Annotated in this window: 28 protein-coding genes and 2 pseudogenes (1 of these 30 only partly in view); 13 read left to right on the top strand and 17 right to left on the bottom strand. The window is 72.9% G+C overall.

The features are described from left to right. Positions 1-365 precede the first annotated feature (365 nt). Genes ACIA8F_RS10425 through cbiE form a run of 3 tightly spaced genes read right to left on the bottom strand, consistent with a single transcriptional unit; the run spans position 366 to position 3,170 of the window. Positions 366-1,127 (bottom strand): cobalt-precorrin-6A reductase, encoded by a 762-nt coding sequence (locus ACIA8F_RS10425; protein WP_399377864.1) that lies wholly within the window; start codon positions 1,125-1,127, stop codon positions 366-368. Beyond that, the gene (gene cobM, locus ACIA8F_RS10420) at positions 1,117-1,866 is read right to left on the bottom strand and encodes a precorrin-4 C(11)-methyltransferase (protein ID WP_399377862.1); all 750 of its coding nucleotides are present in this window, start codon (positions 1,864-1,866) and stop codon (positions 1,117-1,119) included. The genes ACIA8F_RS10425 and cobM overlap by 11 nt, the downstream gene beginning before the upstream one ends. Then, positions 1,863-3,170, bottom strand: a complete 1,308-nt coding sequence (gene cbiE, locus ACIA8F_RS10415) for a precorrin-6y C5,15-methyltransferase (decarboxylating) subunit CbiE (protein WP_399377860.1) — start codon at positions 3,168-3,170, stop codon at positions 1,863-1,865. Before cbiE ends, cobM begins: the two co-directional genes overlap by 4 nt. 314 nt (positions 3,171-3,484) lie before the next feature. Between cbiE and ACIA8F_RS10410 the strand changes: the two genes are divergently transcribed. The 4 genes and pseudogenes from ACIA8F_RS10410 to ACIA8F_RS10395 all read left to right on the top strand — a co-directional run. Next, positions 3,485-4,456: an oxidoreductase gene (locus tag ACIA8F_RS10410; protein WP_399377859.1), complete on the top strand. Its 972-nt coding sequence runs from the start codon at positions 3,485-3,487 to the stop codon at positions 4,454-4,456. 66 nt (positions 4,457-4,522) lie between these two features. Beyond that, positions 4,523-6,124 carry an esterase/lipase family protein gene (locus tag ACIA8F_RS10405; protein ID WP_399377857.1) on the top strand — a complete coding sequence of 534 codons (1,602 nt, stop codon included), beginning with the start codon at positions 4,523-4,525 and terminating at the stop codon, positions 6,122-6,124. 164 nt (positions 6,125-6,288) lie between these two features. Continuing rightward, positions 6,289-7,785: an NAD(P)/FAD-dependent oxidoreductase gene (locus ACIA8F_RS10400; RefSeq protein WP_399377856.1), complete on the top strand. Its 1,497-nt coding sequence runs from the start codon at positions 6,289-6,291 to the stop codon at positions 7,783-7,785. A 79-nt stretch (positions 7,786-7,864) separates the two neighbouring features. Next, a pseudogene (locus ACIA8F_RS10395) lies at positions 7,865-7,993 on the top strand (VOC family protein); the annotation flags it as partial. A gap of 53 nt (positions 7,994-8,046) precedes the next feature. Here ACIA8F_RS10395 and ACIA8F_RS10390 read toward each other — a convergent pair. Further along, a complete protein-coding gene (locus ACIA8F_RS10390) occupies positions 8,047-10,374 on the bottom strand; it encodes an immune inhibitor A domain-containing protein (RefSeq protein ID WP_399377855.1) in 2,328 nt (775 codons plus the stop codon). Positions 10,375-10,626: 252 nt separating this feature from the next. Between ACIA8F_RS10390 and ACIA8F_RS10385 the strand changes: the two genes are divergently transcribed. The 4 genes from ACIA8F_RS10385 to ACIA8F_RS10370 all read left to right on the top strand — a co-directional run bounded on the left by ACIA8F_RS10385 (position 10,627) and on the right by ACIA8F_RS10370 (position 18,966). Then, a complete protein-coding gene (locus tag ACIA8F_RS10385) occupies positions 10,627-11,916 on the top strand; it encodes a hypothetical protein (protein WP_399377854.1) in 1,290 nt (429 codons plus the stop codon). Beyond that, the gene (locus ACIA8F_RS10380) at positions 11,913-14,069 is read left to right on the top strand and encodes a hypothetical protein (RefSeq protein WP_399377853.1); all 2,157 of its coding nucleotides are present in this window, start codon (positions 11,913-11,915) and stop codon (positions 14,067-14,069) included. The genes ACIA8F_RS10385 and ACIA8F_RS10380 overlap by 4 nt, the downstream gene beginning before the upstream one ends. Positions 14,070-14,194: 125 nt before the next feature. After that, complete coding sequence (locus ACIA8F_RS10375; protein WP_399377852.1) at positions 14,195-15,331, top strand: AAA family ATPase; 1,137 nt, start codon at positions 14,195-14,197, stop codon at positions 15,329-15,331. After that, positions 15,328-18,966, top strand: coding sequence for an SAV_2336 N-terminal domain-related protein (locus ACIA8F_RS10370; protein ID WP_399377851.1), 3,639 nt, complete (start codon positions 15,328-15,330; stop codon positions 18,964-18,966). Before ACIA8F_RS10375 ends, ACIA8F_RS10370 begins: the two co-directional genes overlap by 4 nt. Here the strand turns inward: ACIA8F_RS10370 and ACIA8F_RS10365 are convergent. The 5 genes from ACIA8F_RS10365 to ACIA8F_RS10345 form a co-directional block, all read right to left on the bottom strand. Beyond that, positions 18,926-19,699, bottom strand: a complete 774-nt coding sequence (locus ACIA8F_RS10365) for a class I SAM-dependent methyltransferase (protein WP_399377850.1) — start codon at positions 19,697-19,699, stop codon at positions 18,926-18,928. The genes ACIA8F_RS10370 and ACIA8F_RS10365 overlap by 41 nt on opposite strands. A 127-nt stretch (positions 19,700-19,826) precedes the next feature. Then, positions 19,827-20,600, bottom strand: coding sequence for a hypothetical protein (locus tag ACIA8F_RS10360; protein WP_399377874.1), 774 nt, complete (start codon positions 20,598-20,600; stop codon positions 19,827-19,829). Positions 20,601-20,677: 77 nt separating this feature from the next. Next, complete coding sequence (locus tag ACIA8F_RS10355; protein WP_399377849.1) at positions 20,678-21,940, bottom strand: VWA domain-containing protein; 1,263 nt, start codon at positions 21,938-21,940, stop codon at positions 20,678-20,680. 93 nt (positions 21,941-22,033) lie between these two features. Then, complete coding sequence (locus tag ACIA8F_RS10350; protein WP_399377848.1) at positions 22,034-24,406, bottom strand: PQQ-binding-like beta-propeller repeat protein; 2,373 nt, start codon at positions 24,404-24,406, stop codon at positions 22,034-22,036. 158 nt (positions 24,407-24,564) lie between these two features. Beyond that, positions 24,565-28,923 (bottom strand): S8 family serine peptidase, encoded by a 4,359-nt coding sequence (locus ACIA8F_RS10345; RefSeq protein ID WP_399377847.1) that lies wholly within the window; start codon positions 28,921-28,923, stop codon positions 24,565-24,567. Positions 28,924-29,001: 78 nt separating this feature from the next. Here ACIA8F_RS10345 and ACIA8F_RS10340 point away from each other — a divergent pair, with 78 nt between their 5' ends. Further along, a complete protein-coding gene (locus ACIA8F_RS10340) occupies positions 29,002-29,991 on the top strand; it encodes a helix-turn-helix domain-containing protein (RefSeq protein ID WP_399377846.1) in 990 nt (329 codons plus the stop codon). Positions 29,992-30,098: 107 nt separating this feature from the next. Further along, positions 30,099-34,907 (top strand): HEAT repeat domain-containing protein, encoded by a 4,809-nt coding sequence (locus tag ACIA8F_RS10335; protein WP_399377845.1) that lies wholly within the window; start codon positions 30,099-30,101, stop codon positions 34,905-34,907. A gap of 120 nt (positions 34,908-35,027) precedes the next feature. Here ACIA8F_RS10335 and ACIA8F_RS10330 read toward each other — a convergent pair whose 3' ends face one another. Genes ACIA8F_RS10330 through ACIA8F_RS10310 form a run of 5 tightly spaced genes read right to left on the bottom strand, consistent with a single transcriptional unit; the run spans position 35,028 to position 39,528 of the window. Continuing rightward, positions 35,028-36,446 carry a cytochrome P450 gene (locus tag ACIA8F_RS10330; protein ID WP_399377844.1) on the bottom strand — a complete coding sequence of 473 codons (1,419 nt, stop codon included), beginning with the start codon at positions 36,444-36,446 and terminating at the stop codon, positions 35,028-35,030. 10 nt (positions 36,447-36,456) lie between these two features. Then, entirely contained in the window at positions 36,457-37,017 is a 561-nt protein-coding gene (locus ACIA8F_RS10325) for a GTP-binding protein (protein WP_399377842.1), read from the bottom strand. Between the two features lie 3 nt (positions 37,018-37,020). After that, complete coding sequence (locus ACIA8F_RS10320; RefSeq protein ID WP_399377841.1) at positions 37,021-37,413, bottom strand: DUF742 domain-containing protein; 393 nt, start codon at positions 37,411-37,413, stop codon at positions 37,021-37,023. Further along, positions 37,406-38,248: a roadblock/LC7 domain-containing protein gene (locus tag ACIA8F_RS10315; RefSeq protein WP_399377840.1), complete on the bottom strand. Its 843-nt coding sequence runs from the start codon at positions 38,246-38,248 to the stop codon at positions 37,406-37,408. The genes ACIA8F_RS10320 and ACIA8F_RS10315 overlap by 8 nt, the downstream gene beginning before the upstream one ends. Further along, the gene (locus ACIA8F_RS10310) at positions 38,245-39,528 is read right to left on the bottom strand and encodes an ATP-binding protein (protein ID WP_399377839.1); all 1,284 of its coding nucleotides are present in this window, start codon (positions 39,526-39,528) and stop codon (positions 38,245-38,247) included. Before ACIA8F_RS10310 ends, ACIA8F_RS10315 begins: the two co-directional genes overlap by 4 nt. A 980-nt stretch (positions 39,529-40,508) precedes the next feature. On the opposite strand from ACIA8F_RS10310, the gene ACIA8F_RS10305 reads away from it, so the two are divergent. Continuing rightward, positions 40,509-41,822, top strand: a complete 1,314-nt coding sequence (locus ACIA8F_RS10305; protein WP_399377838.1) for a benzoate/H(+) symporter BenE family transporter — start codon at positions 40,509-40,511, stop codon at positions 41,820-41,822. Between the two features lie 148 nt (positions 41,823-41,970). Here the strand turns inward: ACIA8F_RS10305 and ACIA8F_RS10300 are convergent, their stop codons facing one another. The 3 genes from ACIA8F_RS10300 to ACIA8F_RS10290 form a co-directional block, all read right to left on the bottom strand. Continuing rightward, the gene (locus tag ACIA8F_RS10300; protein WP_399377837.1) at positions 41,971-42,732 is read right to left on the bottom strand and encodes an enoyl-CoA hydratase/isomerase family protein; all 762 of its coding nucleotides are present in this window, start codon (positions 42,730-42,732) and stop codon (positions 41,971-41,973) included. 32 nt (positions 42,733-42,764) lie between these two features. Further along, positions 42,765-44,012, bottom strand: a complete 1,248-nt coding sequence (locus ACIA8F_RS10295) for a cytochrome P450 (RefSeq protein WP_399377836.1) — start codon at positions 44,010-44,012, stop codon at positions 42,765-42,767. A gap of 203 nt (positions 44,013-44,215) precedes the next feature. Beyond that, entirely contained in the window at positions 44,216-44,884 is a 669-nt protein-coding gene (locus ACIA8F_RS10290) for a TetR family transcriptional regulator (protein ID WP_399377835.1), read from the bottom strand. Between the two features lie 1,135 nt (positions 44,885-46,019). Between ACIA8F_RS10290 and ACIA8F_RS10285 the strand changes: the two are divergent. Together ACIA8F_RS10285 and ACIA8F_RS10280 are read left to right on the top strand one after the other, a co-directional pair. Next, positions 46,020-46,331, top strand: a pseudogene (locus ACIA8F_RS10285) (IS5/IS1182 family transposase); the annotation flags it as partial. A 1,081-nt stretch (positions 46,332-47,412) separates the two neighbouring features. Further along, on the top strand, positions 47,413-47,774 hold the beginning of the coding sequence (locus tag ACIA8F_RS10280) for a BTAD domain-containing putative transcriptional regulator (RefSeq protein ID WP_399377834.1). It continues 1,900 nt past the right edge of the window; only the first 362 of its 2,262 coding nucleotides appear in the window; its start codon is at positions 47,413-47,415; its stop codon lies beyond the right edge, outside the window.

Below are 47,774 nucleotides of genomic sequence, written 5' to 3'. Positions count from 1 at the left end.
GGCTGCCAAATCCTCCTGCTCCAGGGTTCAGGTGCGGCCGGCCACATCCAGCCTCGCCGGCGTTTGAGGCGCGGGGTCTGGGGCGGAGCCCCAGGGGCTTTCAGCCGTCCGGCGTTTGAGGACCTGGGTCTGGGGCGGAGCCCCAGGGGTCCGGGCGAAGCCCGGGAGGTGCCTTCCGGGGCGGGTCCGGCCGTCGGGGGCTCGGGGCGGAGATCCGCGGGGTCCGGGCGAGGCCCGGGAGGCCTGTGCGTCAGCCCGTCCGGCGTTTGAGGGCCGGGTTCGGGCAGCGCCCGGGGAACGGTGGAAGGGCGGGGCGGGGACTTCGCACCGCGCAGCGGGACGGGGCAGCCGGCCGGGGCCGGGCCTCAGGCGGAGAGCCAGTCCAGGACCTCGGGGACCGACGGGGTCTGCGCGACTCCCTCCGGGACCGGCGGGCGGCGGACGACGAGGACCGGGATGCCCGCCTCGCGGGCGGCCGTGAGTTTGGGGGCCGTGGCCGAGCCGCCGCTGTCCTTGGTGACCAGGAGGTCGATGCGGTGGCGGGCCAGCAGGGCCCGTTCGTCGGCGAGGGTGAACGGGCCCCGGGCCAGCAGGACTTCGAGGCGCGGCGGCACGGGACCCGCCGGGGGATCCACCGAACGCACCAGGAACCAGGGCTCGGTGAGGTGCGCGAAGCCGTGCAGTCCCATCCGGCCGGTGGTGAGGAAGGCGCGGGTGCCGAGGCCGGGGAGCAGGGCGGCCGCCTCCGCGAGGGAGTCCGTGAAGTGCCAGTCGTCCCCGGGGCCGGGGGTCCAGCCGGGACGCCGCAGGGCCAGCAGGGGGACACCCGAACGGGCCGCCGCCCCGGCCGCGTTGAAGCTCATCCGCTCCGCGAAGGGGTGAGTGGCGTCGACCAGGTGGGTGACCCCGTGGGCGGTGATCCACGCCGCCAGCCCGTCGGGGCCGCCGAAGCCGCCGATCCGGGTCTCGCCGGGCGGGAGCACCGGGGCGGTGACCCGGCCGGCCAGCGAGGTGGTCACCCGGGGGGAGCCCGGGGCGGCGGCCAGCGCCTCCGCGAGGCGGCGGGCCTCGGTGGTGCCGCCGAGGATCAGGACGTGCGGACCGGGGCGGGCCGGATCAGCAGACATGCCGGTCGCGCTCGGCGGAGTACAGGTGGCTGTCGCGGAACTGCTCGGCGCCCAGGGTGCGGCCCACCAGGATGACCGCCGTGCGGACCAGCCCGGCCTCCTTCACCTGCCCGGCGATGTCGGCCAGCGTCCCGCGCAGGATCAGCTCGTCGGGGCGGCTGGCCATCGCGACCACCGCCGCCGGGCACTCGGCCCCGTAGTGCGGGAGCAGTTCGTCCACGACCCGGTCCACGTAGCGGGTGGCCAGGTGGAGGACGAGGAGCGCTCCGCTGCGGCCCAGCGTGGCGAGGTCCTCGCCGGGCGGCATCGGGGTGGCCTGCTGGGAGATCCGGGTCAGGATCACGGTCTGGCCGACGGTGGGCACGGTCAGCTCCCGCTTCAGCGCGGCTGCCGCCGCGGCGAAGGCGGGTACGCCGGGGACGACCTCGTAGGGGATGCCGGCCGCGTCGAGCCGCCGCATCTGCTCCGCGACGGCGCTGAAGACGGAAGGGTCTCCGGAGTGGAGCCGGGCCACGTCCTGGCCGGCGGCGTGCGCGCGTACGCACTCGGCGACGATCTCGTCCAGGTTCAGCTGCGCGGTGTCGACGAGACGGGCGTCCGGCGGGCACTCGGCGAGCAGCTCGCGCGGGACCAGGCTGCCGGCGTACAGGCAGACGGGGGCTGCGGCCAGGGTCCGGGCGCCGCGCACCGTGATCAGGTCGGCGGCGCCGGGGCCCGCGCCGATGAAGTACACGGTCATATCGTCTGATCCACCATTTCGGGGTCGGGCAGGTCGGGCTGGGAGTGCGGGTGGTCCGGGCGGTCCCGGTGCGGCTTGGTGACCGACCACTGGGTGACGGCCATCGCCTGGCGCCAGCCCGTGAAACCGCCGACCGGAACGGCGTGCGCGACGGCCAGTTTGACCAGTTCGCCGCCGTGCCGGCGGTAGCGGTCGGTGAGGACCGCCTCCGATTCCAGGGTGACGGTGTTGACCACGAGCCGGCCGCCGGGGGCCAGGGCCTCCCAGGCCGCGTCGAGCAGGCCCGGCGCGGTCAGGCCGCCGCCGATGAACACCGCGTCGGGCGCGGGGAGTCCGGCGAGCGCGCCGGGAGCGGAGCCGGTGACCACGCGCAGGCCGGGTACGCCGAGCGCGGCCGCGTTACGGGTGATCCGCGCGGCCCGCTCGGTCACCCGCTCCACGGTCACCGCCCGGCAGGAGGGGTGCGTGCGCATCCACTCGATGCCGATGGAGCCGGAGCCGCCGCCGATGTCCCACAGGAGTTCGCCGGGGGCGGGGGCGAGGGCGCACAGGGTGGCGGCGCGGACGTGGCGCTTGGTGAGCTGGCCGTCGTGTTCGTAGGCAGCGTCCGGGAGGCCGGGGGTCGCGCCGAGCCGGGGGGTTTCGGCGCGGGGGTCGCGGCGGCAGTCGACGGCGATCACGTTGAGGGGGTCGCCGGGCGGGTGTTCCCAGCTCTGGGCGAGGCCCTCGTAGGTGTCCTCGTCCTCGGATCCGAGCTGCTCCAGGACGCGCATCCGGCTGGGGCCGAAGCCCCGCTCTCGAAGCAGAGCGGCGATCTCGTTTGCGGTCAGTGCTCCGGCGCTCAGCACCAGCACCCGCCGGCCCTCGTACAGCGCGGCCGCGAGCCGGGCCACCGGGCGGCCGACCACGGTGACCACCTCGGTGTCCTCCAGCGGCCAGCCGAGGCGGGCGCAGGCGTAGGACACGGAGGAGGGGTGCGGGACGACGTGCAGGGTGCCGGGTCCGAGCTCCTCGGACAGGGCGCGGCCGATCCCGTAGAACATGGGGTCGCCGCTGGCCAGCACCGCGATGCGGCGGCCCGCGTGCTCGGCCATCAGCTTCGGCACGGCCGGGCGCAGCGGGCTGGGCCACGCCACCCGGACGCCACCGCACTCCCCGGCCGGGAGCAGGTCCAACTGCCGGGGCCCGCCGATCAGCACCTCGGCCCCGGCCAGCGCGGCCCGGGCGGGGGCGGTCAGGCCGTCCCAGCCGTCGGCGCCGAGACCGATGACGGAGACGGGGGCGGGGGGCGGTGCGGAGCTCACTGGGTGGACCTCGGGGTACGGAAGCGGGTGAACCCGCAGCCTACTGCTCCGACCGGGGACGTCCGGCGGGCGGGCCCCGGGGGTCGTCCCCTACCCGCCCTTCGCCCGTTCCCCGGGCTGCGCCCGGACCCGTTGCCGGGGGCCGGCCCCCGGACCCCCGCTCCTCAAACGCCGGAGGGGCTGAGTTTGGCCGGTGTCCGGGGCTGAGCCCCGGGGAACGGGTGAAGGGTGGCAGGGCCCCGCCGCGGGCCGGGGGCGGGAGTAGGGTTCGGGAGCGGTGGGCCGCTGGGGCCGCCGGGACGGGGGGAGTGGTCATGGCGGGGTGGACGGCCGGCCGGATTCCGGATCAGAGCGGGCGCGCGGCCATCGTCACGGGAGGCAACAGCGGGATCGGCTACGCGGCGGCCAGGGAGCTCGCGCGCCGCGGTGCCTCCGTGGTGCTGGCCTGCCGGAGCGCGGCCCGGGGGCACGCCGCGGAGGTGGCGTTGCGCGGTGAAGTTCCGGGTGCCGACGTGGAGTTCATGGAGCTCGACCTCGCCGATCTGGCCTCCGTGCGGGAGTTCGCGGCCGCGTACGGGCGGCGCAGGGGGACCCTCGACCTCCTCGTGAACAACGCCGGTGTGATGGCGCTGCCGTACGGCCGGACCGCCGACGGCTTCGAGACGCAGTTCGGGGTCAACCACCTCGGGCACTTCGCCCTCACCGGACTCCTGCTGCCCCGGCTCCTCGACGCCCCTCCCGGCGCCCGGATCGTCACCCTCTCCAGCAGCTTCCACGCCCTCGGGGACGTGGCCCACGAGGACCTGAACAGCGAGCGGGACTACCGCCGTTGGATCGCCTACGGACGCTCCAAGAGCGCGAACCTGCTCTTCACCCACGAGCTCGCCCGCCGTCTGGCGGCCGCCGGGTCCGGGATCGTCGCGGCCGCGGCCCACCCCGGCTACGCCGCAACCAACCTGCACGTGGGGGCGACCCCGCAGGCGGGCACCACCCTCACCTCACGGTTCACCGCCGCCGCCATCACCCTCGGGAACGCGATCGGCAACACCATCATCGCCCAGTCCGCCGCCTCCGGCGCGCTGCCCACCCTGTACGCGGCCACCGCGCCCGGGGTCCGGTCCGACGAGTTCATCGGGCCGCGGCTCGGCTGGCGCGGTGCGCCCGCCCGCTCCCGGCGGGCGAAATGGACCCTGGACGACAAGTCCGGCGAACGGCTCTGGGGTGCCTCCGAAAAGCTCACCGGAGTCTCGTACGCATCCCTATCGCGCTGTATCCCCGGCGGCTAACTTGCTACTTGCCAGTCACTTCAGGCTGGGTTCGCGTCGCGTCACGCCGCATCCCCTGGGAGAGCCATGCGCAGATCCGCCCTGCCCGTGCCCCTGTTGTTCCCGATGCTCGTCGCCCTGGCCGCCGCCCTCGCCGCGGCCCTCGTCGCCGCCCTCCTCGCCGCCCCGACCGCGCGGGCCGCGGCCGCCGCGGACGGTACCGTCCGGGCGGAGCGGCGTACGCCGGTCGTCCTCGTCCACGGCTTCGGGGACACCGCGGCCTCCCTCGACGGGCTGGAGGACCATCTGCACGCCCAGGGGTGGCTCTCCAGCGACCTCGCCGAATTCGGCTACGACTGGGCCGCCACCAACGATGCCAACGCCGCCCGCTTCGGCGCCTTCCTCACCGAACGGTTCGGCAGCCGCCCCGTCGACGTGGTCGCCCACAGCATGGGCTCGCTGCTCACCCGCAAGTACCTGAAGGACGGCGGGAGTTCCCGGGTCCGGGCCTGGGTCTCGCTCGGCGGGCCCAACCACGGGGCGGGGGACGCGGCCCCCTGCGGCCCCTTCGCCACCTTCTGCGACATCCACGCGGCCTCGCTCGCCGACATGACCCCCGGCAGCCCCTTCCTGAACTCCCTCAACGCGGGCGACGAAACCCCGGGCACCACCCGCTACACCACCATCAGCTCCACCTGCGACCAGCAGATCCCGCCCGGCGACAGCCGCGCCCCGCGCTCCACCGAGCTGGCGGGAGCCGTCAACCACGTCCTGCCGGTGGGCGACAGCGGCTGCCCCTCGCACTACGGGCTGCTCGGCAACGACTGGGTGCGCCGGCAGATCGTCGCCGAGTTCTCCAAGGACCCGGTGAGCGAAGTGGAGCTGAAGACGGGGCCGTTCAGGATCACCGTCGACTCGGCCCGGTTCACCTCCACCGGCGAGAGCGGGCCCGAGCTGTACGACGGCCTCACCCTCACCACCGACGGGACCGCCCGCTCCCTCTGGCACCGCGACCGGTCCGGAGCCACCGCCTTCCCCGACCACGACCCGTGGTTCGGGCTCGACGACTCCGCCCGCAGCCAGGTCTTCAGCGGCCGGGCGACCGTCACCGCCTACCTCACCGACGCCGACTACACCGCCGGGAACAACGACGACGTGATGGCCGCCGGCCGCGTCCACTGGGATCCGGCGCTCGGCTTCGGCCGGTTCACCGCCCGGATGTCCGGTGTGGACGGCGGCGAAGCCTCCGTCACCTACACCGTCACCCCGGTGCTGGGCGTCCCCGCCTGCCGGGTCCGCGTGGACCAGGCGGAGCTGACCTACTTCGACGACGGCACGACCCGCCCCGCGCTCTACGGGGACATCGCGGTCCGGACCGGCGACGGTGCGCGCACCGCCGTGTGGTCGCGCTCCGGCTCCGACCCGTCGACCTTCCCCAACCGCGGCAACCGCACCGACCCGGACCCGTACTTCTACCAGCGCGTCGGCTCGGGGACCACGTACGGGCCCGGCCCGTTCGAGATCGGCGTCTTCCTCTGGGACTACGACGCCTCCTCGGCCGACGACCTGGTCGCCCGGGGCACCGTGGCCTGGGATCCGTACACCGACCAGCCGGGGACCCGTACGAGCGAGTTCCGCGGGGACGACGGCGGGCACGTGAAGGTCACCTGGACCGCCCTCTGCCCCTGATCCGGCGACGGTCCGGACGGGGGCCGGAGGGAGGCCGGACGGGGGCCGGACGGTGCTCCGGACGGGGGCGCGCCCCGGTATGAGCCCGTCCGCCCCCGACGAGCCTCCGGGCGCCCCGTCCGGGACCTGACCGGGCCGCCCCGTCCGCGCCCACACTCTGCGGCATGGACGACGACGCAACGGACAACCACCTACGTACCACCGGCCCGCACACCGAGAACCGTGCAGAAGACCGCCCCGGGGACCGCCCCGAAGACCGCCCCGAGGGCCACGCCGGGGACCATGCCGTGGTCCTCGGCGCGGGCCTGGCCGGGCTGCTGGCCGCGCGCGTGCTCGCGATGCGGTTCCCCCGGGTCACCGTGATCGAGCGGGACGAACTGTCGCAGGACGGGCCGGTTTTCAGGGCCGGCATACCCCAGTCCCGGCACACGCACGTCCTGTGGTCGCGGGGCGTGGAGCTGATCGAGCGGATGCTGCCGGGGATCACCGGCAAGCTGCTGGCCGCGGGGGCGGTCCTCCTCGACACCCCCCGCGATTTCCTCTGGCTGAGCCCCGCCGACTGGTTCGGGCCGGTTCAGGGGGCCAGGGTGCTCCTCGCGAGCCGGGAGCTGCTGGACTCGACGGTGCGCGGGGAGGTGCTGCGCAACCCCCGCGTGCGGATCCGGTCCGGTGCGACGGCCGCCGGACTCCTCGCCGGGCCGGACGGCCGCACGGTGACCGGTGTGCGACTGCGCGACGGCGAGCGGCTGGCCGCACGCCTCGTCGTCGATGCGACCGGCCGCACCTCGAAGGCGCCCGCCTGGCTCACCGAGATCGGCCATCCGGCGCCCGCGGTCACCCGCTACGACTCCCATCTCGGGTACACCAGCCGCTACTTCGAGATCCCGGAAGATCCGAACCGGAGCTGGCAGGGCGTGTACGTCCAGGGCCGGCCGGACCTTCCGCGCGGCGGGGTGCTGATGCCGCTGGAGGGGAACCGCTGGCTGGTGACCCTGGTCGGCAACGGCGAACACGCCCCGCCCGTGAAGGCGGAGGAGTTCCTGCCCTTCGCGCGGAGCCTGCGCAGCCCGGCGCTGTACGACGCCATCCGGGACGCGACCCCGCTGTCCGCGCCCACCGCCTTCCGGAACACGGCGAACGAATGGCGCCACTACGAGCGCCTGGAGCGCTGGCCGGACGGCTTCCTGGTCCTCGGCGACGCCGGCTGCCGCTTCAACCCCGTGTACGGGCACGGGATGACGGTCGCCGCGCTCGCCGCGGAGGCCCTGGCCAAGGAGATCCGCACCCTGGACCCGGAGCGGATCGCCGCGGCCTCGCGCCGGATCCAGCGCCGGACCAGCACGGTGGCCGCCGTGCCCTGGCAGATCGCCACCAGCGAGGACCTGCGGTACCCGGTGACGGAGGGGCCGCCGCCGGACCGGGCCACGCGGATCCTGCAGCGCTACATGTCCTGGGTGATGGCGGGGGCCAACGTCGACCGGACGATCGCCGCCCGCTTCTTCGGCGTACTGTCGCTGACCCGCCCGCCGGGCACCCTCCTGGACCCCGTCACGATGCTCCGCGTCCTGTCCAAGCGCCACCTCCCGGCCGACCCGGACACCACCGCCTACCCGCCGCACCACCGCGCGCCATCGGAGCGGGGGGCACGCCGCAGCGCCTAGTGCTGTGACCGGGCCGTCCAGTCCGCCTAGGATCGTCCCGTGATCGCCGAGATGCAGTGCGTGGTGCTGGACTGACGCGGACCTGGACGCGGCCCACACGGAGGTGCTGGCCTGCGGCGGCACCCTGCTGGACGGGGACCGGGCGGGCGAGGGCTGGCGGGTCTACGCCGATCCGGCCGGGCACCCGTTCTGTCTGGTGCGCCACTGACCGGCGGGCCCCTCCCAACCCCCCGCCCACCCCCGCCGCTCAGCTCCGGCAGGTCACTTCGACGGGGTGAGCTGCACCGTCGTCAGGGCCCCGCCCGCGGCCTCCTTCACCACCGTGAGCCGGGTCCCGGTGTCCGGGACCTTGACTCCGAGCTGTGGCAGCTGCGCGTTCCAGTACGTTCCGTGGCGGTCGTCGAAGACCGGTACGCCGCTGCGGGCCGGGATCACGGTCGGTGCGCCGGCCTTGTGCAGGACGATCCGGTCGCTCCTGCCGAGGGAGAAGGGGGCGTCGAAGGTCTGCGCACGCGCGTTGAGGAGCGTGCCGTCCGTGTGGGTGAGCGGCTCGGGGCGGGAGTCGACGGGCAGCAGCATGCCGCCGCCGGGATGCGCCTTGGTGGTGTTGTCGCTGTAGGCCGTGTCCCAGAGCCAGACCAGCACGCCCTGCTGGTAGGGGTAGAACTCCACCTTGTCGCCCGTGAAGCCGAAGTTGTACGGCCCCGTCCGCAGCAGGCCGCCGTAGCCGGTGTAGCGGCGGTTCTCCGCGAAGTACGCCCGCGGGTGCTGCTCGCTGCCCGTGCGGCCCTCCGTACGGGACCACTTGACCGCCGTCCAGCCGTTCGCGCCCTGCTCCGCCCCGTCGCGCAGTAGTACCCGGCCGTCCTCGCCGGCCGTGATGCGGATGTCGTCGAAGGTGACGCCCTTGCCGTGGGTGTTGCTGTCGGAGGTGACCCGCAGCCTCAACTGCACCTGCTTGCCGTCGAACTGGGTCAGCGGGATCGAGAGCTGCGTCCAGCCGGCCGATGTGCCGGAGATGCCCTTCGCCCCGATCGGCGCCGCGTCCACCGTGCCCGGCAGCGCCGTCCAGGCGGCTCCGCCGTCCGTGGAGGCCTCCACCGTCAGGTAGTCGAAGTCCTGCTCGATGTCGTACCAGACCCGGGCGTCCAGGCGGGCCGGTGTCCCGGCAGCGACCCCCGAGAGGTCCACGGTCCGCGCCAGGGTGTTGTCCATGAAGTCACCCGTACCGCTCCACCACTGGCTGCCGCCCTCGTACGGGTCGACCAGTTCGGTCGTGGTCACCGACGGCGGCAGGTGCACCAACAGGGCCTGCGGATCCTCGGTGTTGTAGCCGGACACCCCGAGCGTGGCCCGCGTGGTGCGGCCCGCATCGGCCTCGGTGTACTGGAGCCAGCCCAGCTGCAGCTTGCTCCAGGGGTCGAGGTCGCCCGGGAACTCGCCCGTGGAATTGCGGCCCTTGCCCAGGTAGGACGCCGAGGACATCAGGGACCAGAAGTTGACGCCGTTGTCCCCGTCCGAGCTGTACAGGTCGGGCAGGCCCAGATCGTGGCCGAACTCGTGCGCGAAGAGGCCCGCGCCGCTGTTCTCCCCGCCGGTCAGGTAGTCCCCGGCCCAGATGCCGGTGTCGCCGACGGGGGTGCCGCCCGCCTTGTTGCCCTCCGGGCCCGCGCTCCCGGCCTGGTTCCAGTAGGCGAACCAGCGGTGCGCCCACACGGCGTCCTTGCCCTGCGTACCGCCGCCCCAGGTGCCGTCCTTGCCCGCGTGGACGACGACGAGGTGGTCGAGGTAGCCGTCCGGCTCGTCGAAGTTGCCGTCGTGGTCGGCGTCGTAGCGGTCCCACACGTCGTACTCGGCGAGCTGCGCCTTGATCTGTTCGGCCGTACGGCCCTTCGCGCGCTCGGAGCGGTACCAGGAGTCCGTGGCGTCCCGGATCATGTCCCAGTTGGTCCGGCACTGGCCGGACTCGGAGCAGTTGTCGGTGCCGTAACGGGCTTCGTTCCAGGGCAGTTTGACCCAGTCGGTCACCATGCCGTCCATGTCGTACCGGCCGGAGGACTGGAGCCGGTAGTAGGCGCGCAGGGACGCCGACTGCGGGTCGGTGGAGAAGAACTGCTTCTGGTAGAAGGACCGGTCGAAGTCCTTGCGCCACAGGGTGTGGTTGTCGTCCGCGGCCGGCTTGCCGATCGTGTTGTGCGCCGGGCCGGGGGCGCCGCCGAAGCGCGGCTTGCCCTCGAACTCCGTGGTGTTGTCCACCTGGTCGCCGAACTCGGCCAGGATCACGAAGACCTTGTCCTGGCGTTCCCGGGCCAGTTCGACGTACCGCTTGCCGATCTTGGCCTGGCGCGGGAGCCTGCCGTCGGCCCCGGCGCGCAGGCCGCCGGGGCGGCCCGCGGCCACCTCTTCGAGGGCCTGGCGGCGAAGGGCCTGCCGCTGGAGTTCGAGGGGGGCGGGCGGCGGGGCGGCCCGATCGGTCTGCTGCTGCCCGGCGGGCGCCTGCGCCGGGGTCGGGGGTGCGGTGGCGGCGAGCGCGGGGGCGGCGAGGAGGGCGAGTGATATCGCCGCTCCCACCGCAGCGAGTCTGCGCAAGATGGCTGGCCTTTCTGGGAGTTCCGGTCGGTCGGGTTGGCCGGAGCGGGAGTAATATTTCACATGTGACAGGTGATTGATAGGTGTGGGAGAGGGCGACGGGAGCGGGCAGCGGGAGGGCAACGGGAGTGGAGCGGGAGGGCGGCCGGGACCTGCTCCCCGGCCCTCCGAACTCGACGTTCCGCGGGCCCCGTTCACCGCGCGGCGCTATCGTGCCCAGCGGGGGCGACGGTGCGAGGGGGCGGAACCGCGATGCGATTTCTGTTTGTGCACGGCACGGGGGTGCGGCGCGAGCGCCACGACATGCTCTTCGCCCTGGTCCGGGACCGGCTGACCGCCCGGTTCCCCGGGGCCGTAGTCGACTCCTGCTTCTGGGGAGAGCGGTTCGGGGCCACCCTGAGCGCCCAGGGGCGCTCGGTGCCCGGACTGGGCGCCGACGGCGCGGCCCCCGGCGCGGACGAGGAGGAGATCGCCGAGTGGGGGCTGCTGGTAGCCGACCCGCTCTGCGAGCTGCGGGTCCTGGCGGAAGCGGGCTGGGAGTCCGGAAGCGACGGCCGCCCCGACGGCGATCCCGGCGGTCCCGGTGCTCCAGGCGATCCCTACGATCCCGACGGTGACGGCTTCGCCATGCCCGGCGTGCAGTCCGCGGGAGACCGCGTGCTGGACCTGCTCGCCGCGGTCTCCGGGGTCCCCGACGGCGGCGAACAGGCCGCACTGCTCCGCGGCACCGGCCTCGCCGCCGGATTCCCCGCCGCCCTGGAGACCGTCTCCCGCTCCGCCGAGGCCGCCCGCGCCGGGGCCCGGGCCACCGGCGAGGCGCAGGCCCGGGAGCTGGCCAAGGCCCTGGCCCGCGCGGTGACCGCCGCCGCGCTCGCCTCGGCCGGAGCCGAGGCCGACTGCACCGGAACCGAGCGCGACCGCCTGGTCGAGCTGATCACCGTCCGGCTCGGTGGCGACGCCCGGGTCCCCGGCGCCCGCGCCGCCGCGGTGCTCGGCCGGCTCGCGATGCGCGTCACCACCCAGCCGCTCCTCAACGCCTGGCGCGGCTCCCTCACCGTGGGGGCCACCCCCGCCCTCGGCGACATCCTGCGCTACCAGGCCCGGGGCGCCGACCTCCGCGCGTTCCTGCACGATCGGATCACCGCCGAGCCCGGCCCCACCGTCCTCATCGGCCACAGCCTCGGCGGCATAGCCCTGGTGGACCTCCTCGCCCTCGCGGCCGCCCGCGGCGAGCCGGTGCCCGGGGTCGAACTGCTCGTCACCGTCGGCTCCCAGGCCCCCTTCCTCCACGAGCTCGGCGCGCTGGCCGGGATCGTCCCGGGCACCAAGCTCCCGTACGCCTTTCCGCGCTGGCTCAACGTCTACGACCGCCAGGACGTGCTCTCCTACCTCGCCGAGCCCGTCTTCCCCGGCGACCCGCGCGTCAGCGACCAGGAGATCGGCAGCCGCCAGCCCTTCCCGGCCTGCCACAGCGCCTACTGGAAACAGGACTCCCTCTACGCACGCATCGAACGGGCGGTGGCCGAAGCGGAGATCGGGTGAATCCCCTCGGCCTCCTGCCCGCCGAACTGGGGCCGCGCACCTTCGCGCTCGTCGCCGGGGTGGAGAGGTACGAGATCAGCCGCCACTGGAACCTGCGCGGCCCGGCCCGCGACGCCCTGCGCTTCGCCCGCTGGCTGACCGGACCGGGAGGGGTGCCGCCCGGCCACGTAAGACTGTTGCTGTCCCCGCTCGACGACCCCGACTCCCTCGACTGGTCGGCCTCCGCCGGTCTGGAAGCCCTGCGCGGCACCCACCGCCCGGCGACGGAGGCCAACACGAAGACGGTGCTCTTCCACGAACTCCCCGCATGCGACGGAGACTTGCTCGTGATCTTCTGGGCGGGACACGGCTACACGGAACCGCTCCGCGGTGACCTGATGCTGCCCTCCGCGGACGCCCGGGCCGGCCAGATCCTCCACCTCAACCTCGACTCCGCGCTGCGCTGGTGGCGCACCAGCCTGGTCCGGCGCGAGATCTTCCGCCACCAGGCCGCCCTGGTGGACGCCTGCCGGGTCGACGCACCCCGCGAGGCCCGGTGGAACTTCGGGGCCAACGACTACGGCGGCGGCACCACCGTCCCGGGGCGGCGCCAGTTCCGGCTGTACGCCTCCCGCGAGGGCGAGGCCGCGAAGAACGACGCCGAACGCGGCGCCGGCCGCTTCACCGAGGAACTCCTCGCCGAACTCGGCGAACGCCCGGTGCGCGAGGCCGTCTCCGGTCTCGCCGGCACCGCCCGCTCCATCCACCGGACCTTCCTGGGCCTGCGCGAACGCGGCGAGGGCTGGCAGCTCCCGCAGTTCATCGTGGACCGCAACTGGGACGCCTCCTCCTTCCTCGACGACGAGGTCCCCGGGCTGGCGCCGCCGACCGCGGGCCGCCTCGACCAGAGCGCCTGGGACGGGCTCGGCGAGCTCTTCCAGGACCGCGACCTGCCGCGCTGCGCCCACGAGGCGTACCTGTGGGCGTTCAAGGCGGCCGGCTGCGCGGCCCCCGCCCGGGGCGGCCTGCCCGGCGACAGCCTCCTGGAGGTCGCCCAGGACCTCGACGAACGCCATGGCGGGCCGGCCGGGATGCCGCTCGCGGTGCCCTTCGTACGATTCCTCGGGGAACAGGGCGCGGCGGGCGACGAGCGGTGGGCCGCCCGGGCGCGCGACTGGGTGCGCGCCACCCGCGAACGCCTCGGCCTGCCCGCGCTGCCGCCCCCGCCCCCGCCCGCGCGCAGGACGGCCCTGCACGTGCGCCTGGAGACGCCGCCGGGCGGCGAGGGCGGGTTCCTCGCCCGGATGTGGCTGCGCCGGGAGGCGACCGAGCACGTCTGGGAATCGGAGGGCGAGCCGGTCCGGCTGGACGCGGTACGGGACGCACTCGTACGGCAATTGGCTCTCACGGCGCAGGCGCTGGGTGCCGAGGCGCAGGCCGGTCGGCCGTCCGGTGCGGTGGAGCGGATCGAGTTCCACGTGCCGTACGAGCTGCTCGACCTGGACTTCGACCAGTGGCCGGTTCCGCGTGGCCCGGGCGGGCGGAACCGGCCCCTCGGGGCGCTCTACCAGGTGGTGGTGCGCTGCCCGCAGGAACGCGAGGACAGCGGCGCCGAATGGCGCGGCAAATGGCGCTGGCTGTGGGCCCAGGGCGGTCGGCACCCGGAGGCCGTCCGCGTGGTGGCCGACGCGGACGCGGACGACGGGCTCGGCATGGAGCTGGGCGCGGGACCGGCGCCCGCGTGCGTACTGGCCCAGACCCGGGCCGGGGCGCGGACCTCCGCGGTGGTGGAGGCGGTCCTGGAGGGCGGTGTCCCGGTGGCCCTCTGGCACCGCGGCCCCGCTCCGGCGGGCACCGACCGGGCCGGAGCGGCCCAGGTGCCGTCGCAGACGGCTCCGGGCGGCCCCGCGTACGCCGGGGGTGCCGGTCCGGGCGGCTCCGCGGGCGACCTGCTCGATCTGCTGATCCCGGCCGGTGAGGACGGGCGGCCGCCCGACCCCGGCGCGCTCGACGTGCTCGCGCTGCCCGCCCGCGTGCGCGCGGTGCGCCGGGCGGCGGCCGTCGCGGGCGCGGGCGCCCCCGGAGGCGATCGCCGACAGCCGCCGGGGGGAGACCGGTTGGTCCTCTTGTGGGACGATCCCGACGACACCCTCACCCTCCGGTCCCTGGCGTGAACCCGATCCCGATCCCGATTCAGATCCCGAACCCGAACCCGATCCGGATCCCGTTCCCGCTCCCGACTTCGCATCCGCACCGATCCCGATGAACGCGCGCGCGGCGACGGCCCGCGACACCGACGATGGAGGCAGAGGCTGTGGTGAAGGACTGGTGGCTGTACCAAGGCACCGGCGAGGCCGCCGAGCGCCGGGCCAGGCTGGAGGCGGGACCGCCACCGCCCTGGCGCGATTTCAAGGGGGTCCCCGATCCGGGGTACGCGCCCCCCGGCTGCGCGGGGCCGGCCTGGGAGCGCACCTGGCGGCGCGGCGAGGGCTACGTCCCCGACGAGCTGGAGAAGGACGTGGTCAACACGGCCCTGCACCTGCGCCGGCCGCTGCTGATCACCGGAAAACCGGGAGTCGGCAAGTCCACGCTCGCCTCCAGCATCGCCGCCGACCTGGGCCTCGGACCGGTACTGCACTGGCCGGTCACCAGCCGCACCGTCCTGCGCGACGGCCTCTACCTCTACGACGCCATCGGACGGCTCCAGGAGGCCGGGCTGGAGCAGATGCGGACGCCCGGAGCCGAGCCGCCCGCGGTCCGCGCCCAGGCCGCCGCCTCCGTCACGGCCACCGGCTCGGCCGCCGCATCGGTCGCCGCCCCCGCCCACGGCGCCTCCGGGGGCGGCCCGTCCATCGCCCGCTACCTGCGCCTCGGTCCCCTCGGCACGGCCCTGCTGCCCCAGGACCGCCCCCGCGTCCTGCTCGTGGACGAGATCGACAAGAGCGACATCGACCTCCCCGGAGACCTCCTCACCGTCTTCGAGGACGGCGGCTTCGTCATCCCCGAGCTCGCCCGGCTCGCCAAGGAGGCCCCCACCGTCGCCATCGGCACCGACGACGACACGGATGAGGCCGTCCGGATCACCCAAGGCCGCGTCCAGTGCCGGTACTTCCCCATCGTCGTCCTCACCAGCAACGGCGAACGCGATTTCCCGCCCGCCTTCCTGCGCCGCTGCGTCCGCCTCCACCTGGACCCGCCGGACCCCGACAAACTCGCCCGCATCGTCCGCGGACGGCTCGGCGTCGACATCGAGAACAGCGACGAGTACCGCGATCTGGTCCAGAGCTTCCTGGAGCGCGCCGAGGACGGCGACCTCGCCACCGACCAGCTCCTCAACGCCATCCAACTGCGCCTGGCCGGCGCCTGGTCCGCCCCCGGAGACCGCCAGCGCTTCCTCGACACCGTCATGCACCACCTCACCGGGCCCTCCGCGTGATCGAGAAGCTCCTCGCCGCCCTGGCCGAAGGCGCCGAGGACAACGGCCCGCGCCCCGGGCTCGGAGCGGAGGAGATCGCCGACATCCTGTGGCTCGCCACCCGGGTGGACGCCGCCGCCCCCCGGCCTGATCCCCCCGGGACGCCCCCGGCCGCCGAACCCGGACCGGCGCCGGACGACACCGGGCCACCCGCCAAGGCGCGCGGCGGTGCAGTCGAACCGGGAGTCCAGTACTTCCCCGCGGCCACCCCCGCCCCCGGCCCCGCCCCCAAGGGCCCCGCCGAGCCCGCCGCAGGCCGGGCCGGTGGAGGCGCCTCCACCGGCGCGCCCGCGCCGGCCGCACGCCGGGGCACCGCGGTGCGGCTGCCGCGCGCCGCCACCCTCGACGACCCGCTCGCCCTGATGCGCGCCCTGCGCCCGATCGGCCGCCGCAGCATCGGCGGGCCGGGGGAGGAGCTGGACGAGCAGCTCACCGTCGAGCGCAGCATCGAGCGGATGGTGCTCACCCCGGTCCTGCGGCCCGCCGAGAGCCGCTGGCTGGACGTGGCCCTGGTCGTCGACTCCCACCACTCGATGCTGCTCTGGTCCGACCTGGTGGACGAGGTGCGCGGACTCCTCACCCGCAGCGGGGTCTTCCGCGACGTACGGACCTGGCGGCTCACCGGCACCGGCCCCGGCGGCGTGCCCACGATCGCGCACCACCGCGACAGCCCGCCCCGCAACCCCCGGGAACTGGTCGACCCGGCGGGACGCCGACTGATCCTGGTGCTCTCCGACACGGTGGCCGGCGGCTGGCGCGAAGCCCCGCTGCGCGGCGTGCTCCGGCAGTGGTCGGCGCACAACGCGGTGGCCGTACTGAACGTCCTGCCCGAGCGGCTCTGGACGCGCGGGGCGGTCCGGCCGGTCCCCTTCGCCGTCCGAGCGGACCGGCCCGCGGCGGCCACCCGCTCCTGGCAGCGGGTCCCGATGACCCGGCGGGCCCGCGGCGGCGGGGCGGTGATCCCGGTCGTCGGCATCGCCTCCGGGAGCCTGGCCCGGCTGGTGCGCGTGGTGTCCGGCGACGGCCGCTGGCGCCGCCTCGCCTGTCTGCGCCTCGATGCGGAACCCGCGCGCGGAGCCTCGTACGCGACCCCACCGGAGAGCCCGGCGCTCCTCCGGGACCCGCTGGAGGCGGTGGAGCGCTTCCGCGCGAGCGCCTCGCCGACCGCCCAGCGCCTCGCCGACCACCTGGCCGCCGTACCGCTCACCCTGCCCGTGATGACCCTCGTACGGCGCTCCCTGCTGCGGGAGTCCGAACACGGCCACCTCGCGGAAGTCGCCCTGGGCGGGCTGCTCGCTCCCTGGGACGGCGAACAGCCCGCCGAAGCGGTCCAGTTCGAGTTCCTGCCGGGCGTACGCGAAGCCCTCCTCGGGTCCCAGCTGCGCGGCGACGTGGCCGCCGTACGGGAGCTGGTGCGGCGGCGCGTCTGGGAGTACATGTCCCACACGCGCGGCACCGGCCGCGACTTCACCGCGATCCGCCGCGGAACCAGGAGCGCGGGACGCCGCGAACTGGCCCCGGACGCCATGCCGTTCGCCATCGCCACCGGGCCGGTGTCGGGGCTGGCCGACCGGGTGGTCCGGGTCCGCTTCGAGACGCAGGGGGAACCGCAGGCGGTGGGACTGCTCCTGTCGCCCCGACTGGTCCTGACGGTCGGCGAGTCGGCGCAGAACCAGCGGACGAGCGCCACCGCATGGGTCCGGGCCGGGGAGCAGGAGTTCCTCTGTCAGCAGGCATGGGGAGACGGAGCGGCGCCCCAAGTGCTCCTGCTCGCCTCCGGGGTGGACCTGGTGGACCCCGCGGACTGGACGGAGCCGGCCTGGGCGGAGGGGTTCGCGGCCCCGGGGGACAACCTCGTCGTGGACGGCTCGACCGACCAGGGCGAGGCGGTGCCCCTGACCGGCGAGGTCCTCCCGTACGAGGGGGAACGCAACGGGGAACTCGTCCGGCTCTCCGCCGAACCGGAGGCCTGGAGCCACTACGCGGGCTCGCCGGTCTCCTACGACGGACTGGTGGTGGGCATCGTGCACAGCGTGCTGCCGGACCGGATGGTGTTCCTGACGGGACAGGCGCTGCGGGAACAGCCCGGATTCCGCGAGGTCGTGGCGGCGCACGCGCAGGCCGGCAACGAGCGGTCCGGTATCTGCATGGCACTGCGGCTCCACGTCGCAGTGGGCCCGGTGGGCCGGTCGGCGGAGGAGGAGCTGATCACGCTGCTCTCCCGGATCCGTGCGGGTTCGGGCGGCGCCGGGCTCATCGTCCGCGGCGAGGACGGGGTCCTGATGGTTCCGCTGGCCGACCCGGGCGCCCTCGGCCGGGCCGGGCTCACCCTGGCCGCACTCCCGGAGGCCCTGGCACGGCTGCGCGGCGGCTCCGGGGAATGGGAGACCGTCCTGTTCGCCGCCCTGACCGCCGGGGAGTTCACGCTGGACCAGCAGGGGGTGCGGGGTCCCGCGGCGGACGAAGCCCTGGCCCTGGTCCACCGGAGCGACCTCGTGGAGCGGCAGAGCGGCTTCGGCACGGCGGGGACCGTCCTCGTCGTCAACGGTGATTCGCTGCGCCGTATCGGCGGGCTGGCAGCCCTGACGGCGGAGTCCGACCGTCCCGCCGCGGTGGCGCGGGCGCTGGCCGATGCCGAGTTGAGCATCGACGAGCCGGGAATCGGCTGGCCGCGGTGCGGACATCAGGGCGCGGCAGAGGTACCGGGCGGGTGCATCGGCATCCGGCTGCCGGGGAGCGGACGCTGCCTCCTGCACGCGAGCGTTGCAGAGCGGACCGGCTACCTCGATGCCCTGCGTCCGGGAGCCGATGTGGACCTGCGGGGAACCACCTTCGCCGACGATCTGCTCGATCGGCTCCTGCTCGCCCTGCGGGAGCCTCCGACGGGCCGTGTGCGGCTGGGGTCGGCCGCGTTCGACCGGGCGAGGTTCGCCACCGACTGGGGCACGTACGGTGCGGAGTTCGAGGGCCCGGCCGTCTTCGACCGGGCCGCCTTCGAGGGCCGGGCGGACTTCTCCGCGTCCCGGTTCCTGGACCGGGTCTCCTTCGGCCGGACGGTGTTCCGGCGCGACTGCGGGTTCGGCGCGGGAGTCTTCGACGGCGAAGCCCGCTTCGCCGCAGCGGATTTCGGCGGCACGGTGGATTTCACCGATGCCGTGTTCGGGGGAGGCATGGACCTGGCCCGGGCCGAACTGTGGGGCAGGGCGCAGGTGGACCGGATGCGGGTGCTGGGCGACGCGCGGTTCGAGCGGACGCTCTTCCATGCCCGTACCGACTGGAGGCTGAGCAGCTTCGCGGGGCCCGCCTCCTTCGCCGACGCAGTATGGGCATCGACCGTCCAGTTCGACGAGGTCCGCTTCATGGAGCGGGCCTCCTTCGACCGGGCCGTCTTCGCGGACCGGGCATCCTTCGCGTCCACGGGGTTCGCCGACCGGGTGACGTTCGCCGATGCGGACTTCGCGGGGCGGGCCTCCTTCTCGGACGTGACGTTCGTGCATCCCGGAGCACTCCCCGAGGCGTGGCTGCCCTACGTGCCGCCGTCGGGTCCCGCCACGTTCACCGTGGGAGGCCCCGACGGAGCAGGAAGAACAGGCTAGGGCCGAAATTGAGGGCGGCCAGGGGGCTCTGGACGCGTTGCTCGACCGCCAGCAGGCGGTCCTCGCCCAGGCTGCGCTTGAGGCGGCCGCTGCGCATGTTGGACACCGAGAGCTTGTCCTCGACCTGCAGGCCGGATTGCGCGAACTGCTCCACGACGGTGTCCGGATGGTGGTTGACGAAGGGGATGCCGCCCTCGGCCGCCTTCTCGGCGGAGCGGATGTCCACGGGGTCCCGCGGGATGCCGCGCAGCCGCTTGGCGTAGCGCAGCTTGTTCAGCATGTGCGCGGAGTTGGCCACCTCGATCAGGGCGCGGCCGCCGGGCTTCAGGACGCGCGCGATCTCGCGCAGCGTGGGGCCGGGGTCGGGAAGGTGGTGCATGACGCGGATCATGGAGACGAGATCGGCCGATCCGGTGTCCAGCGGCAGGTGGCCGGGGCGCATCTGGTGCGCCGTGATCCCGGGATGGTCGGCCAGCAGCCGCCCGGCGATCGCCACGTGCTTGGTGCTCGGGTCGCACATCATGACCCGGTCCGCGTACTCCTTGAGGACCGGGCTCAACCGCCCGAACCCGCCGCCGACTTCGCAGACCAGCTCGTAACGGCGGCCGCCGATCAGCCGTTTGACGGCGGCTATCTCCGCCGCGTGTTCGTAGTCGCGCCCCTGCCAGTAGGCGACGTAGTCCTCCGACTCGTCGTCGTACTGGTCGCCCCGTGCCGCTTCGCCGTCATTCATGTGCGCCCCCCGATGTGCGTGTGGGGCGCATCATCTCGGCGGAGCGAGGGAGGAGGCAACGGCTCCGGTGTGCGGATGCTGCGCGGATTCCCGGGCGCGGGGCCGACGGCCCCGCGCCCGGACCGGATCAGGCCGTGGGCGGTACCCGTCCCGGGCGGCCCGCGCCGCGGGTCAGGCGGTAGCCGCCGATGCCCGCGAGGCCCGCGAGCAGGCCGCCGGCCGCCGTCCAGAGCCAGCGGTCCGACCACCAGGTGCCCGACCAGCCGTCGGCCGGAGCGACGGTGGACGCCGTGCCCGCGCCGGGGACGAGCGGCACGGCCAGGGCGTTGTCGGCCGCGTAGGCGCCGCCCACGTCCTCGGCCTCCGCCCGCAGGCGGGCCCGTACGGGCTGGCCGAGGTCCTCCGGAGCGAGGTCGGTGACCGTGAGCCGGATGTAATAGGCGCCCGGCAGCGGGTCGTTGGCCCACTGGTCGGCGCCCGAGCGGACCGGGCGCAGGGTGCAGGACAGGTCGAGGGTCGCCGCGTCCTTGGCGGCCGTGCCGGTCTGCGTGCCGTACGTGCAGGGCTGGCGGCGGCGCAGACCGTCGTACACGTCGAGCTGCCACGTGGAGGCCGAGTGCCGGCCCGCCGCGGCGGGCAGGGTGACCGAGGCCCGGACGGTGGCGCGCTGCCCCGAGTCCAGCGGGAGCACCCAGTAGAGGTAGTCGCCGGTGGAGGCGTCGGCCGTGGCCCCCTGCCCCAACTGGAGCGGCGTGGCGGTACGGAAGGCGGTGCCGGCCTCGGTCGGAGCCTGCCCGCCGCCGCTCGGGCTCGGCGACGGCGAGGCCGCCACCACGAGCAGGCCGCCGCCCACGAGCAGGGCGGCGGTCAGTGCGCGCCGCACGGGCCGCACGGGCCGCATGGGGCGCACGCGCAGGCCGGGCAGGCCGGGCAGGCCGGTGGCCGGGGCATCGTCGGGTTCACGTCTCAGGGCACTCATCAGTTGGTCCTCCAGACCGCGATACGCCAGCGGGAGACCCAGCCCCACACCAGCCCGGCGAGCAGGCCGGTCAGTGCCAGTACGCCGATCAGCCACCAGCCGCGTCCCAGACCGAAGGAGGCCACGTCGGAGGCCTCGTCCGGACCGTCCACCACGTCGATGGTCAGCTCGACCGGCATGCCCGGGGTGGTCTTGACCGTGGCGGGTGCCGAGAAGGAGTTGCTGACCTGGAGGCACACGGTCTCGGCCGGCTCCTCGTCGTCCGCGCTCCCGGCCTTCGGATAGCGCAGCCCGGACGAGATCAGGTCGGTCCGTCCGTCACCGGCTTCCTGACCGCGCACGATCTCCCGGCCGCTGAGCGTCGTGGCGCGCAGCAGCACGCCGTAGTCGTTGTTCACGGCGCGGTCGGCCCCGATGCTGACCGAAGCCCGCAGTTCCCGGCCCGGAGCCACGGAGACCCGGTACCAGCGGTGCTCCCCGAAGCTCTCGCGGTCGCTGTAGAGACCGGGCTTCAACTCCGGTGCTCCCGTGCACTGCTTGGCACCCTCGGTGGCCACCGGATTGACCACCGGAGTCGCCGCACGGCCGACCAACTGCCGAACCCTGCCCGACAGTTCGGCCGTGTGCTGGACGGAGGTGTACGTGCCTCCGGTGGCCTCGGCGATGCAGATCAGCTGGTCGCGGGTCTTGGCGTCGGGCACGAGCCCGAGGGTGTCGATGACCAGGTGGATCCCCTGGGCCGCGATGTCCCGCGCCACTTCGCAGGGATCGAGCGGGGCGCAGGTGTCCTCGCCGTCGGTGATGAGCACGATCCGCCGGGTGGCGTCGCCGCCCTTCAGGTCCTCGGCCGCTCCCAGCAGCGCGGGCCCGATGGGCGTCCACCCGGTGGGGGCCAGCGTGGCGACCGCCGTCTTGGCCTCGGTCCGGTCCAGGGGGCCGACCGGGTAGAGCTGCTTGGTGTCCTTGCAGCCGAGGTTCTTGTCGGGGCCGGGATAGTTGGCGCCCAAAGTCCGTATGCCGAGCCGCACTTCCTCGGGCACCGCGTCCAGTACCTCGTTGAAGGCCTGTTTCGCGGCGGACATCCGCGTCTGCCCGTCGATGTCCTGCGCGCGCATCGAGCCGCTGACGTCGAGCACCAACTCGACCTTGGGCGCTTCCTTGGCCACCGGTTCACCGGCGGCGGCACCTGCCGGGAACAACCCGGCAGCGAGGGTGACGAACAGGCCGCACGCACTGGCCCTCACCCATCTTCTAGTGATCATCGCCGGATCGTATTGAGATTCCCCGCACCCGCCAAACCGAGCACCCGTTCCCCGTCCCCAGGTCCCGGCGGACGGGAGTTCGACGACACCTCCCTAGAGCGGGGTGGGTTCCACGGAGGACCAGCCCTTGGCGGTCGGGGTGAAGACGATCCCGCCCGCCACCAGGAACCCGAACGGGTCGTCTGACCCGGTGCGGACGCCGCCCGGGACGGTGAAACGGGCGGTCTGCTTGCGGGAAGCCAGGTCGATGACCACCCCTGAGGTCCGGCACCGTACGTACGCCAGCCCGTCGGTCACCACCACCGCGTTCGAGGCCTCCGGGCGGTCCGGGTCCGTGCACTCCTGCGCCAGCGGAATCCGCCACACGGCCCCGCCGGACTCCTGGTTGAGCTCCATGAACCCCGGCTCACCGCCCGCCGCCGTCGCCATCAGGTACACCTTGTCCCCGGCCACGGCCGGTCCGGACAGGGTGGTGCCGGCGTACGGGAGGTCCGCGCTCCGCCGCCGCGCCGGCTCGCCGCGCAGCACCCCGGCTCCGTTCTCCTTGTTGCACAGGAAGACGGTCGCCTCGCTGTCGTCCCGGCCCAGCGTCAGTCCGCGCGTCTCGCAGGTCCCGGGCATCATGAAGCGGGTGCCGTCCGCGGGAGTTCCGAACGGGAGCTTCTTGCCCGTGGCCCCGTCGAGGGCGGTCACGAAGGTCTCGAACCCCATGTCGGGCTTCTGCGACCGGCCTTGTACGTACACCCGGTCCCCGTCGACGCGCAGCGCCGGGAAGCCGTCGTCCGATCCGGGCACCTCCTGCTGCCACAGGACCTTCCCGTACCGGGTCTCCAGCGCGGTGACCGTGCCGGACGCGGAGACGGCGAACACCCGGCTGCCGGCCGCGTCCATGACCGGCCGCCGCAGCTTCTCCTTGGTGGGGAACTCCCAACGCGGGGTCCCCTCGACGAGGTCCAGCGCGGTGAACCCCCTGCTGTCGAGGGTGATCACGGTGTGGGTTCCGGCGACCGCTCCGGGGGCCACCAGCGGGGCCTGCCCGTCCGTGGCGCCCTCCAGCAACTGCCCCCACAGCAGTTCGCCGGTGGCCGCGTCGAACCGGCTGAGCCCGTCGCCGGGCAGGTCCTTGCTCGGGCGGGGCGAGGTGCACACCAGCGAGGACTCCGCGTACACGCAGGACCCCATGTCCTTGCCGCCGTTCCAGGCCCGCCACCCGGCGGGGCGCCGGTCGGGCGCATCGGCGTAGGCGCGGCCGCCGCCCGGGCTGCCGCCCTCGGTGGCCACGTACGGGGCGAGGCTCCCGAGGGGCGCCGGCCGGATGGGCGCACCCGTGGCGGAGCCGGGGGTCCCGGAAGGTCCGGCGGAGGACGCGGGGCCCTTCGCGTCGTCCCGCGCACCGCCGTCCAGCGGGGAGAACCACAGGTAGCCCCCGCCGCCGGCCAGCAGCGCGGCCGCCAGCGCCCCGGCGAGGAGGGCCCGCCTGCGGGGCCGGCGCACCGGCCGGGGCCGTACGGGCGCCACGTCCGCGGCGGGTCCGGTCGGCGGGCCGGAGTGCCGGGTGAGCGGGCCGCCGGCGTCCTCGGCCGGGTCGCCGGCGTCCTCGGCCGGGTCGTCGGCCGCTCCCGCGGCGCCGTCCTCCCCGCGCAGCGGGCTCTCCCAGTCCGCCGGCGGGACCTGCGCCAGGACGGCCAGCAGCTCGTCCGGGCCCGGCCGGGCGGCCGCCTCCTTGGCCAGGCAGGCCCCGACCACGGCCCGTAGCGAATCGGTCAGACCCCCGATGTCCGGAGCCTCCGACACCACGCGGTAGGCCGTCATGTAGTGCGATTCCGCGTCGAAGGGGCCCCGCCCGGTCGCGGCGAACGCCAGCACCGAACCCAGCGAGAACACGTCCGAGGACGGCCGCACCCGGGCCGGAGACGACAGCTGCTCCGGCGACATGTACGGCGGGGTCCCCAGGATCTGCCCGGTCGAGGTCAGCGTCTGCTGTCCCGCCGCCCGCGAGATGCCGAAGTCGATCACCCGCGGCCCGTCGTCCGTCAGCATGACGTTGTCCGGCTTCAGATCGCGGTGGATCACCCCGGTGGTGTGCAGTTCGCGCAGCGCCTCCACCAGTCCCAGGGCCAGCACGCGCAGCGCGCTCCCGCGCAGCGGCCCGTCGGCCTTCACCCGGGCGCCCAGGGTCCACCCCGGCACCAGCTGCGTGGCCATCCAGGGACGTTCCGCGTCCGGGTCGGCGTCCACCACCGCGGCGGTGAAGGCCCCGCTCACCCGGCGGGCGGCCGCCACCTCCTGCCGGAACCGGGTCCGGAACTCCGGGTCGTCGGCGAACTGCTGGTGCACCAGCTTCACCGCGACGAGCCGCCCCGAAGCGGCCCGCCCCGAGTACACCGTGCCCATCCCGCCCGAACCGAGCCGGGCGATCAGGACGTACCCGCCGATCGCCCGCGGATCCCCGTCCCGCAGTGTCATGTCCCGTCCCACCCCACCGAGTACGTCCGTCGGCGGCACCCTATCCCGGACCTGATCCCGGACCTGCGCACTCGTACGGTGCGGAGGCTCCCCGGGCGGTGACGGTCCGCCCCCTCCGGGGCCGTCCCGTCACCGCCCGGACCCGGAGGGGCCGGGCCTCAGTCGTCCAGTTCCAGGCGGTGGACGCCGCCCTGGTCGACTCCGGCGTAGAGGTACCGGCCGTCGGGCGAGGCCGCCAGGGACAGGACGTCCTTGTTCGGCATCCCGCGGGAGATGTTGCGCCAGGTCAGCCCGCCGTCGGTGGAGCGCAGCACGCCGCGCCCGCCGGTGGGGGTGAAGTCCGTCCAGCGGGTGCTGGTGCCCGCGTAGAGCGTGTTTCCGACCCGGAGGAGGTCGGAGACGCTGATCCGCAGCGGGCCGGTGTCGGCCTTGGTGAAGGTCGCGCCCCCGTCCTTGCTGACCCGGATGGCCTGGCCGCCGGTGATCATGGCTCCGTCGGTGAACTGCACGGCGTGCACCTCGGCTTCGGAGACCTGGTGCAGGGTGGCCCCGAAGTCGTCCGAGTAGGACAGGCCCCACCAGCCGCCGAACCAGACCCGCCCCGGAGTGCGGGGGTCGGCCACGATGGTGTCGTAGTACCGGCCCTGGTCGAAGGTCTTCCAGTGGGCGCCGCCGTCGGTGGTGGTGTAGAGGCCGGCCGAGCCGGAGCCCCGGTAGGAGATCATCATCCGGTCCGGGTGCGCGGGGTCGGCCAGGAACGCGGTCCCGGTCGCCTCCCGCGTGGCGACGTCCGACCAGGTCCGGCCGCCGTCCGCGGTCTTCTGCAGCACCACGTCGTAGAGGTGGTTCACCAGCTGCCAGCCGGACTTCGGGTCCGCGGCGGAAGGCTGGAACCCGACGACGGCGGTACCGGTCGTGCCCTCGCGCTCCGCCGCACCCCACTCGGGGCCCGCCGCGGGCACCGTGGTGCGGTAGGTGCCGACCGAGGTGCCGGCGAGGAGCTGGTCGCCGAAGGCCGCCAGCGCCGGAACGGACTCGCCCTGGACGCCGATCCGGCGGTAGCCGCCGTCCCGGGTGGAGCGGAACAGACCGGCCGAGGAGGAGCCGATCGTGTGCGAACCGTCGGCCCAGCGGTCGTAGTCGTAGACCACCGAACCGGGTACGGGCTGCACGGCCGTGGTCCACGTACGGCCGCCGTCGCGGCTCAGGGCGCCGGTGCCGCTCAGGTCGTCCTGGTAGATGTCGCCGCCGGAGACGTCGACCAGACCGCTGGAGGTGCGGGCGGACTTCTCGACGTGCCGGCCGCCGTCACGGCTCACGTACAGGCCCGAGTCCTGGCCCTGCACCTGGACGGCGAGCAGTCGTCCGTCCACGTCGAAGCCGCCGATGACCTGGACGCGCGGCGTGGCCCGGAAGACCTGCTGTGCGGGCTTGGGGGAGCCGGTGACGAAGTCGCGGACCACCCAGATCGCCTGACCGGCCCAGACGTACAGGTCGTCGCCGCCGATCACGCTCTTGGCGACGTACTCGGTGATCCCCGTGAGGTCCACCGGCGCCCAGGTCGAGCCGTGGTCCCGGCTGACGAACCGCTCGCCGGTGTAGTCGGAGGCGGCGAGCAGGACGCGCGTGCGGGCGTCGGCGCTCAGCTCCGTGACCGGGGCCGGCGGCCCGGGGATCCGCTCCCAGCTGCGGCCGCTGTCCTCGGTGCGCATCAGCACACTGCCCTCCGGGGCGGACGGGTGCGCACTGACCACGGCCTCCCACCAGCGGTTCGGACGGCGGGAGTCGACTACCAGGGACGGCTCCCGCAGCGCGTTGCTGACCGGGGTGTGGCCGCGCTGCTGCCAGCTCTTGCCGCCGTCGGTGGTGAGCCAGGCGCCCGGACGGGTGCCCTGGGTCATCACGGCCTGGCGCGGCGCACCGGGCGTCAACTGGGTGGTGCCCACGGCGCTGTTCGGGCCGATCGGCTGCCAGTCCTTGGCCTTGGGCGCCTTGAGGGCCACCTCGACGGCGCCCGTACCGTACTGGCGCACCCCGGCGGAGGTGGTGGCGCGGGCGGTCATCGTGTGCACGCCCGAGCCGAGACCGGTGAAATCGGCCCGGTAGTAGGACGGGTCCGAGGTGGCCGCCGTCGCCTTGGTGTACGCCTTGCCCTTGGGCGGGGTGACCGTCAGCACCGGCGGCGCGGCGAGCGGCGTCGGGCTGTACACGTAGACGGTGGTGGAGCCGTCGTTGGACGGGTCCTCGGCCGGGTCGACGTACAGCGGGATCGCGGCCATCAGGTACGGGACGGTGAGCGCCCGGCCCTCCTCGGGGGTGACGGTGACACGGCCGCTCAGGTAATTGGTGGCGTAGTCCGTGACGTCGGGCCGGTCCCGTCCGACGGTCAGCGTGACCTTCGCACTGCCGCCCGCCGGGATGTCGACGTGGTCCGGGACGACGGTCGCGGGGCCGGTGACGGTCACCTTGCCGCGGACCGGCGTGCTGCCGGGGTTGTGCAGGGTGATCTCCCGGCTGCCGGTGACCTTCGGCCCGTCCATGTGCGCCAGGCCGAAGGAGACGGTGGCGGGGGAGGCGTACGGCCCGGGCCGGGCCGCGGCGGCGGTGTCGAGCCGGCCGCTGCCCTGCGACTGCAGGTCGGGGCCGTCGAGCGGCTTCGCCGAACCGATCACCTCGGCCCGCAGCCGGTCCGCGGGGCGGTCCGGGTGCAGCTGACGCAGCAGGGCCGCGGAGCCCGCGGCGAGCGGCGAGGCCATCGAGGTGCCGGACATCCGCTGGTAGCCCGTGGGCTCCAGGGCCTTGGGGACCGTGGAGAGGATCTCGACACCGGGCGCGACGATCTCGGGCTTGAGGCCCAGCCGTTCGGAGTCCGGGCCGCGGGAGGAGAACGAGGCCATCTCGTCGGTGGAGTCGCGGCCGCCGAGCACCAGCTCCCCGCCGGACTCGGCCAGCGAGGCCAGCCGCTGCCCCGTCTCGTGGTCCACGCCGGTCACGACGAGCCGGTCCAGGCGCAGGGAGTCGCCGGATTCCGCGGGAGTGGCACCGAGCAGCACCTCGCTGCGGGAAGCGGCCGCGGCGCCGTTGCGGGTGGGCGGCCCCTGCTCGCCCTGTGGCCGGAGCGGATTCGTCCGGCTCCTGCCGCCGAACACGACGGGTCCGCCGCCCCCGCCGCCGACGCCGCCCACCAGGGCGAGGGCGCCGCGCCGTTCGGCCTCGCGCCAGGTGTCGAGCTCCTCGGGCCACACGTCGTACGGGTTCACGGCCGGCGGGATCGCGTACAGCACAACCTTGCCGCGGACGTCGCCCGCCTTCGCCCAGTCCTCGGCGGTGCCCATGCCGATGCCCACCACCCCGGCGGTCACCTCCGCGGCCGGCGGGTTGGCGGACCTGCCGCCGCGGTAGCTCTGGAGGGTGTCGCCAGCCGCCTTGAGCACGGGCAGCCGGATCCCGCTGGTGGAGGCGCCGACGGCGATGACGCCGGGGGCGGCTGCCGGGGAGCCGACGGTCCAGTAACCGGGTCCCGCGTTGCCGGCCGCGGCGAAGACCAGGACGCCGGCGTCCACGGCCGCGGACGCGGCCCGGGACAGCGGGTCGCTCGCGGTGCCCGCGCTGTTGCCGAGGCTCATGTTGATGATGTCGGCGCGGTGCGGATTGGCGGGGTCCACCGCCGCCTCGATGGCCGCGATGATGCCGGAGTCGTCGCCGCTGCCGTCGGCGCCGAGCACCCTGTACGCCAGCAGTTCGGCGTCCGGCGCGGCGCCGGTGACGCCTCCGGCCGCGGCCGCCTTGCCGGCGATGATGCCGGCGACATGGGTGCCGTGGCCGTTGTCGTCCATCGGGTTGGCATCGTTGTCAACGAAGTCCCAGCCGCCGACCACCTTGTGGCCCTCGCCGAAGCCGCCGCCCAGATCGGGGTGCGTGTAGTCGACCCCGGTGTCGATCACGGCGACGGTGACGCCCTTGCCGGTGACCTTGACGCCGGCGGGGTCCGTCCGGGCCCACAGGTCCGGGTTCCCCACGACCCCGTTGGCATCGGAGTCCAGGGCCCGCGAGGTTCCGGCGGGGCTGACGGCCTTCACGCCGGGCAGCTTGCGCAGCTTCGCCACGTCGTCGGCGCCGACGGTCATGGCCATGGCGTTGAGCAGCAGCGTGTGCCGGCGGACGGAGGTGGCGGTGATGCCGGCGTGCTTCGCCCCGGTGAGGAAGGCGTCGTGCCTGCCGGTCAGGTTCTTGCGCGCGGCCGTCACCTCGGCGGCCTTGGCGCTCCGGGCGGCCTGCGTGTCCTTGGCGCCCGCGGCGGAGCCGGCCGCGGAGCCCGGCGCCGCGGCCGAGCCGCCCGCGGACTCCAGCGCCCCGGCGCCCTCGAACTCGACGATGACCCGTTGCGGGCCGGGGCCCGAGGACTCGGAGGCGGCGCGACGGCAGGCGGGACCGAGGAGAGCAGTCCGCCGAGCACCGCGGCCACCAGGCCCATGTGCGCAGTTCTTCGGTGTGAGTGACCCATAGGCGGTACCCAATGCTGCCCGGTCCGGATAGGGCAACGATTCCAAGTGGCCCATTGCTGCCGCTGGCACGGGTGGGCCACGATGGCCCGCATGTCCCAGGAGCTGGCGGCCGTCGGTATCGACGCCTTCGACGAACAGGTCTACCGCGCACTGCTCGCCCGGCAGGCCGCCGCACCCGCGGAGCTGGCGGGCGAACTCGGCGCGGGCGCCGAGCGGGTGGCACGGGCGCTCGACCGGATGCACGACCGCGGCCTGGTCGGGCGGCTGTCCGGCCCCCGGCGGCGCTACGCGGCGATCGACCCGCAGCACGCGGTGGAGGCGCTGATCCAGGAACGCACCGTGGCGCTGGGCCGCGTACGGTCGGCCGCGGGCGAGCTCGCCGGACTCTTCGAGGCGGCCCGGCGCGGAGACGCCAAGGAGGTCGAGATCGTCTCCGGCCGGGAGGCACTGGGGCGTTGGTTCGTACGGCTCCAGCAGGAGGCGAGACAACAGGTCCGCACCCTGGACCGGCCGCCCTACGCGCTGACCACCGCCAACCCGGTGGAGGAGACGGCGATGCGCGGCGGGCTCACCTACCGCGCGGTGTACGCCCCGGAGGCGCTGGAGTGGCCGGGGGTGCTGGACGACATCCGGCGGCTGGTGGCCCAGGGGGAGCAGGCCCGGGTCCTGCCGGGCCTGCGGATCAAGCTGGCCATCGCCGACGACGCGCTGGCACTGATGCCCCTGTCGCTGGACCTGACCGACGTGCGCGCGGCGGTGATCCGCCCCTCTTCGCTGCTCGACGCGCTCACGGACTACTGGCGGCTGTGCTGGACCGTGGCGACCCCGCTGCTCGCCCCATCGGGGTCTACGGGGCCGACGGGGACGACGGGATCCGGAGAGGAGTCCGGGGAGCCCGGCGAGGAGGACCGGCTGCTCCTCGCCCTGCTGGTCAGCGGGTTGAAGGACGAGGCGATCGCGCGCCAACTCGGCTGGTCGGTACGGACCATGCGACGCCGGATGAGCCGTCTGCACGACCAGCTGGGGGCGGCGAACCGCTTCCAGGCGGGAGCCATCGCGGCCCGGCGGGGGTGGATCTGACCCGCCGCGGAGCACTTCGCCGACGGCCGTGCACCAGCCGTGCGGGCCCGGCCGCCCGTACGGAATCCCGTTGGCGGTGCCCGGAACCTCCCGGTTAGCATCCGACGATGACCACGCCGGCAGACACGTACTTCCACGACGCCGTGCGTCGGGCCCACCCCGCCGGCCTGGCCGGCCCCGCAGGCCTCGTCCGGCCGGCCGGCCGCCTCGACCCGCAGGTCTGCCCGCCGTCCGCCTTCGGACCGCTCGTCCGGCACGAGGACCCCCGACTGCGGTACCTGGGACTGTCCCTGCTCGCCGAGCGGGTGGCCTCCGGCCGGACGGGCGGCGAGGCCGAGCGGGCCGAACTCGCCGGGCTGCTCCCGCCCTCGGTGGACGGCACGCCGGAGGAGGCGCTCCTCCTGGCGCGGATCCACGAAGGGCTCGGGCCGCATCTCCCGCGGCACCGGTGGCCCTCGTGGCGCACCGCGGGGCTGCCGGTCCGGGTGCGGATCGCCTGGCTGCGCGCCGAGATCCTGACCGACCCCGCGGTGATCCGGAAGGAGCCCGCGGGCGAACTGCTCTACCAGGCCGTACGGGAGACCACCGCCACCGGTGCACACCACCCCGGGCAGCTCGTGACCGAGCTGATGGCCGGCGGCGACCCGGTGCTGCAGGCCGAGGGGCTGCGGCTGGCCCGGGAGGGACTGCACGCCGGCCTGCTGGCCCCCGTACGGGTGCGCGCCCACGTGACCGGCCTGCTCGGCTGCGGCAGCGCAGCCGTCGTCACCGCCGCACTGGAGGAACTGGGGCGCCCCTGGGCGGCGTTGGAGCCCCTCCCGGCAGGGCGGCTGGCACCCTTCCTGGCCGCCGCACCGGTGACCGCCCGGCCCGGAGCCGCCGATGCCGCGCTCGCCGCGGCCGCCCTCCACGGACACCGCGGCCTGCTCCGGCAGGTCATCGACGATCCTCAGCTGCCGCCGGGGCTTCGCCGGCGCGCGCTGGAACTGCTCGGCGAGCTGGCGGACCGCGGTGACATCGGCGCGCTGACCGAGATCGCCGTGCGGGACCCGCTGCTGTTCGGCGGCCCGGCGGTGACCTGCCTGCGCGGGCTGCACCGGCGCGGGCACTTCCCGGAGGCTCCGCACGTCCCGGCCGTCATCGGCCTGGCGCTGGCCGATCACTCGATCCCGCCCGACGAGATCGCGACGGTCCTGTTCACCTGCCGCCACGAGATGCTCCGCGTCCTGATGGACGCGGCCCCCGACGACCCGGACTGGCCGCGGCGGCTCGCCCTGCTGGTCGCCCTGGCCGGACAGGGGGCACAGGAGCTCCCGATCGGGGACGCCGTCACACGGTCCCTCCCCTCGGCCTCCCGGCCGGGACCGTTCCTCGACGCGATCCGCGCGCTGCGCCACGCTGCCGCCGAAGACGCCGTGATCGCCCTCCTGCCCTCCGCGCCCGCAGCGGCCCTGGACGCGCTGGAGGCCATCGGCGGGCACCGGACGACGGCAGCACTGCGGGAAGGACTCGGCCTCGGCGCGCAGGAGGGCACGGGAGGGCCGGGCATCGCCCCGCATCTCCGTGCGGTGCGCCACCGCGCCCTCGAGGTGCTGTGGCACCTGACCGATGATCCGGCGCGGCGGCGCGCCCTCCTCGTACGCCTCGACGCCGCCGACCTGCCCCCGCGCATCGCGGCCGACCTCGGCGGGCCGGACGAACAGGAACTGGCCCTGCTGAGCTCCCATCTGGATCCGGACCGGCCCGTGGCCGCCCTGTGCCGCCTGGCCGCCCACGGCGGCGCGGGCACGCTGCCGGCCATCGCGGACCTGCTCCTGCGCGTCGTGGCCGAGCTCGCGGCGTCCCGGGAACCGGGCGCAGCCGCCCCGCGCCCCGACGGCGTACGGCAGACCGGACGGCCCGCCGGGCAGGCCGCCTGGGAGGGGGCCGCGGAGGGTGCCGTGGAGCGTGCCGGACGCGCCGCCGCGAAGCCCGTGGTGCCGCAGGAGGTCCTGGACGCCGTACACGCCCTCGGCCGCCGCCTCCACGAGCGGGCACGGATCAGGCCGGCCTGCCTGCTCGACGCCTCCACCCCGCACGAGGCGGGGCACGCGCTCGTCGCCACCCTGGCCCTCGATCTGCTGGACCGGCCCGGACTGTCGAGCGCCGAACAGGCGGTCCTGCTCGAACTGCTCCTGCGAGCCCCCTACGCGCGCACCCGTGCGCGGGTGCACCGCCTGCTGCGCCACCGCGACCGGCACGTGCGCAAGCACGTGATCGCGCTCCTCGCCCGCGGGTCCACCGGGGACGACGCACAGGCCCTGTCGGCGACGCTGATCGCGCTGACCGCCGCCGAGGACGTGCAGACCGTACGGCAGGCGCTGCTCGCCCTCGGGCACGCGCGGGCCCGCTGGGCCTCCGCCGCGATCGCCGCATGCCTCGGTCATCCGAACATGAACGTCAAGAAGACCGCCGCCGGGGTGCTCGTCGTTGCGGGCACGCCCGCGGCGGTACCGGCGCTGCTCGCCTGGCTCGGCCGCCACGACAACCCGGGCCTGCGCGGCACCCTCGTCGAGGCGTTGCGCGCCATCCTCGGCGAGGCGTACCCGGCGACCGTCCTCGCCGCCGCCGAGGGCAGCGACCACGGCCGCACCCGCGAGCTGCTGCTGGCCGGCCTCGACGGTGTCCTGCCGGTGCGCTCGGTCCGAGCCCTGCACGACCAGGCATCACCGGTCGCCCCGACCCTGCTCACCCTGGTGGGGACCCGCCGCGTCGGCCTCGCCTCCGGCACGGTCGAGGAGCTGTCGACGGCCATGGCCGGGCACGGGATCACCGTGACCGCCGCCACCACCGCCGTACGCCGGCCCCTGGCGGACATCGGAGCGGATCCCGAGGTCAACGCGCTCGTGACGGAGGGCTGGCACGCCGCGACCGCGCTGCGCCTCGCCGCGCGCCGCGAGCCGCCGCATCCCGTCCGACTCCACCTGCTGCGGCCCCTGTTGGCGGACTGGCTGCGGCTGGCCGCCGCCTGCGAACCCGCGGTCCGGGCCCGCGTCCTGCGGCTCACGCTCCGGCTCTGCCCCGCACCGTGGACGGCCGGGGAACTGGCGGCCTTCGCCCGTTCGGCCGGGGCCCTGCTCGACGCCCTCGCCGAGGCACCGGCCGAGGACCGCCCCGGCCTGATGGCGGTACTCGAAGCGGTCGCACCGGCCCTGCCGGCGATCGAGAAGCAGGCCGCCGCCGCGGTGGTACGCGCCCTGCCCGCAGCCCCCTCGGACGGCCCGTCCACGCTGAGGCTGCTCCGGGGCCTCGGCGCGGTACTACTCCGCACCGACCTCGAACAGGCCCTGGAATCAGTCCGGTTGGCCGCCCGTCCGGCGCAGGCCGAAAGCGCCGTACTGCGGGACGCATTCCTGCGGACGGACGCGCACGCCACCCCGCAGCGGACCGCGGCCACCGCACCGGCCGAAGCCGCAACCGATGCCGATGCCGATGCCGAAGCCGAAGCCTGGCGGGCCGGTCTGGAGGCCGCGGTGCGCACACCGGGAGCCCTGGAGGAATTCCGCCGGCTCCGCCCCCAGCGTGACGGCGTCCCGGGCTCCCGGGACCGCCTGGCCGCGCTGATCGACGTCCACGCCGCGGCCGGAACAGGGGCCCGGGCCGCCCTCGTCGACTGGATGACGGACCTCCAGCCCCTCGACGCACCACCCTGGACCCTCGCCGAATCCGCCCGCGCCGAATCCGCCCTCGCCGAATCCGCCCGCGCCGAGGCACCTCACCCGCGGACCGTACGCGGCGACGACCTCGACCAGCCCCGCTCGGCCGCCCTCCGGGACCGCCTGCTGGCCATGCTGGAGGGACCTGCCGAAGGCACCCGGCGGAAAGCGGCCCTCGCGCTCCTGGAATGGCCCGAGCCCACGTGCGGGCTTCCCGTGCTCCGCGCGTACGTACGCGGCCGTGTCGAGGTACCCGTCGGCGCCCGCCTCTCCCGCGCACTGAGCGCCAGCGGCGCGGGGGAGCTGCGCGCGGACGGCATCCTGCACGACAGGGCCGCCCTCGTGGCGGGCGGGCTCGACCCGGCGGACCTGGAGCCGCTGGTCCCGCTGCTGCTCGACTGGTGGGAGCACGACCCGCCGTCCGGCAGCTCGGCGGCCGGGCAGGCCCTGCACCGGGTCCCCGCCGACGTACTGGCGCAGCGCCTCGCGGACCGCCTCGACGCCGGCTCCTGGGGATTCCTCGACCTGCTCCGCGGACGCCCCCTGCTGCGCACCCCCGCCCTCACGCGGACCTGCCGGCGGCTGCGCGCCGAGGGACGCGAGGACCTCGCCGACGCCCTGCTCCTCGTCGACGGTCCGCTGCGTCGCCCCGACACCGCACGGGAGGACGCCGAGGCGCTGGCTGCGCTCCGCGACCGCGGCCCGGCCGCGTCGACGGCGGCGGCTCCGGCCCCGGCCCGGCAGGAGCTGCTGGAGCTGGCCCGTACGGGCGACCCGGTACGGATACGCCGGGCCCTCACACGGCTGGCCGAGGAACCCGGCGGCCCGGACGCGGACCGGGACCCCGGCCTGCGGGAGCTGATCGGCGTCCTGCTGCACCACCCCAGGCCCGCGGTCCGCCTGCACGCCCACCGGACCTCGCGGACCGTGCTGGACCGTCAGACCTACCTCCAGCACACCTCCGTCCTGCTGGACGATCCCCAGCCGGACCTGGTGCGCACGGCGATCCGGACCCTGTGCCACGCGACCTGGGCACCCGCGATCCCCGCGGTGACCGGCCTGCTGGAGCACTCCCACCCCGTCGTCCGCAGGGCCGCGGCCGAGGGACTGGTCGTCATGGGCCCGTCGGCGGTTCCGGCGCTCAGACGCGCCGCCGTACGCGCCCGTCCCGACAAACGCTCCCTCTACGAGGAGGTCCTCGAACGGATCACCCCTGGGTGAGCACCCTCGGATGCCGAAGCCGCTCACCCAGGACTGTCTTCTCCTGCCGAGTGCAGGAACCGAGCCGACGTCCCCCGGGCGCCCTGCCGCCTCATCCCCCGGCGTACCGGCGGAGATTGCTCATTCGCCTCTGGTCCAGGCAAGGAACCGGCTGAACAGACCGCCCTTGGGCTGCTGCGCGCCAGGGGCCTGCGTACCCGAGGGGCCGGCGGGGGAGGCGTCGGCGGCCTGCTGCTGGGGCGTTCGGCCCGCGGTCGACCCCGCCGGCCAGGCGGAAGAGGCAGATCCGGTCGATGTGACCGATCCGGCCGCCCCGGATCCCTGCGCGACGGGCTTCGGGGTGAAGCGGATCGGGAGGGTGACCAGTGTGCGGCTCCACGGACTCGGCGCCCAGGTCAGCGACTTGAACGGGACGCGCAGCTCCACGTCGTGCAGCTGGTTGAGCAGCGTCTCGACGGCCGTCACGGCGATCATGAAGGCCGGGTCCTTGGCGGGGCAGGCGTGCGGGCCCGCTCCGAAGGCCAAGTGCGCCTTCGCGCTGAGCTGTTCACGGTGCTCGGTCAGCTTCGGGTCGGTGTTGGCCGCGGCGAACGAGATGAGGATCGGGTCGTTCGCCCGGATCACCCTGCCGCCGAGCTCGACGTCGTGCGTCGGGTAGTGGGCGGCGTAGTTGGCGATCGGTGCGTAGTTCCAGAGGGTCTGGGAGATCGCGTCCTCGACCGGGAGCCCGAGCGGCCAGTCCTCTCCGAGGTACAGGGCGCTGCTGGTGCCGATGACGGCGGCCAGCGGTGCGGTGCCGCCGGAGAGCAGGGTGACCAGCTGGTGCAGGATCTCCTCGTCGTTCAGCTCGGCCGGGTGCTCCATCAGCCGCGTCGTCAGATCGTCCGTCGGGCGCCGCCGCTTGAGGGCGATGAGCTCGGTGAGCGCCCCGCCGAGCACCTCGTCGGACCCGGGGGTTCCCTCGAAGAGGCCGCTGATCCCGGCGATCACGCGGTCGCCGATCTCGGGCGGGCAGCCGAAGAGCTCGCTGAAGACCAGCAGGGGCAGCGGCTGGGCGTACTCGGCCATCAGCTCGGCGTGGCCGCGGATGTCCGTACTGAACTGACTGATCAGGTAGTTGGCGGACTGCTGGGTCTGCCGGATGAGCTGGTGCTCGTTGACCGTGGCGAGACTGTCCGTGACGGCCCGCCGCAGCCGGGCGTGCGCGGCGCCGTCGCTGAGGAGGGCGTTGGGGCGGTAGGCCATCATCGGCAGGGCCGGGCTGTCGGCCGGTACGCGGCCTTCGTTCAGCGCGTTCCAGCGCCGGGAGTCGCGTACGAAGGAGGCGGGGTTCTGCAGGATGTACAGGGCGGCGTCGTAGCTCGTGACCAGCTCGACCTCGACATCGGGAGCGATGTCCACGGGCGCACTGGGACCGTGGGAACGCAGCTGTGCGTAGTGGCTGTCCGGGTCGGCTCCGAAGGACGGGCCGTACATCCGGACGTTCCCGTGCGCGGGGCAGCCGGGGGGTATCTCGTGCGATTCGTGTGGCTGTTGCATTCCTGCGCTCCTAGCCGAGTTGGGACATGAGGTGTTTCACGAGGGTGATGAGGGCCCGCGCGGAGGAGTTCTCGTCCCGTACGTCGCATTCCACGACAGGGGTCTCGGGGGCGAGGTTCAGAGCCTCGTGCACCTCGTCGAGCGGGTAGTGCGTGGTGCCCTCGAAGTGGTTCACGGCGATGGCGTACGTCAGGCCGAAGCGTTCGACGAGATCCAGGATGGGGAAGGACTCGTGCAGCCGCTCCGGGTCGACGAGGACCAGCGCTCCCAGTGCACCCCGGGAGAGCTCTTCCCACATCTCCTTGAAGCGTTCCTGGCCCGGCGTTCCGAAGAGGTAGAGCACCAGGGTGTCGCTCAGGGTGAGCCGGCCGAAGTCCATGGCGACGGTGGTGGTCGTCTTGTCGGGCGTGCCCGACAGGTCATCGAAACCCACGCTGGCCTCGGTGATCTCCTCCTCGGTCCGCAAGGGCTCGATCTCGGAGAGGCTGCCGATGCAGGTGGTCTTGCCGACCCCGAAATGCCCCACGATGAGGATCTTCACCGCGTGGGAGACATCTGGATCCAGGTACACGCGTTACGCTCCGAATCGATTCTTCAGGCCTTCGAGCACGGCGCTGACCAGCTCTTTGTCGACACGTTCGGCGCGCGGGATCGGTGTCCTCGCAAGGATGAGTTCGTCCTCCTCCAACTGCGCCAGCAGGATGCGGACGACACCCAGGGGCAGGTGCGTGTGCCCCGCCACCTCGGCCACCGACAGGAAGCCGTTCGCGACCAGGTCCAGGACCCGCCCCGCTTCCGGGGACAGCGTGCGCGCCGCCACCTGTCCGTGCTCGGCCGCCGCGGTCACGAGCGTCGTGTGCTCGTACTCGTGGTCCGGGGGCAGTGCCCGTCCGTTCGTGATCACGAAGAGGGGGACTAACGGAGAGGTCAGCTCCAGCTCCGCGTCCCAGTGGGGCCCGTCAGACATGGCTGACCCCCTTCTCCGGTGCCGCCGCGGCCGTCAGCCGGGGAACCACCTCGTGCAGGCGCGTGGTGAACTGCTCGATGTCGCAGTCGTGTTCGGCTGCGGCGGCCAGGAAGGCATCGGGTCCGGCCGCCATCAGGAAGATCCAGCCGTGCTGGAACTCGATGACCGTCTGACGCCATTGCGGGTCCTCGACGGCCCCGGCGAACTGGGACGTGACCCGGCTGTAGGCGTGGATGCCCGTCATGGCCGCGGAGATCGTGTCCGCGAGGTCGCGGCTCATTCCGTTGGTCGCCCCGCGGGGAAGTCCGTCCGAGCCCAGCAGTACGGCGTGGCGGGCTCCCTTGACCTCCGACATCACCCGGTCGAGATCGCCCAGGACGAATCCCGCGTCACCGGGGCCCTGCTGCCGGGGGGCACCCCCGCGCGGAGCCCCGGCGTCCTCGGTGTTCACCCGCGGGGGAGAGGTGAGGTTGTTGCCCAGCCGGGCGACGAGGCGGTGCATGCGGAAGGAGATCTGCTGCATGTCCACATCGGGTGCGGCCGCGGCGGCGAGGTAGGAACCCTGCCCCGCCCCGATCAGGAAGCTCCAGCCGTGCGAGAACTCGATGATGGTCTGGTTCCACTGCCGGTCCTCCTGCGTCCCGGCGAAGTGGGCCGTGGCCCGGCTGAGCGACTGCATCCCGGCCATGGCCGCCGAGATCGTACGCACGTCCTTCTCGGCCAGGCCTTCGGTCGCGCCGCGAGGAAGGCCGTCGGCGGACAGCAGGACGGCGTGCCGTGCACGGGGCACGTTGTGCACGATGTCCTCGAGCATCCACGACAGGTCTGCGGTCATGCCTCTTCGGGCCCTTCGAACGAGGTGGCGTCAAGGTTGCGGCCGGAGAGCGTGCCGCGCTGGAAGGCCCCCAGGCTGCGCCCGGAAGCGCGGCCCGTGTCCCCCGGGGTCCGCGGTACCGGAGCGGGCGCGTCGGGGTCGGGGACGCTCGCGATGGGCGCCTGGCGTGCGCCGCGCTTGGGCAGGCCGTGCATGGTGCGCGACGTCGGGCCCTGGGCGGGCCGGCTCTCGGCGGCGCGCCGGAAATCGCTCACCGGAGCCTGGCCGGCCGGAGCCTCGCCGAACGGAGCTTCGCTGAACGGAGCTTCGCCGAACGGAGCTTCGCCGAACGGAACCTCGCTGCTGAACGGAGCCTGCTGCACGGGCTGGATCTCCTCCATGGTCCACAGCTCCTCGGGCAGGAGGACGACGGCCCTGACGCCGCCGTACCGGGAGACTCCGGTGACATCGACCGTGAAACCGTGCTGACGCGCGATCAGGCCGATGACCGGGAAGCCGAACTTGGGCTGGGTGCCGAGCTGCGACAGACGGGGGGCGATCTCTCCGGAGAGCAGCCCGGTCGCCCGCTGCCGCTCCTCGTCGTTCATGCTGACACCGGCGTCGTCGATGACGATGCACAGGTTGTTCTGGACCCGCTGGAACGTCACCTCGATCGGCGCGTCGTGCTGCGAGAAGCTGGCGGCGTTGTCGAGCAGCTCCGCCACGGCGAGGGCGACGGGTGCGACCGCGGACGCCTTCAGGGCGAGGCTGGTCTGCTGCATGATGGCGACCCGGTGGAAGTTGCGGATCTGCCCCTGGGCGCTGCGCACCACGTCGTAGACGCTGGCGGGCCTGTTGCGGCGGCCGAGCGGCGCCCCGCACATGACCGCGATGCCCTGGGCCTTGCGCGCCATCTGGGCATTGGCGTGGTTGACGTCCAGCAGGTCGCTCAGGACGGAGTGTCCGCCGTACTTGCGCTGGATGCCGTCGAGAAGCGTCGTCTGCTCGGCGGCGAGGCTCTGCAGGAGGCTGGCGGCGCCCTTGAGGACGGCCTTGGTGTTCTCCTCCGCGGCTTCCTTGGCCGCGCGGAGCGTCGCGTCCTGCTCGCCCCGGAACCTCTGCAACTCGGCGCGCGAGGCGTGCAGGTGACTGTCCGCCGCGAGCAGCTGGTGCCTGAGTTCGGCCTCGGTGTGCTCCTTCTTCGCCGCCAGTGCCCTGGTGCGGGCGACGAGTGCCACGACCGCGACCACGGCTATCGCCGCCACCGCAACCAGGCACCACACAAGTGCGTCTCGATTCATGGAAACCTTTCCCGGCGCGTGCCATGCGGACGGCTGCAGATACACCTCGCGAGGCCCCGCAACACAGCTGATCGGCACGGTTCACCTGCTGTTGCGCGGAGAGCGTGCCGCCGACCCAAATCGGCATCTGCGTCCAAATGCATCAAGATCACAGATGCCCGGGATGCTATCACCGGATCATCACCTCGCCGGACGCCCGCTTTGCCGCCCAAACCCCCAACCGGACTGTCACGATTGTGGGTTGACATGGCCTTTAGGTCCTTCGTGTGAGCCGTCGGCGACCCCCTCCCGCGCCCGGTCCGTTAAGCAGTTCTTCACGCGAGGTGCGGCGATCTCTCACAACTATTCGCCGTGCGGGCGACCGATGCCCGGTCCGCCTGTCCGCCGCTCCCTGACGCGTCGGCAGGTGTGGGCAGGGCGCCGTCCCGTGATCGACTTTCAGTCAGGTGGCGTGATCTCGTTTGTTCACGCACCGCGGGGCCGCTGCTTCCCTCGGCTCGTACGCCGACGTGCCGATCCCCTCGCCGCACGCCGCCCCCGGAGGATTCATGACATTCCGTCGGGACCGGGGACTCGGCGCCGGAACCGCGCGGATCGCTCCCGCGGGGGGACAAGGCCATCGTCGAGCGGCTCATTCCGGCAGGCAAGGCAGGACCGGGGGAGACGGAACCGGCCGCGCTCCCGGGCCGCCTTTCGCAATTCAATGTTCAATTACACGAGGGCGATATCCGTGAGGCAGAGCCGCAGCCGGCCGGACGGCGAAGCGGAACCCCCGGCGGCGGCCCCCGGACACCGCCCCGCCCCGGCAGTAGGACGAGCCGCAGCACGCGAAGGCCCGCGTCCGCACCGGCCGGCCCGGCCGCACCCGGATGGCGAGTACGGATCCCGTCGGGTCCGTATACGGGGAGAACCGATCAGTCGGTCTCGGATCGTGGATAACCGGTTGCCCGAGGTGAGACGGGCTGACGACAATCTGCCCGGTGAGCGAGACGGTTCAGAAGTCACCTCGGGGCATGCCGGCGACCACCGTCCTGGCCGGCTTGATCGCGGTGTTGGTGGGAGTCACCAGTTCCGCCGCGATCGTCTTCAGCGCGGCCGAGGCGGCGGGTGCGGGAACGCGCGAGCTCGCCTCGTGGATGCTGGCCCTCGGCGTCGGCATGGGGGTCACCTGCATCGGCCTGTCCCTGCGGTACAAGGCCCCCGTCGTCACCGCGTGGTCCACCCCTGGGGCCGCGCTGCTGGTTTCGGGACTCGACGGGGTGACGATGGCCCAGGCCGTCGGAGCCTTCGTCGTCTCCGCCGCGCTGATCGTGCTCAGCGGGCTGACGGGCTGGTTCGAGCGCGCGATGGGCAAGATCCCGCTGCCCCTCGCGGCGGGTCTGCTCGCCGGGGTGCTCGTACAGTTCGGCACGGGACTCTTCGCCGGCATGGACGGCCACTTCGCCGTCGTCTTCTCCCTCTTCGCCGTCTATCTGCTGGGTCGGCGGCTGCTGCCGCGATACGCGATCATCGTGGCTCTCGTCGTGGGCGTCGCGGTGGCGGCCGTGCAGGGATCGCTGCAGCCGGACAGGATCCGGTTCGCCTTCGCCGAACCGGTCTTCACGGCCCCCGCGTTCTCGTGGCAGGTGATCATCAGCGTCGCACTCCCGCTGTTCGTGGTGACGATGGCCTCGCAGAACATGCCGGGCGTCGCCGTCCTGCGTGGCGACGGCTACGACCGGGTGCCGGTCTCGCCACTGATCTCCTGGACGGGCGCCACCAATCTGCTGCTCGCGCCGTTCGGCTGCTTCGGCCTGAACCTCGCGGCCATCACCGCGGCCATCTGTACGGGCCGTGAGGCACACGAGGATCCGGGCCGGCGCTACCTGGCCGGCGTCTGGGCGGGAATCTTCTACCTGGCGGTGGGCGTGTTCGGCGGAACGGTGGGCTCGCTCCTCACCGCGCTGCCGACCGCCCTGATCCTCGGCATCGCGGGGCTCGGACTCCTGGGCACCATCGGGAACTCCCTGACCGCCGCACTCTCGGACGAGAGTGCGCGCGAGGCCGCGGTCGTCACGTTCCTGGCGACCGCGTCAGGGGTGACGCTGCTCGGTGTGGGCTCCGCCTTCTGGGGTCTGTTGGCCGGAGCGCTGACCCTCGCGGTGACGCGCGGCGGACGCAGCCCGCGCACCACCGGGGCGGCGCCGGCCAAGCCGTCCGGGCCTTCGGCCGAGCCGGCTCCCGGCCCGGTCCCAGGCCCCGTAGACGCGGGCACTTCGGCGCCGAGTCCCGCACGGGGGGATCTCCCCGGGTGAACAGGACCGTACTGGTCCGGCCGACGAGCAGCCCCCCCAGGGATGGCGGCTTCCGGCGCGCCCCGGCGGCTCACGAGTCGACTGATCCTCGCGAGAGCGGGCGTCGAGGTCCCGATCGCACGCAGGCGGGCGTCGCACCTGCCTGGAGTCACCGCCGATGCAACGCCCGCCTGGCGACAGCGGCCGTGAGCAACTCGTCGTCGAAGTGCGAGGCGACGGCAAGCTGAGTTGCGCCCGCGCGCGCGTTCAGCATGGTCTTCGTGATCCGCACGGTGGTCGGGTCACGACGAATGATCGGCTTCGCCCAGCGCGCGACCGCGGCATCGAGATCACCTGCAGGCACCACCTCGTGCAGGATGGACAGCTGCTCCGCCCGGGCGGCGTCGAACGGCTCGGCGGTGAGCAGGAGCCGGCGAACCCAGGCCTGCCCCGCCTCTTCCGCGAGGCGGGGAAGGACACCTCCCCAGGCGGGCGGAACTCCGAGGCCGACCTCCGGCATCCGGAACCGGCAGCTGTCTGCTCCGACGCGCAGATCGCAGAAGACCGCGAGGCCGAGGCCGGCGCCTATCACATCACCGTGGAGGCGGGCGATGGTGACGAGCTTCAGCTGCGAGAGCGTCGAGCACACCCGCTGGGCCTTGTCGGCGAGGGACCTCAGCTCGGAGCCGGACGGGTCCCTCTCCAGCAGGGCGGGGAATTCCGAGCGGTCGCCGCCCTGGCAGAAATGGTCTCCCGCACCGGACAGCACCATCACGCGGACGGTGTTGTCGTCCTCCAGGGCGCGCAGGACCTCCAGCAGTTCGCTGAGCATCTGGCCGTCGACACTGTTGCCCGTCTCGGGACGGTTGAGCTGCACCCTGAGGATGGGCCCTTCGTCGGTCACCTGGAGGGCCTTGAAGTCCGTGAGCATGTGGGGCCTTGTCTCGTTTCTCGAGGGAGTGGTCAGGCGAGGGTGAGTTGGAGGGAAGAAATCCGTCGGAAGGCTACGCGGGGCGCCCATCGTGCGGGCCCGCTCAGGCGCGGCCGTATCGAACGGCTGAGGAGTGAGGTGAGGAGGGTGACGGCTTCCAGCCGGGCGAGGGCGTTGCCCGCGCAATAGTGGATTCCTGCTCCGAAGGCCAGGTGGGACGCTCCGCGACCGGGGCTGAAACGTTCGGGGTCCGGGTAGCGTTCGGGATCGTGATGGGCGGCCCCGACCATGAGCTGCACCATCTGGCCGGCGGGCACCACGGTGTCTCCGAGCCGGGTATCCGTCGAGGCCACACGGCTGATCATGTGGATGGGGGCGTCGTAGCGCAGTACTTCATCGACGGCGTCCGGGACGAGCTCGGGGTTGCGGCGCAGTGATTCCAGCTGCTCGGGGTATTGGAGGAGCAGCCGCACCGACGTGGACAGGACGTGCGAGGTCGTCTCCAGCGCCGCGAGAATCATGAAGAGCGCGAGAGCGTGAACGGCTTCGTCCGCGCGGTGCCGGTCGGGTTCGAGCTCATCCCACGTCCGAAGCCACACCGAAATCGGATCGCTCCCCGGATTCCTGCGGCGCGCACGGATCAACTCGTCAAAGTAGGCCCGTAGTTGCCTCGTCGCGCTATCGGAGAGGGCCAACTGGCTCGGTGTGGGGAAGAGCTCCTGCGCGAAGACCTGGTCATGCGTCAGGTCGCGCAGTAGTCCGTAGTCGGCGGCGGGTATGCCCATCCACTCGCCGATGGTGATGATGGGCAGTTCTTCGCTCACCAGCGTGTGGAAATCGGCGGGCCCGTAGCGCAGTTGCTCCGTGAACTCGGTGAGCAGCCGGTCTACGGCCCGTTCCACGAACGGGCGAAGCACTGCGAGCGAGTTGTGGGGGAAGAGGCCCCCCAGAGACCGCCGTTCCCTCGTGTGAAGGGGTGGGTTGAGCATCGGCAGCGACGCGGCCATCTGCTGCGAGGCTGGTGAACTCCATTGCGCTGAATGGTTTCTTCGCCAGTTGGCGTCGGGAACTCTCCAACCCTTGTCCCGAAGGATCTGGTCACAGAGAGCATAGGACGTGACAACGTATCCGCCCCACGGTGCCGGGATGATCTCTCCCATTTTCGCGAGTTGTCGATAGACCGGCAACGGATTCGACTGTCCCGCCTCTGTGCGAAGCCGAGAAAAGACAGCCGTCAACGCCCGCCGGTCGATACCGACAGTGACCGTGGAAATGTTCAAAATAGCTCTTTCTTGCAAGATCGAACAGTGGTGGCCAGCCCTGCCTACCCTCACCGTTGAACCTCCACGCAGAAAGAGAGTTTCCCCACACCGATCTGCGGCATGCCGCGCATTTGCGAGTTCGAAGAATCGTGACTTTTACGGACATAAGGCGCAAGGCGCCCTATGTTCACCCGCCCCTTCATGGAAGGGGCGCAGACCCCTCAGGGGCGCTGGTCGAGGAAGGCCTGATAGAGATCCCGGCCTCGAGCGGGCGAGCAATCGATTTGCTTGAGAATTCTCGGATGCGCGATGACGATCATGAGATTCTCGTACATCGTCGCAATCCGCTCTTCCAGGCCATCGAGGTTCCCGTAGATGGAGTGGCCCGTCAGAACGAGGCCTGACCACGCGCCGGATATCTGGTGCGCCTGGTCGGCGGTCTTCACGTCGACGCCGATCTCGCCACGCCGTTGGGCCTCGTTCAACTGTGCGGTGTTGAATTTGATCCATTCAGGCCAGGGAGTTCCGTATACCTCCCGCGCCTCATGGGTCAGCGACAGGCGCAAGGCAGCCATGATTTTCGGGTCCCGAGAGATCCTGTGACCAAGAATCATTCCGGCGTCGACCACCTCTTGAAGCTTGATTTCCTGTGGGACAAGCCCGTCGACTTGAAGAGTTGCTTCCAGGATCGCTACCGCGAGGTCCTTCTTTGACCGGAAATGGAAATAGAAGGCACCCTTGGTTACGGCTGCAACCCGGATGATCTCATTGACCGACGCCCCCTCGTATCCATTCCGCTCAAATACGAGGCCGGCCGCATCAAGGATCTTGCCGTACGTCCACTTGGCGCGGTCTGACTGCGCCCTGGACAGCTTGTGTGCCTCGGGCACGTTCCTTGCCCCCCTCTGCCGTCACTGACGACCTCATTCGTGATCTTCAAAGCGGAAGCGAGAATCTCACAGCCTGAGTAGATCGCGTAAGCCCCGATCGAGTCGCCGATGACATCTTCTGTCACGTTTGCGGTCATTGCGGTCATTATGGTCATTGCGGGGCTGTGGCAGCGCCCCTGGGTCGACCTCCGGGCGCCCGTGGACGGTCAGGGGGTGCCGGCCTCAGGGGTCAACTGGCCTCCTTCTGGGCATCCGTGATCGATTCCGCTTGACGCCTGGGTGGCCGGCATCCGAAGATGAGCGCCAACCGAACAGACCAACTGGTCCGCTGTAGGTCCTGTAGGTATGCAGATAAATAGGGCATCACTCCCGTAAGGGGTTGAGTCTCTTTGGGGGCGTCGAGCATCCAGGCTGGCACTCGAGCCGGGCCGAGGTGGGTGAGTAGGGCGATATCTGCTCAATCACACGGCTTGTGCAGGGGTGTTCTCCTCAGCTGGAGGCAGGTGGCGCGAACAGACCGTACGGTCTACTGAAGGACCGGGTCGTCTGTCGAGAGGCGAGCAGGCACGCGATCCGCCGCGACGTCCGACTGCATCCCGCGCTGCGCGATGCCTGCCTCAAGGGCATGACCGGACCGGGTCTGGGCTCTGGTACCGACCTGGTTCACAACGAAGGAGCGATACGTGCACTGCGCCACCCCCATCCGCGTCTTGGCCTCCAGGGATACCGGCTGGTCGCGGAGACCTCGAGGTCACTGAAGGCGTTCGTGCCCACGGGTACGACGAAGCCGGGCTCGGAACCCAAGCTCGGCCGTGCGATCGCTCGGTGGGGCGCGCGGGATCCGTGCGTCGCCGCGAACGCGGTGTGCGTACCTCCCTCGTGCCCCGTGCCGATCGACGCACCGGGCGGCCGGGCACACCGGCCGGGCTCCGGGCACCGGAGCGGGCAGTCGTGGCCACCGGCCCCAACTCCTGATGACCGCCGTCCAACGACATGCTCCGGCTACGCGCCGCGCGCGGCCGGCGGACCATTTGTCGACGTTCGCAAGAGCCGGTTGAACGATCGTCGAGAGGTGCCGGCTACAGCAGAGCCCGGTCGGCCGGCTGGCGGAGGTGGTGCAGCAGGTGAGGGACCGGGCCGCTCGCGGGGCGGCTTCACCAGCAAGATCCACCTGAGCGCCGACGGTCGCTGCCGACCGCAGTCCCTGCTCATCACCGCTGGCCAGCGGAGTGACAGCCTCCAGTTCTGACCGGTGCTGAAGAAGATCCGCGTTCCCTTTCTCGGGCCGGGCAGGCCCCGCAACAGGCCGGACGGCGTCGCCGTGAACACGGCCGGCAGCGACCGGCCGTGCCGGGAGTACCTGCGACGCCGGGGCATCCCGCACACGATCCCGGAGAAGTCCGACAGCCTGGCCGCCGGCCTGCGAAGAGGTGCACACGGTGGCCGGCGCTACGACAAGCGCGGCCACGTTTTCCTCGGCACCATCACGGCGGCAAGCCTCGTCATCTGGCTCCGCCCAGGACCGACCGGCGAGTTCCTAGGAACTCGCCTCAAGCGGTGCGGTGTTGTGAGCGACCATCAGCTGAGCCATCCGGTGCAACCGATGCCAGACGTGCACGCTGTCAGGTCCAGCGAGATCGGGAAGGACCCTCTCGATCTCGTCAGAGATGGACCTCACGGTCGCCATCCCCCGCTCGTGGAGAGATCCACCATCGACGCCCGCCACCTCAAGGCTGTTCCACCTGCGATCCCACGGCTCGTTCAGCAGGCAGGCAACCACGACTACAGGGCCTTCGGCAGCATCCATACCCACATTGTGGCTGGCCGCCTTGGCGGCGAGAGGCCGCGGCCGGCCAGCGCTGCCTGAATCGGCACCCGGCGCGGACACGAACCCGAGGACGAGACGGTGCCGCGGTGGCGGAGCTCCATCGAGGCAGCGGCGGCGCGGCGGTGCGAATTGCGGTGGGGCGCGTTGCGCAAGGTCCTATTCAGCCTTCGAGCGGCCCGTTGGCTGATTATGTGAGGTTGCATGAGGGGGTGGTGGGTGTTCCTGAACACATTGGGCAGGCCTGTCGGCTCGATTGCAATCGAGCTGGGTAAAGTCTTGGCATGGTGTCGAGCGTTGCGGTTGCGGTCTCATTGATTCCCGGTTGCCTCCCGGGAGGTTGTGTGATTCACTTGCAATGAATTTTCTGCGTTGATGCGGTGGGGGTGGATCGATATGGATACTCGGCGGCTATTTCTCTTTGCGTGCCGGTGCGCATGTCCGTCTGCGCGTCCGCGACTGAGATTCCCTGCGGGACCCCCGGCTTCGCCATGCCGTGCGGGGTCGTTTGCGGCCTGCCTGCCGCTGTTGTCCAGATAGACGCATCAGCCGTCCCGGAGCAGTTTTTCCTGGTGGTGGCCCTGCTCGCGGATCGTGGATCACCCGATCGCGCCGGATGTGTGGATTTCATTGGATCCCTGTCGTTGCCGCGTGCATTCGCGGGCGGGGGTGCCTCTTGGTCATGAATAAACGGGGGAGGGTCATGATGCAGTTTCGCTTGCTCGGGCCGCTGGAAGTGGTTCGTGATGGTGAACGGGCGGTCCTTGGCGGAGTAAAGCAGCGTGCGCTGCTGGGGAGACTTCTGCTCGAACCGAATCAGGTTGTCGCAACAAGTCGGTTAGTGGATTCGTTGTGGCCGGACGGTGAGCCGCCTATTACGGCCCGGAAGATTCTTCAGAATTCGGTCTGGTCGCTCAGGTCGGTGCTGCGGTCGCTGAGCGGGCGCGAGTCGTCGCCGGCGCTGATCACGCGTTCCCCCGGTTACATGCTGCACATCGACGAGGAAATGGTCGACGTGCACGCCTTCTCCCGCCGGCTGGAGCGCGGGCGCAAGAAGATGGCCGA

Origin of the sequence: Streptomyces sp. NPDC051563 (genome assembly GCF_044454225.1) — a bacterium.
In the GTDB taxonomy this organism is placed as follows: domain Bacteria; phylum Actinomycetota; class Actinomycetes; order Streptomycetales; family Streptomycetaceae; genus Streptomyces.
Note: the sequence above shows the minus strand (reverse complement) of the source record. Positions and strands in the feature narration are given on the sequence as shown.

Excerpts from the sequence above, each read along its gene's own strand:
- ACIA8F_RS10425 (WP_399377864.1), bottom strand. The coding sequence starts at position 1,127 with ATGTCTGCTGATCCGGCCCGCCCCGGTCCGCACGTCCTGATCCTCGGC.
- cobM (WP_399377862.1), bottom strand. The coding sequence starts at position 1,866 with ATGACCGTGTACTTCATCGGCGCGGGCCCCGGCGCCGCCGACCTGATC.
- ACIA8F_RS10410 (WP_399377859.1), top strand. The coding sequence starts at position 3,485 with ATGGCGGGGTGGACGGCCGGCCGGATTCCGGATCAGAGCGGGCGCGCG.
- ACIA8F_RS10405 (WP_399377857.1), top strand. The coding sequence starts at position 4,523 with ATGCGCAGATCCGCCCTGCCCGTGCCCCTGTTGTTCCCGATGCTCGTC.
- ACIA8F_RS10400 (WP_399377856.1), top strand. The coding sequence starts at position 6,289 with ATGGACGACGACGCAACGGACAACCACCTACGTACCACCGGCCCGCAC.
- ACIA8F_RS10385 (WP_399377854.1), top strand. The coding sequence starts at position 10,627 with ATGCGATTTCTGTTTGTGCACGGCACGGGGGTGCGGCGCGAGCGCCAC.
- ACIA8F_RS10375 (WP_399377852.1), top strand. The coding sequence starts at position 14,195 with ATGGAGGCAGAGGCTGTGGTGAAGGACTGGTGGCTGTACCAAGGCACC.
- ACIA8F_RS10365 (WP_399377850.1), bottom strand. The coding sequence starts at position 19,699 with ATGAATGACGGCGAAGCGGCACGGGGCGACCAGTACGACGACGAGTCG.
- ACIA8F_RS10360 (WP_399377874.1), bottom strand. The coding sequence starts at position 20,600 with ATGCGGCCCGTGCGGCCCGTGCGGCGCGCACTGACCGCCGCCCTGCTC.
- ACIA8F_RS10355 (WP_399377849.1), bottom strand. The coding sequence starts at position 21,940 with ATGATCACTAGAAGATGGGTGAGGGCCAGTGCGTGCGGCCTGTTCGTC.
- ACIA8F_RS10350 (WP_399377848.1), bottom strand. The coding sequence starts at position 24,406 with ATGACACTGCGGGACGGGGATCCGCGGGCGATCGGCGGGTACGTCCTG.
- ACIA8F_RS10340 (WP_399377846.1), top strand. The coding sequence starts at position 29,002 with ATGTCCCAGGAGCTGGCGGCCGTCGGTATCGACGCCTTCGACGAACAG.
- ACIA8F_RS10335 (WP_399377845.1), top strand. The coding sequence starts at position 30,099 with ATGACCACGCCGGCAGACACGTACTTCCACGACGCCGTGCGTCGGGCC.
- ACIA8F_RS10330 (WP_399377844.1), bottom strand. The coding sequence starts at position 36,446 with ATGCAACAGCCACACGAATCGCACGAGATACCCCCCGGCTGCCCCGCG.
- ACIA8F_RS10320 (WP_399377841.1), bottom strand. The coding sequence starts at position 37,413 with ATGTCTGACGGGCCCCACTGGGACGCGGAGCTGGAGCTGACCTCTCCG.
- ACIA8F_RS10315 (WP_399377840.1), bottom strand. The coding sequence starts at position 38,248 with ATGACCGCAGACCTGTCGTGGATGCTCGAGGACATCGTGCACAACGTG.
- ACIA8F_RS10310 (WP_399377839.1), bottom strand. The coding sequence starts at position 39,528 with ATGAATCGAGACGCACTTGTGTGGTGCCTGGTTGCGGTGGCGGCGATA.
- ACIA8F_RS10300 (WP_399377837.1), bottom strand. The coding sequence starts at position 42,732 with ATGCTCACGGACTTCAAGGCCCTCCAGGTGACCGACGAAGGGCCCATC.